The sequence below is a fragment of the Frankia sp. EI5c genome (genome assembly GCF_001636565.1).
Lineage (GTDB): Bacteria > Actinomycetota > Actinomycetes > Frankiales > Frankiaceae > Parafrankia.
The window spans coordinates 57,672-106,151 of the sequence record NZ_LRTK01000018.1 but is presented as its reverse complement, the minus strand read 5'-3'; the positions used below and the strand labels follow the sequence as shown (position 1 = coordinate 106,151).

The following is a 48,480-nucleotide window of genomic DNA, read 5'->3' as shown; positions in this document are numbered from 1 at the left end:
GGGCGGGTGATCTGACGGTGGCGGTCAGCGTTTCGGGTGCCGGCGCGGGTGTGGCGATGCGGCGACTGAAGACCTCGTGGTGTCTCTTCGGGAGAGGTGTTGACAACCCCGGTGGTGGAGGGGGCGCAACCCCGCCGGGAGCGGAGACACAACGAGGTCTTCAGTCGCTGTCGGCGAACACTCGCGGACGGGTGGCGCGGGGTGGGTGAGGGCTGTTTCGGGGCCTGTGTGCCCACTGAAAGCCCTGGTGGCGGCGTTGCGGCGGGTTCCGCCGGCTGCGGCGGCCCGCTGGCCGTGCCTCGGCCGGGTGGCCGCGGACCGAGGTGCCCGCGGGCGGGGTGCAGGACGTCGGAAGGGGTGGGGCGGCGGTGCCCCGGTACCGGCCCGGGGCGGCCGCTCGCCGGGCCTCGTGGCCCGGCTCGGCAGCCAGGGTTTCCCATCCGATCAGACAGGTCTGTCACCACGGCCCGGGCTAGCCACCGGCGCCCCGGCCTCGGGGCGACCGCCGCCGCCGCGGTCTCGGGCAAGCCACGGCCACCCGGCCCCAGGCCAGCCCCGTCCACCACCACCCTCTAGGCGCTGGAACCACTCGGCCCGAAGCGCTCGGTGCGGATGCGGCCGGGTTCGTGGCCGAGTTCGACCAGGGCGTCGGCGACAGCCTCGACGAAGCCGGTGGGGCCGCAGACGTAGCAGGTGGGCCGCAGGTCCGCCGGCCACCCGCCCGCGGCCAGATCCGTGGCACGCAGCCGCCGCGGTGGCTCGGTCCAGTGATNGGGTACGGCCCTGGTGTAGACCCTGGTCACATCGAGCCCGGGGTCGCGGTGCACGGCCTCGCGCAGCTCGGCGGCATAGTAGAGATCAGCGGGAGTCCGGGCGGAGTAGAGCAGGCGGAACGGGACCCGGCTGCCCGCCGCCCGCCGCGCGCGCACCATCGCCATCAGCGGAACGATGCCCGAACCGCCAGCCACCAGGAGCACCGGCGCGGTGTCGGTGGGCCGCCAGACGAACCAGCCGCCGATCGGCCCCCGGAGCTCCACCGGGTCGCCGACCGAGAAGACCTCCGTCAGGTACGGGGAGACCTCCCCACCCGGCACCCGCTGAACGGTCAGCTCCAGCCGGTCGCCGTCGGCCGGTGCCGCGAGGGAGTAACTGCGCCGGGTGCTGTATCCGTCGGCGGCGGTGAGGCGCAGGTCGACCCGCTGACCGGCCAGATGCCCCGGCCACCCGGGGACATCCAGCACCAGGGTGCGGGCTGTGGACGTCTCCTCCCGCACCGCGGCGAGGCGGGCGACGCGCCACGCGAGGCGTTCGCTCAGTCGCCGTGGTAGCGCTGTTCCAGCCATGGATCACCCCGGTCGTGGTATCCGGCGAGCTCCCAGAAACCCCGCTCGTCCTGTTCGAGCAGGCGGATGCCGCGCACCCACTTCGCCGACTTCCAGAAGTACAGGTGCGGCACGAGCAGCCGCGCCGGGCCACCGTGCTCGGGGTCGAGCGGCGCCCCCTCGTAGCGGTGCACCACCCAGGCCTGACCGTCGATCAGATCGGTGAGAGGCAGGTTCGTGGTGTAGCCGCCGTAGCAGTGCACCAGGGCGTACTCGGCGGAGGTCTCCACCTCGCCGAGCAGGGTGTCCAGGCTGACGCCCTCCCAGGACGTGCCGAGCTTCGACCACTGGGTCACACAGTGGATGTCCACCGTCGGCGACTCGGCTGGCAGGCGGAGGAAGGCCGGCCAGTCCCAGCGGTGTTCTACGCCGTTCTCCGCCGTGATCGTGAACTCCCAGTCCGCCGGCGGCACCCGGGGAGTGGGGCCGGCCGACAGGACGGGAAAGTCGTCCGTGGCGTACTGGCCGGGCGGCAGCGCCGCGTTCTCCGAACGAGGCCGGCCCTGGAACCCCGGCGACACGATGCCCACACTGGACTCATACCACGAAAAACCCAGGTGGAGCCGAACAGCGCAGGAAGGTGCCGCGGCCGGGTACCGGCGGAGGGTGGGCGTCGCCCGGGGTCGGGGGGTCCCCGGGCGACGCCCCGATCTTTCCATCACCGACGGCACATCAGCAATGACGGACAGACGCCGCCGCCGTTATCAGGACGTTGGTCCCGGACCAAGGTCCTGAATCCCGCCGCCCATGGGCCCCCCGGAGGCCGGACTTTGTTTTCTGGCGGCAGCACAGCCTGGGCACCCGTACACATTCGCCGGCATATAGCAAAGTTTACATCGAGAATATTCATGCACAGGAAGGCTATTTCTCGAGTTCACCGCAGCGGGGTGCCGGTCTCAGCACGTCGAAACGATGCCCGTCCGGAGAGACCCGCAGGAAGGTGTAGCACCGGCCGAGCTGCCCGAACGAGTTGGTGAAGTCGATGGGCCCGGGCAGCAGCCCGTCCGCCGAATAGTCGCGCACAGCTCGCAGGCCGTCGAGGAAACGCGGGCGGGTCGGGCAGGGGCCGGCCTCGGCGAGACCACGCAGGAACATGTCGGCGGTGATCCAGCCGGACAGCGCCGCCTGCTGGTTCGGCGGCTGCAGGTACGGCGCGTGGTCGGCCATCGCCGCGAGGAATGTGCGGTGGCCCGGCAGATCCAGCTCGAACGGCTGGTAGTCGACGAAGAGACTGACGTTGCCGAGGATCGGCCCGAAAAGCTCGAGCAGGCTCTGGTCATAACCCGACGGCGTGAGGATCACCCGCAGGTTCGCACCCGCCGCCCGCGCACCCAGGACCACCTGCCCGAAGGCGGCCCCGGTGACCGCGCCCACCAGTGTGTCCGCGCCGCTGTCGCGCACTCGGTTCCCGACTGCCTGCAGGTTGATGGGACCGGTCGCGTCCACGGNGCCCACCACGCGCACGCCGGCGGACCGCAGGCTCGCCGCCAGCTCGTCGCCGAACTCGCCCGAGGCGGCGGACAGACTCGTCACCACGACCAGCGCGGACGTCCCCCCTTGTTCGGCCACGAAATCCCCCCAGGTCGAGACGGAGACGCCGTCCGCGATCAGGTTGGAATAGCTGAACATGTTGTTGTGGACGGTCCACCCCGCGTCGAGCGAGGTCCCCGTGACCGGGATGCCGCGGTCGTGCAGGTACTCCGCCGAACCCGAGGACGCGGACGTCGACTCCATGATCCCGAACACCTGGCGTTGCTCGACGAGCATCCGGGCCGACGCCAGGTTGATGGCGGGCTGGGAGCCGTCGTCCTGCCAGAGATAGCTGACACGGCGGCCATGCACCCCGCCGCCGGCGTTCGCCACGCCGAGACGCGCGTCCACGCCGGCACGGAACGGGGCGAACAGCGAGGCCGCGTTGCCGGAGTCCNGGTAGAGCACACCGACTTCGACCTCGTCCGCCGTCACTCCGGGTGACGGCGGGCAGGACTCCCCGGCCCGCCGGGACGTCGCCGCCCCCGCGCCGTCGTCGTCACCGCGCAGCACGCACGAGACACAGGAGACACACACGGCCAGCAGAAGTAGGGCCACCACGGGGGCACGCTTCGTCCTGGGTCCGGTACTCACACGAACTACAGTGACCCACGAAAGTCGCCATATGGTGCCGTTCTGTGGTACCTGTGAATTTCCACCATCGGGTCAGGTGTCGCGCAACCCTTCGGCGAGCAGCTCCGCGAGGTGGTATCCGCGCTGGCCAGCGAGCTGGGCCGCCTGCGTCCGGCAGGAGAATCCGTCGGCGAGCAGCACCGTGTCCGCGCCGCGGGAACGCAGCGCGGGGAGCAGTGCGTGCTCCGCGACCGCGACCGAGACGTCGTGGTGCCCGCGCCGCATCCCGAAATCACCGGCGAGACCGCAGCAGCCCGCCAGGGTCTCGACCGAGGCGCCGGCCGCCCGCAGCAACGCCCGGTCGGCGTCGAACCCCATCACCGCGTGCTGGTGGCAGTGCGGCTGGGCGACGATCTCGGCGTCACGCAGCGTAGGCGGCCGCCAGCCCCGGTCGGTCAGCAACTCGGCGAGCGTGCGCACGGATGCCGCCAGCGCCGCCGCGCGACGGTCACCGGGAAACAGCTCGGTCACATCGGCGCGCAGCACCGCCGTGCAGGACGGCTCCAGGCCGACGACCGGGATCCCGTCCAGGGCGTAGGGGGCGAGCCGGTCGAGGCTGCGCCGCAGCTGGCGCCGGGCGCCGTCGAGCTGGCCGGTCGTGATCCAGGTGAGGCCGCAGCAGGCCGGCCGGTCGGTGGTCAGCACCCGGTAGCCGGCGTCGGTGAGTACCTCGACGGCCGCCCGGGCGATCCCGGGTGCGAACGCGTCGGTGAACGTGTCCACCCACAGCAGCACCGGCCGCCGGGGCCCGCGCCCGCCCCCGGTGCCGCTACCGCTTTCTGCTGGCGGAGCCCCGCGGCGCCCGGGCCCGGCACCGCCTTGCCCGGCACGGCGCCACCACTGGTGGAACGTCTCCTCGGCGAAGACCGGCGCCGAGCGCCGGGTGTCCAGCCCGCCGCACCAGAACAGCGGGCGGCGGATCGCGGCGGTACGCAGGGCGGCGTTGACCCACCGCGGCGCCCTGCCGGCGAGCCGCGCCCACCGCGGAAGCCAGCCGAAGGCGTAGTGCTCCGGCGGGCGGGGGCGACGCCGGTACGCCCGGTGCAGCACCTCGGCGCGGTAGCGGGCCACGTCGACGCCGGCGGGGCAGTCGCTGGCACAGGCCCGGCACGACAGGCAGAGGTCCAGGGACTCGCGCAGGGCCGGCGCGTTCCAGTCGGCGCGCGCCGGCGCGCCCACCGCCAGTTCCTGCAGCACCCGGGCGCGCCCCCGCGTCGAGTCCTTCTCATCCTTCGTCGCCAGGTAGGACGGGCACATGAAGCCACCGGCGGCCGAGGTGTCGGCTCGGCACTTGGCCAGCCCCACACAGCGGTGCACTGCCTGGGTGAGGTCACCCGCGTCGGCGGCGAACGCGAACCCGCCCGCCGCCGGCAGCGGCCGGGCCGCGGGACGGCGCAGATCCGCGTCGAGCGGGCTCGGCCGGACGATCACCCCGGGATTGAGTACGTCCTCGGGGTCGAACAGGTGCTTGAAAGCCCCGAAGGCGGCCAGTGCCCGCGCCGAGTACATGATCGGCAGAAGCTCGCCGCGGGCCCGGCCGTCGCCGTGCTCCCCGGTCAGCGAGCCGCCGTGCGCCACAACGAGGTGTGCCGCCTCGGTCAGGAAGGCGCGCAGCCGATCCGGGCGCTCGGCCAGCGGGAAGTCGATGCGGACGTGCACGCAGCCGTCGCCGAAGTGGCCGTAGGCGACACCGTCCAGCCGGTGCCCGCGCATCAGCCCGTCGAACGCGCGCAGGTACGCCCCGAGGTTGGCGGGCGGCACGGCGGCGTCCTCCCAGCCGGGCCAGGCCGGCGCGCCGTCCCGCGTCCGTCCCGCCAGGCCGGCACCGTCCTCGCGGATCCGCCACAGCGCGGCGGCCTCGGGGCCGGCCGGCAGCACCATCGACGCCGCGCTGTCCGCGTCGGCGAGCAGCGCCCGCGCGGCGGCGGCGGCCGCCGCGGCCGTGGGCCCGCCGACCTCGACGAACAGCCAGCCGCCGCCGTCGGGCAGCGCCGGCACGGCCGCCGCCCCGCGATGGCGGCGCACGACGTCCACCAGCCGGGCGTCCAGGCCCTCGACGGCGAGCGGAGCATGCCCCAGCAGGCGGGGAACGGCGTCGGCGGCCGCCGCCATGTCGGGGTAGCCGACCACCGCGAGCGCCGTCGCCGCCGGGACCTCGACCAGCCGGACGGTCGCCCCGAGCACGACCACGCAGGTGCCTTCGGTGCCGACGAGGGCCCGCCCGAGATGTCCGCCGCGCTCGGGCAGCAGGTGTTCGAGGGAGTAACCCGAGATCTGGCGCCCGAAGCGGCCCAGCTCGGTGCGGATCACCCCGAGGTTCGCCTGGACGAAGGCGCCGAGCTCCGACGCGAGCGGCCCGGCGGCGGCCAGCGGGCCCGCGGCGGTGAACCGGCGCCCGCGGCCGTCGAGCACGTCCAGGTCGACGATGTTGTCCGCGGTCCGGCCGTAGGCGACCGCCCGGGCACCGCAGGCGTTGTTGCCGATCATGCCGCCGAGGGTGGCGCGGTTGTGGGTGGACGGATCGGGACCGAACCGCAGGCCGAACGGCCGGGCGGCGGCCTGCAGGTCGTCGAGCACCACGCCGGGGGCGACCCGGGCGGTTCGCCGCTCCGGATCGATCACCGGGGGGGCGTTCAGATGCCGGCTGAGATCCAGCACGACCCCGGGTCCGACGGCGTTGCCCGCGATCGACGTGCCCGCGCCGCGCGCGGTCAGCGGCGTGCCGGTGCTCCGGCAGACCTCGGCGACGGCCAGCACCTCGTCGACCTCACGGGGGAAGACGACGACGCTGGGCAGCACCCGGTAGTTGGAGGCATCGGAGGAGTACTCGGCACGCCTGCGCTCGGTGTGATCGACGACGAGCCCCCCGGGGTCGGTCGAGCGCCCGGAGCCGACTCCGACAGCCGCCCGCAGCAGCGCGGCCAGCTCGCCGGCGCTGACGCCGCCCTTACCGGTCTCACTGCGTGCCAACTCCGCTCCCAGCCCCGCCTAGTCACCACCGGCGATCCGCACCCATGACTACCCCGGATACGCCTGCCCTTCACTCCGCCCCCGCCCGGCCGTCAGAGCAGCCTGAGCTGGGTCCCTGCCGTTGCCTCCCCGGGCGCGGGCTCAGGTGCGGGCCCGTGCCCGGAGAGCGGGTCGTCGCCCGGGGAGCGCAGGGCGCGCAGGACCGGGGGGAGGTCCTGGGCGTGTACCACGGTGAGAGCGCGCGTCGCCCGAGTGAGTGCCACATAGAGGTCCGCGAGGCCACGCGTCGGCCCGGCCAGGATCTCCGCCGGCTCCACCAGGACGACCGCGTCGAACTCAAGGCCCTTGGAGTCGGCCACGGTGAGGACCGCGACCGGGGTGTCCAGCAGGAGATCGGCCTCGCCCCGCGCCTGCTCCCCGGCCGGGGCGCCGGGCTCGCCCGGCTGCTTCGGTGCCACGAGCGCGGGGGCCGAAATCCGGAGCGCCTCGCGCAGGGCGGTCACCCGGCCCGGCGGACTGATCACCGCCACCCGCCCGCCGGCCGCCTCCGCGGCAGCGTCGGCGGCCTCGGCGACCACGCAGCGCACCAGTGCCGAGCCGGCGGCGCTGCCGGCCACGGCGCTGCCGGCACCGTCGGCCACGGCGCTGCCGGCACCGTCGGCCACCCGGACGACCCGGGGCCCGCGACCCACGGAGCGGACCGAGCTGGGCGCCACCGCGGCGGGATCGGCCGCGGTGAGGACGTCGGCGGCGACATCCATGATCTCGCTGGGCGTCCGGTAGTTCACGGTGAGCCGCTCGACGGCGTACCGGGTCACGGCCGGGCCGAGCAGCTCACCCCAGTTCTTCGGGGCCCCGGGACGGGCCGCCTGGGCCAGGTCGCCCACCAGGGTGGCGGTCCGGCCGGGGCAGCGCCGCCACAGCAGCCGCCACAGCATCGGCGAGACCTCCTGCGCCTCGTCGACGATGAGATGGCCGAAGGTCCAGGTGCGGTCCCCGCCCGCATGCTCGGCGGCGCCCCGGCGCTGCCGTGGCGCCGCCCAGCGCTCCACGACGGTCTCCGCGTCGACCCGGTCCCGCAGCCCCAGCATCTCCAGGACACCGCGGGCGTACTCACGCTCGGCGGCGCGCTCGGCGTCCGCGCGGCGGGCCTCGGCCCGACGGGCGAGCTCGTCGGGGTCACCGAGCAGCTCGGCGGCCTCATCGAGCAGCGGGACGTCCGCGGGGGTCCAGCGGATCGAGGCGGGAGTCGCCCTCCCGGCCTGCCCGGCAGCCCCGGCCGGGCTCCCCCGGCGCAGCAGGGCGCGTTCCGCCGCGGTGAGGCGGGTGCCCGCGGCCCGGGCGAGGATGTCCGGCATGGCGTAGAGATCGGCCAGCAGGCGGGTGGGGGTGAGCGTCGGCCACAGCTCGTTCAGCGCCCGCCGGATCCCCTCGTCCGCCCACAGATCAGTTCTGATCTGCGCGCGTTCGTCCGAGTCGAACAGCCCTTTGGGCAGTTGGGAGACGACCTGGCTGGTCAGCGCGCCCAGCAGTTCACGCAGGAAGACCCCGCGCGCGGAGTTGTGCGGGCGCCGGCTGCGCCGGGCCCGGGTGCGCGCGCGGGCGATGGTGTCGCGGTCCAGGTGCAGCTGGTACTCGTCGTAGCGCAGGCGAAGCCCCCGCGGTGGAACGCGCTGCCTGTCCCGGACGGCGCCGGCGATCACGTCGACCATCCGCTCGTCGCCNTTCAGGACGGCGACGGCGACGGGATCCTCGCCCGTGGCGTCGACTCCGGGGAAGAGCCGGGCGGGGGTCGCGAACACCACGCCGGTCTCGCCGAGCGAGGGCAGCACCTGCTCGATGTAGCGGAGGAAGACCCGGCTGGGGCCGACCACCAGCACACCGGAGCGGGCCAGCCGATCGCGATGGGTGTAGAGCAGGTAGGCCGCCCGGTGCAGCGCGACCGCCGTCTTGCCCGTGCCGGGGCCGCCGTCGACCACCAGCACGGCGTTCGCGGCGGCCCGGATGATCCGGTCCTGCTCGGCCTGCAGGGTCGAGACGATGTCGTGCATCCGCCCGGTCCGGGGCGCCGACAGCGCCTCCAGCAACATCGTGTCCCCGGTCGGGGAGGTCTCCGCGCCGATGCCGGCGGTGGCCGAGGCCATGAAGGCCCGTGGGTCCAGCGGGTCGTCCGCGATCCCGGTGACGGTGCGGCCCCGGGTCCGCAGGTGGCGCCGGCGCACCAGCCCGCGCGGGCGGGCGATCGTGGCCTGGTAGAACGCCGTCGCCACCGGAGCGCGCCAGTCCACCAGGATGGGCTCCTGGTTGTCGTCGGACAGCCCGATGCGGCCGATGTAGGTGCGGCGCCCGTCCACGTCGTCCATGGCGCCGAAGCACAGCCGACCCTCGGCGGCGTCCAGCCGCGAAAGCCGGTCGGCGTGGTTCGCCGCGAAGGCGTCACGCTCGACGATCGACTGTGGAGTGCCTGTCCCGGCCTCCGTCAGCACCCGGCGCAGCTGGGTGCGGGTGGTCTCCCGAAGCTCGTCGAGCCGCGTGTAGAGGGTGTCGACGTAGGCCTGCTCGCACGCAAGCTCCGAGTCACGAGTCGTCGGCACCGAATGTCCTTCTCCCTGCGCTGTCCTCGGCTGCTGCCCNCCACGCTACGTCCGCGGCGACCGCCTGCGACGTGCGGCCGGTGTGAGCGGCGGGCAGGAGGCGACGCGGAGGTGACAACCGTCACCCACGGTGCGCGGCGGCCTGCCGCACCTCCTCCGCGTCGTGTTCCAGCCGGGTACGCACGAGCGCCGCGACAAGCCGCGGGAAGTCCTCGCGGTCGACGAGGTCGCAGAGTTCGCGGGCGTCCGTCGGCAGGCCGAGCTCCGCCGCCGCCGCCCGCGCCCGCTGGTCGACGTAGGGGACGAGCTCGTCCCANGCCGCCTGGGCCTCGCGGAGAAAGATGTCCGCGCCGACCGGGCCGATCCCCTTGATCTTCTGCAGCAGCACCCGTTCCCGTTCCGGGGTGTGCTCCGCGGCGTCGCGCAGGCGCCGGACGTCCCCGTCGTAGGTGTCGAGCAGGTAGCCGCAGGCGTCGGCCAGAGTGCGGGAGGTGCTCTCGTCGTAGCGGGCATAGCCGCTGGTGTTGAGCACCCGGGTACGTTCCTCCCAGGTCGCCTCGCTCATGGCGGCGGCAGTCACCCAGCCCTGGTCCCGCAGGGCCCGGAACGCCTCGACGGCGATCGGGGTGCGGATCCGCGCACTGGCCAGGAGCGCGAACAGCAGCAGTCCGAACATGCCTTCGGCCGTGTCGGCGGGGACGTCCACGCCGAGTTCGTCGGCATATGTGCGGCCATGCCGGGCGAGCAGCTCACCCACGATCGCCTCGGGGTCGGTTCCAGCCATGAACCTGGGCTACCCGCGACCGGGGCGGCCGACTCCCGGCTGTCAAGTCACCCGCCGGCCCGGCTCAGCCGGGCCAGAACTCCTGGATCAGCCGGACGAGCTCGCGCGGACGGTCGCTCTGCACCGAGTGCCCCGCGCCCGCCACGACGGCGGTGCGCAGGGCGGGCAGCCGGCGGCGGAACTGCTCCACGTCATCGTCGTGGACGAACGGCGAGTCGCCGCCCCGCACCAGCAGCAGGGGAACGGTGATCGCGGCCACCTCGTCCCACAGCCGGGCCATACCGGTCAGCTGGTCCGACCGCTCTGCCTGTTCCCGCCCCTGCCCCCGTTCCTGCGCCTGTTCCTGCGCCTGCGAGCCGGGCCTGCCGAGGTCGTAGCGCCACGCCCAGCGGCCGTCGGCCCGCTGGTAGGCGTTGTGGCGGACCCCGCGGCGCACCCCCGCGGCCGGCCGGCGCGGGCTGAGCCTGATCGCGGCCTGGGCCATCTCCTCGAAGGAGGCGAAGGTGGGCGGGCCGCCGACCAGCGCCACGGCTCCGCGCTGCGCCGCGTCCATCGCCGCGACCCGGGCAGCCGACTCGGGGGTGACGTCGACGAGCAGCGCGCGCCGGCACAGCTCCGGCCGGGTCGCGGCGAGGTGGATCGCGGTGGCCCCGCCGAGCGACATTCCCACCACGAGGCCGGCGTTCGGGGCGACGGCCCGCAGGCCCACCTCGATCGCCGCCGCGTTCGCCCACGGTCCGTAGTCGCCGTCGGCGCGCCAGGAGGAGCGGCCGTGGCCGGGCAGGTCGAAGGCGACCGCGGGGCGGCCCAGTTCCAGGGCCACCGAATCCCAGGTGTGGGCGTTCTGCCCCCCACCGTGCAGGAAGACGATCTCGGGTTCGGACGTCCCCCACCGGATGTGGCTGAGCCGGCGCCCCGGTTCGAGCTCGGTGTGGCCCCGGGTGACCTCGGGCTGGCCCTTCCAGGGGATGCCCAGTTCCTCGGCGTTCTCGTGGAGCAGCCCGAACTCGTCGTAGTCGTCCTCGGGGATCCCGCCCGGGAGGACGCCGTCCGCGGGGTTGTTGCCGACCTCGGGCAGTTCCGTCACGATCCCGCCTCGCTCTCGTCGCCGTCTCGCCGCCGTCGGGCGCCGTCGCGGCGCCGTTCCGCTGCCGCCGCCCGCCGCCGTCAGTCCGGTCGCCGGAATTCCGCCGCTCGCGCGCCCGACAGTCCGTCCAGGGAGAATGTAGGACTCATCGGGCATCACACGTGTCGACAAGGGAAACCCATGAGCTTCAGCCTCGACCTCACCGACGAGCAGAACGAGCTGCGATCGTGGGTGCACGGCTTCGCCCAGGATGTCGTACGGCCCGCGGCGGCCGAATGGGACGAGCGGGAGGAGACTCCCTGGCCGGTCATCCAGGAAGCGGCCAAGATCGGCCTGTACAGCTTCGACACCCTCTCGACGCTCTGGTTCGAGCCCACCGGGCTGTCGCTGCCGATTCTGTCGGAGGAGCTGTTCTGGGGCGACGCCGGGATCGGAATGTCGATCATGGGTACCTCCCTGGCCGTCGCCGGGATCGCCTCCTCGGGCACGCTGGAGCAGGTGGGCGAGTGGGTACCCGCCTGCTTCGGTGACGCGGCCGATCCCAAGGTCGCCGCGTACTGCGTCTCCGAACCCGCGGCCGGCTCGGACGTCTCCTCGATGCGGGTCCGCGCGCGCTACGACGAGGTCACCGACGAGTGGGTCCTGAACGGCCAGAAGGCCTGGATCACCAACGGGGGCATCGCCAACGTGCATGTCGTCGTCGCGTCGGTGGACCCGGAACTGCGGGCCCGCGGCCAGGCCTCGTTCGTCGTCCCGCCGGGGACCCCGGGCCTCAGCGCGACCCGGAAGATCAAGAAGCTGGGCCTGCGCGCCTCCCACACCGCGGACGTCTTCCTGGACGATGTCCGGGTCCCGGGGCGGTGCCTGCTTGGCGGCAAGGAGAAGCTGGACGAGCGGCTCGCCCGGGCTCGCGAGGGCACCCGCTCCTCCGATCAGACCGCGCTGCGGACCTTCGAGATGAGCCGCCCCACGGTCGGTGCGCAGGCGGTGGGGATCGCCCGGGCCGCCTACGAGTACGCGCTGGACTACGCCCGCGGGCGCGAGCAGTTCGGACGTCCGATCATCACGAACCAGGCGATCGCGTTCGCCCTCGCCGACATGCGGATGGAGATCGACGCGGCCCGGCTGTTGATCTGGCGCGCGGCGTGGATGGGCCGCAACGAGCGCACCTTCGAGGCCGGCGAGGGCTCGATGTCGAAGCTCAAGGCCGGCGAGGTCGCCGTGTGGGCGACCGAGAAGGCGGTACAGATCCTCGGCGGAGCCGGCTACAGCCGGGAACATCCGGTCGAGCGCATGTATCGGGACGCGAAGATTTACACCATCTTCGAGGGGACCTCGGAGATTCAGCGGCTCGTGGTTGCCCGGGCGATCTCCGGAATGCGCCTGTCCTGAGCCACCGTCGCCGGCGACCCGGCGACCCGGCGACGGTGGCGCTCGGACACTCCAGCCGGGGACACACAATTTCTGGCGCCAGATTCACAAAAACCGGCAAGCTACGAGGTCTGGGGACCGCGGACGGGTTTGGATCGCAGCTGAGGCCGGACCGCCGAACGCGGACGGGGGCGGGTGTTCGGGGGCATCCACCGCGTCTGGCGGTCCGGCTGAGCCGAACTGGTTCCGGCCGGCCGAACAGGCGGGCCGGGAGCGCGAGCTCAGGTCTCGAAGCCGGCGGACGTGTAGGCGACGCTGGCATGGCTGTCCACGGCCCGCCCGGCGGCATCCACACAGCGGACGGTCACAGTGAGGTCACCGGCCCCAGCATCGCCGGTGACCTCCGGCCAGCCGGCGGCCGTACAGCGTGAGGTGGCGTCCCCGTAGGCGCTGACGCTCAGGAGGCCCGGTCCCCGCCCGACCTTCGGGAAGACCACCTCGTAGACCCCGACCTCGACCCGCCGGACGGTGTTGGCCGCCCCGGCGCTGTTCGCCGAGTACCGCGCCCACGCCCCGACGGCGTCGCCGAGCGGCGCGGGCTCGACCGGCCCGCCATCCACCGCCACCCCGGTGAACACGTGCGCGAAACCGCGGGCGCCCGTCGGCACCAGCGCGCCGTGATCGGTGTAGAGCAGGACGAACGGGGTGTCGGCCCAGGCCCCGCCGTCGGTGCAGCCGACCAGGATGGACTGGCGGTCGGCCAGGACCTCCCGGTCGAGGGCGTTACAGCCCGCCGCGCCACCCCCGGTGGCGTTGAGCTGGAGATTGTTGCCGGTACGGATGAAATCCGACCCGATCAGGTCGACGGTGTACCGGCCGGTGGCGACCCGCCGGACCTCGATGGTGCCCGGCCCGGCGACGCTGTGGCCGTCGGGCGGACGTGGGGCCGGCTCGGCCTTCCCGTCGTGGCGCACATAGGCGTAGGGCGCGCCGCCGGCCGCGGCCCGGCCGTCGGGGACGTAGGTGAACAGCAGTGTGAAACGGGAGTCCGCGTAGGCACCGGACGGATCGCGGCACACCAGGTCGACCTGCTCGTCACGCCGCCCGGTGGACGCCGCGCCATCCGCACCGTCCTCCTCATCCAGGTCGTCCGCGCTGTCCGGGTCGTCCGCGCTGTCCGGGTCGTCCGAGTCATCGGGGTCGTCCGAGTCATCGGGGTCGTCGGAGTCATCCCGGTCGTCCGCGCTCGCCACCCGGGCCACGCGGCCACCGCCGGTCGCGTCAGGTGGTACCGCGTCCCAGGTGCTCACCTGGCAGTGCGCCGCCCGGCGCTCCCGACCACCGCTCGCGTCCCCGGCCCGGTCGGACGCTCCGGGGGCGCCGCCGGCCGCCTCCGGTGACTCCGCTCCCGGTGCCTCGACCACCACCGGCGGCGCGGGCGCACCGACCGCGGTCGACAGGGCCGCGCCGCGCCCGCCGGCGACCCCGATGCCGGGGAAGGTCACGCGGTAGCGGCCGACATCCTGCCGGGAGATCGTCGCGCGGGCCGAGGCCAGGGCATCGATGACCTGCCAGCTGCCACCAGCCGCGCTGGCGGGGACCTCCAGCACCCCCGCGGGAGCGGTCACGTCGGACCGCACGAAGCCCCAGACCGGCCCGCTCGGGTCGACGCGGCCGGCCGCCCCGGTGGCGGACCCGTCCCGGGCGGCGGCGACGGCGATCAGCGTGATGCCACCGGCGAGCGCGAGGGCCGCCAGCACCACGCTGGCAACTGTCGCCCGATTCCACTGCGGCACCAACCCGGCCTTCCCGTCTCCCCCAGCCGTTCCCCCTGCCAGGCCGCTTCTCGGGCGCCGGCACGTTCCGGAAAGAATCGCACATCCCGCCCCAACGGGGCACCTGCCCCCGCGGGTGGCCGGGTTCCCCGCCGGGATCGGGATTGTCAGAACCGCGACGGCTGTTCGCACCCGACCCGCATACAGTGTTGCCAGCACCCGGAGGGTTCCTTTTTCGGATTCCGCCGCAATGGTGAGGCCCCGCCGCTTCGGTCGTGGTCGTTCACCGACAAGCTCAGACGCCGGTACAAGGCGGCGGTCCGCCCCAGGGGGCACCTGCCCGCCACAGCATGTGAGGACGGGCTCGATGTCATCGGACGCCGGTGCGACAGCGCGGACCATTCCGCTCGGCGACAGTGATCCGCGTGAGCTGGGTTCGTACGCGCTGCTGGGCAAACTCGGCCAGGGCGGCATGGGGACGGTCTACCTGGGAAGGTCGCGGCAGGGGCGGCTGGTCGCGATCAAGGTGATCCGCGCCGAGGTCGCCGACAACCCCGAGTTCCGCGCCCGGTTCTGGTCGGAGGCCGAGACCGCGCGCCGGGTTGCCCGGGTCTGCACCGCGGAGGTGCTGGAGGCCGCCCCGAACGCACCCCAGCCCTACCTGGTCACCGAGTTCATCGAGGGCGAGACCCTGGCCCGGTTCGTCGCCCGCAACGGCCCGCTGGCGGACGCGAACCTGGAGCAGCTCGCCGTCGGCGTGGCGGCNGCGCTCACCGCCATCCACCGCGCCGGCATCGTGCACCGCGACCTCAAGCCGTCCAACGTGGTGCTCTCGCCGTTCGGCCCGCGGGTCATCGACTTCGGGATCGCCCGGGCGCTCGACTCCGCGACCGGTCTCACCGGGGACCTCCAGCAGCTCGGAACGCCCGCGTTCATGTCCCCGGAGCAGATCCAGGGCGGCACGGTCACCCCGGCCGTCGACGTCTGGGCCTGGGGCGGCCTCGTCACCTACGCCGCCACCGGTCGCTACCCCTTCGGGGAGGGCAACGCCCAGGTGCTGCTCTACCGCGCGTTGCACGAGGAGCCCCGGCTCGACGGTGTCGATCCGGCGCTGCACCCGATCGTCTGGCACGCGATGCGCAAGGACCCGGCGGGGCGCCCCACCGCGCAGCAGCTCATGCTCCGTCTCCTCGGCAACCCCGCGGAGGACCCGGACGCCACGATCGACCCGAGCGAGGTCACGCACGTCCTGGCGGGCTGGGACCTGCAGGTGCCCACCGGCGGCATCCCTTCCGGCGGCACCCCTTCCGGCGGCACGGCGGCCCCCGGCAGGCAGCCGACAGCTGGCAGCCAGGCCGCGATCGGTGGGCAGACCTCGGCCGGTCGGCAGGCGAGGGCCGGTGGAACGGTGCCCGAGGACCTCACCGCCGCCACGGTGGCGGCGACGAGTGGCCCCGGCGCGAGCGGGCGCCCGGCCGCCGGCTCGGGTGATCCCGAGACCCAGGCTCGGACCCGGGTCGACGGAGGCGCCTCGCCCAGCCGGCGGCGCGCCCCGATCATCCTCGGTGCGGCCGCGGCGGCCGTCGCCGTGGCGATCGCGGCCGCGCTGATCACGCGGTCCGGGGATGACGGCGACAAGGCCGACACCGCCGACGCCGCCGCGGCGGGCACGGCCTTCAGCCTGCCCCGCTCGGCGGCCCCGCTCGGCACCGACACGATGGTCTTCGCCAGCAAGCAGAAGGGCAACTACGACCTGTACACCGGCCGGGTCGGCACCGAGGGCCTGCTCCTCGACGTCCGGCCGATCACGACCGCCACCGAGGACGACGTGCTGCCCGCCATCAGCAAGGACCGGCGCACAGTCGTCTTCTTCCGCCCCGGCTCGCCGAACGCGCTGTACGCGGTGCCCGCCGATGGCTCCGCCGAGCCGACGAAGCTCTTCACCTCCGGCCCGGCCGCCAACCTCACGATCTCGGATGACTCGCGGCCCTCGCTCGACCCGAATGGCAGATTCCTGGTGATCCGATCCTCCACCGACGAACGCTCGACCCCGAACCAGGGCCTCTACGTCGCGGCCCTCGACGGTTCGTCGGTGTTCCGGCTCGACGCGGCAGCCCAGGCGACCGACCCCGCCTGGTCGCCGAGCGGCGAGCGCATCGCCTACTGGTCGAGCGACACCGAGAGCGACCGCGGCTTCATCGTCTCGATTCCCGTGCAGCCGGGCTCCAAGCCCACGAGGCTGACAGCCGGGCAGGGCGACCGGGACGCCGACCCGACGTTCTCGCCCGACGGCAAGCGGATCGCCTTCAGCCGCGAGACCGACGGCGACCTGGAGATCTGGCAGATGAACAACAACGGCACCGGGCTCGAGCGGGTCACCGCCGAGGCGGGCCGGGACCAGGATCCGGCTTTCTCACCGGACGGCAGGTACCTCACCTACACCGGGGAGCGGGGCACGACGGTCCGGCGGATCTACCTGACCGATCCCGAGGACACCACCAAGGCAGACCGGCTACTCACCGAGACGGACGCCTTCCACGTCCGCTGGAGCTCCGGCTGACAGCCGCGGGGAACTCGCGGGTCTCGGCCGGCCGGGGCTGCCTGCCGTGAGCGTCGGGACGCCCTGCCGGCGAGCGGCCGCCACCGGGTCGCCAGGGGGCCCGGCCTCCACCAGCCGCCAGAACTCCGGCCCGCCGCCCGGCCCCTCACCGGCGTCGTTGCGCCGCAGTACGTCCTCCTTGAGCCGCAGGAAGGCGTGGGTGGGCCGGGCCGGGTAGCCGCCCCGCGAGCACCCCGGAGATACCGGTCCGCCCGGCAGCCCACGCCCGCCCAGCCAGCCGAGACGCAGCACCGCCCGCATCATCGCAGCGGCGAGGCACCGATCCAGGCGCAGAACGATGTCCCGCAGGGTCCGGTGCAGCGACGTGACGGTGATGCCGCCCAGATCAGTCAACCCGGCCGGCGTCGCGGGCGCGACGGGCAGCGCGACGGGCATGAGGTGGCGCCGGCACCCGGCCCGGCGCCGGCCAGCCAGCGCGGGGTCGGTGAACGCCACATCCACGGGTTCTCCCGCCGCCCGCGGCGGGAGGCCGGGAACACCGTGCAGGCGCGCCGCGGTCACCAGGCAGACCACCCCGCCGGCAACCGCCAGCGCCGCCCGGGCACAGGCACGCACCCGGTCGCGCACGGGCGGCACGAGCAGGGTGCCCCGGATCGGAGAGCGCCAGCCACCGGCCCGCCGGCGTGCCGCGATCGCGGCGTCGGACAGACCGAGCCGGCGGGCCTCCCGCCGGGTGACCATGTCGTCCTGGCTGCGGGCGAGGGCGACGACTCGTTCGTGGGCATCGGGCATGGGCCGAGCCTGCCTCGCCGCGGGCCCGCTGGTCCGTCCGGGCCGCCGGCTGTGGACAGCGGGATCCGGACCGGACCTGTCCACAACCACTACCGGACGCGACCGCGCCCCCAGACGCCGAAAGGGCGGCACCCGCCCCGCGTCGCGGGTTGGATGCCGCCCCGGCAGGGAGCGGGTCCGGCTCAGCGCGTGGGCGCCACCGGACGGCGCTTGTTGGTCTTCGGGTCCATCCTGCGCACGAGCACCGAGGTGACCAGCACACAGACCAGACCGACCACGAAGGCACCACCGATGTCGATCAGGAACGTGGTGGTGGAGAACTCGTAGAACGGGTCGGCGGGGAAGTCCGGGTTGATCGGCGTGCCGAAGCCGGAGATCGTGTTCAGGTCGATCACCGAGGAGAGGGCGGCGAACCCCCACCGGGCCGGGGCGATCCAGCTGATCTGCTCCAGGCCNGGCGTCCCGTCGGCCGGCACCAGACCACCGGAGAACACCAGCTGGGCCATGGTGATGAGCACCAGCAGCGGCATCGTCTTGTCCGCGTTGTCGACCAGCGACGAGATCACCAGCCCGAGCATCGCGGAGGCCAGTGCCAGTGCGATCACCGCGATCGTCGCCTCGAGGAAGGGGAAGCCGAAGAGGCCCTCGCCCATCTGCCGGCCGGCGAGGCCGATCGTGGTGAACACCACCGCCTGCAAGGTCGTGATGAGAGTCAACACCACGATCTTCGAGCCGATATAGGCCGTCCGAGACAGACCGATCGCCCGTTCTCGGCGATAGATCGGTCTTTCCTTCACGATTTCTCGCACCGAGTTCGACATACCCATGAAACAGGCGCAGAGAGTGAGTACCAGCAGCACGGTGGGCGCGTCTCTGTTCGGCCCCGCATCCGGGCCNAGCGCCTCCAGATTCCCCGCGATTGCTCTTGGTATAGCCCCGAGCAGGAACGGGAATGCGATGATCAGTCGCAGGTAGGACTTGTCGGAGGCGACGACCGCCATCATTCGTCTGCTCAGTGTGACAAGCTGCGAGAGGACCGACTGCTGCCGGATCGACGGAAGGTCCTCCGGCGCCGGCCGGGCCGACGGGGCCGTCACGGAGGCCGGCACGAAGTACCGGGACTGCCGGAACCGCGCCGCGGACTCGGCGCCCGGGGTGGCCTCCAGCGTGAGGAAGACGTCCGGGTAGTCCTGGGCCCCGAAGAACGGCAGCGCGTCCCCCGGCGGACCGAAGTAGGCGACGTAGCCGCCAGGCGCCAGGACCAGGACGTAGTCACAGAGGTCCAGCTGGGCGACGCTGTGCGTGACCACGATGACCGTCCGGCCGTCGTCCGCCAGCTTGCGCAGCGACTCCATGACGTTCTTGTCCATGCCCGGGTCGAGGCCGGANGTCGGCTCGTCCAGGTACAGCAGGGTCGGCTTGGTCAGCAGCTCCAGCGCGACGGACGTCCGCTTGCGCTGACCACCGGACAGCCGCGAGACCTGGGTGTTCGCGTGGTGCGTCAGGCCGAGCTCACCGAGGACCTCGTCGACGCGCTGGCGGCGCTCGGCTTTCGTCGTGTCGGGCGGGAACCGCAGCTCCGCACCGAACTCGAGCGCCTTGCGGACGGTCAGCGACGTGTGCAGGAGGTCCTCCTGCGGCACGTAGCCGATCCGGCGGCGAAGCTCGTCGTACTCGGAGTACATGTCCCGACCGGCGTAGCGGACATTGCCGGTGTCGGCGGGACGGAACCCGGTCAGCGCGTTGAGCAGCGTCGACTTGCCGGCACCGGAGGGCCCGACCACGCCGAGCAGCGCCCGCCCCGGAAGCTTGAAGGTCATGTCGTGCATGAGCTGCTTCTCGCCGGCGAAGACGTTCAGGGCGTCGGCCTCGAAGCTGACGTCACCGGAGTCGAGGTACTCGACCAGCAGCTCGCCCTCGAGCTGGAACACGTGGTGACCGATGGCGATCACGTCGCCCTGGTTCACGTTCGCCCGGCTGATGCGGCGCCCGTTGACGAAGACCCCGTTCGCCGAGTCGAGGTCGGCGATCTGCAGGCCGGAGCGGCCGATGTAGAGCTCGGCGTGCCGGCGGGACGCGAGCAGGTCGGTGATGACGATGTCGTTGTCGCGGGCGCGGCCCAGCGACATCGTCCCCGGCCGGAGCCGGTAGGTCGTCCGCCGCTCGTGCTCCTGGTCGAGGCTGGTCGAGCCGGACGGCGTCCGCGCCGGGTCGTAGTCGGACCTGCCTCCGCGGCCACCGGGCGCGGCCGGGCCGGTGGGGCCGCCAGGGCGGCCGCCCTGGCCCCGGGTCGGTGCGGTGGGCCGCGGCGGCTGGTAGCCGCTGGAGCCGGGCAGCATGGTCTGCATGTCGTAGGAGCCCGGGTCGTATTCGGGCTCGTCGTAACCGCGGCCCGCCGGGAACTCGGGCATGACCACGACCTCGGGCCCGCTGGGAGTACCCAGGCGGAAGCGGACCTCGCCCTGGACGCTCACCGACTCGGGCATACGCTGGCCGTCGACCCAGGTCCCGTTCGAGCTGATGTCGCGGACGGACCACCCCGCGCCGGTCTGCTCGACCAGGAGGTGCCGGCGGGAGACTCGGCTGTCGGCGATGACGTAGTCCGCGGTCCGGGCACGGCCGATGATGAACTGCTCACCTGCCGGCACAGTGGCGGCACCGGCCTCGGTGACGACTCTCAGATACGTCGTCTGCACGTCTCTCCCCCTTCACGACGGGACGCAGGCCGGGATGCCCCGCCGAAACCCACTTCAGCACGCCGTCCGGATCGGTCTCCGAACAGGACGGGCAAGGGTGCCACCACCGATGGTTCCTCACTACCTTGACCGATCTTGCGGGATGTCGCAGATCGTAGCGTCGAGCGCCGACCTTGATCCAGCCCGGGTGACGCGGGCGCCGCCGGGCGGACCGCCTCAGCCGATTCTGGAGCCGACACCGCTAACCTTCCTCACGTCGTTCGTTCACACCCCGACGCCTTTCATATCGCGTCGACGCCGGAGCCGTGACGGGGTGTGGTAAGCCCGGCACGGGCACCGGTGGCCCGGGCAGGGTCGGCGCACGACCGACAATGCCTGGTAGGAACAACCGCAACCGGCTTCTGTCGCCGATCTGACCCGCCACCGTACGCGCCCCTGTCCGGGCTCCGACAACTGACCGCGGGGGCCACCGTCAGGCTCGGGACGGTGACTGCGCGGATCGCCGCGGTTGCCCGCGGCCGGGCGGCGGAGCACCGGCGAACGCTCATCCACGGGCCCGGGAGCCGTCCCAACCCGGACGGCTCGTCCGGGTTGACCCGATTTCGGAGGTCATTTGCCGCCTGCCGGCTCAGGCGCGGCGGGGAGGATGACATCCTTCGCCGTCGCGGTGAGTGACAGCCCGGAGGCGTCCGTCGACGCCTGGACGATGTTCAGGTCGAACGGCAGCCCGCCGATGGGGATGGGAATCGACTGGAGGCGGATACCCGACGGCAGCGGGATGCTGGCGGTGATCCCCCCCCTCAGCTGGATCTCGGACGGAACGAGCGTGAGCTTGTTGTCCTCGACCTCGAAGGTGGTGACGCCACCTATCTCCTGGCCGGCGAAGCTGCTGGATATCTCCACCCGCTCACCGCCGTCGACCGGTGTGACCTGAACCGCGGGATCCTGGTCGGCGAGATAGCTGTTCAGATCGTCATAGGTGATTCGCACCGTCGCGCGGACGCGATCGACCGGCACCTCGCCGATGTTGTCGGAAAGCGCGTCGCCGAGCGGCACGTGAACGCCTTTGAGATTCGCGTCGACCGACGAGATCCGCGGGCCGGGCGTCGGTATCCCCTCGATGACCACGCCGATGTCCTTGAACTTCCCGAACAGCACCTGGGTGAGGAAGGGGAAACCGCCGATGGAGACGCTCTTCACCGTCGGCGGGGTCGCGCCCGGCTCCAGGCTCTCCGCCACGCTCACGGCGATCTGCTTTTCCATCTGGTCCTTCGCGATGGCCACGGCGACCCGGTCGCCCACCACGAAGAGAACCAGGAGGAGCACGACGGCGAAGGCGAGAGCACGGCCGCGGCGGCGTCTGCGCCGCGCCGGCGCCGGGCCGGGAACCGCCGGGGTGGGACCGGTGCCGCCGGGCGGCTGCTGGCCGCCGAGCGGTGGCTGCTGGTGGAAACCACCGCCGGGACCGGAGCTCCCGGGACTGTCCGCCGGGTAACGGGGGGACGCCTCTCCGTAACCCGCGTACCCGCCGTACCCATCGTTACCGGGCACCGGACGCACATGACCGCCGCTGTCGGTGTAGGTGCCCCCGGTGTGCTGCCCGGTGGGCTCCGCGTAGTCGCGACCGCCGGGCGGTGCCTGCGCGGGCGGACCGCTGCCGTCCCGCGCCGCGGCGCCGCGGCGCCGGACCACCTCGGTGGCGTCCCGCCGCCGGACGACCTCGGTGGCGTCGCCGAGCAGCTGTGTCGCTCCGTCGGGGGACTCCTCACCCGGCTCTTCACCGGTGGGGCGCACCGGCCGGCCCGGGCGGAAGGCCGCTGCCGGCGGCGGCGGGCCCGACGGGCGGAAGGAACTCGCCGGCGGGGGCGGGGCGTCAGGCGCGCCGGGCCGCTGCTGCCGACCGACGTCCTGGGCCGGCCGGGTACCCTGCCCGCCTCCACCGGATCTCCCGGGAGGCATGACACTGGTGGCGTCCGCGGGCTCCTGCCCGTCCCCGCCGCGCCCGTCGTTCACCGGAACATCTCCCGCTCCGCGCCACACCGGGCCCCCGGCGTGACGCCACCGTGTCACAGTCGGTCATGTCGAAGAGCGTCCGACCCGCCGGCCGCCGTCGAACCGTCGGCCCATCAGAGGATGGTCGCACGTCCGTGGCTCCGGCAACGCTGTCGGGTCCGATCACCTTTGCCACGCACGTGTCGGATTGCCGACCCGTACACCATCCGTTCACTCACCGCTTCGACACACGAGACAGGGCCACCATACCGGTTACATCCAGTAGCGTCTCGTATGCTAATCAGCCTTCGAGGGGCAGCTGCGGCTCGGCGTCGCGCCGACGCGTGGCCGGGGCCAGACGGAAAGCCGTCCCGCCCGGGGCCGCGAACGCGTCCCAGAAATGATCGGCTACGGTGGCGGGCGACAGCGGCCCGGCCGGCCCGACCCGGCCGTCGAGAACCACCGTGCGCAGCCGGATGCCCTGGCTCGCGAGCAGCGGCGCGAGCACCTCCCCCATCGCCGCGACCCCCGCCTTGCCGACGGCGAGCGCGAACCGGCCGGCCGCCGGCTCACTGCGCGGCCCTGCGACGGTCAGCAGGACGGTCGCTCCCGGCCGGTCCGCGAGCAGCGGCGCCGCGATCTGCACCGCCGTCAACGCTCCGGTCACGTTCACCGCGAGGGTCTGGTTCATCGACTCCGCCCGCACGGCGAAGGCCGTTCCACGAATACTCAGCTTGGCGTTGTAGACCAGCACGTTCAGTCCGCCGATCTCGGCGGCCAGCCGGCCCGCCGCGGCGGCGAACGCGGCCTGGTCGGTGACGTCGGCCACCGCGCCGGCCAGCTGATGACCGGCGACGCCGAGTTCGGCAGTCACCCGACCGACCGTGTCAGCCGACCGCGAGATCACACCGAGCGAGAAGCCCTGGTCTCCGAACCTGCGCAGCAGCGGCACCCCGAACGCGGCGCCCGGCCCGACCACAATCAGACCACGGGTCGCGGACGCCTTCTCCGCACAGCCCGGGGCATCCGCGGCGTCCCTGCCGGCCGCGCCGTTGTCCATGCGCCCATCCTGACGCGCCGGCCCCGCTCCTGTGCCGATATACCCCCCGATCCGCCCGGTTCTGTTCGAAATCTGTTCGAACAGAACCGGGCCGGGCCCGCGGGCCCGGCCCGGCGTGGGCGCGGAGCCCACGAGCCGGGTTCACGCGGAGCCCACGAGCCAGGCCGGGGAGGCCCCTGCTACCCGGCCCCACCGACACTGGCCTGCCCGACCTTCTCGCGGGCGGCACCAGGCTGACCGGCTTCGATCCGGTCAGCCGCGCTCCCGCCGACCCTGCTCCGGCCGACCTTGCTCCGGCCGACCCTGCTCCGGCCGACTGTGCGGCGCCCGGCCCGCAGCCCCGGCGCCAGCCGCGACCGGCGGCGGCGGAACGGCCGGCGGTCACCCCGCACGAGGGGCCGGCCGGCGGATGCTCCGCGGCCGGGGCCCGCCTGGCCGGCGGGTGCGCCGGCCAGGCGGGCCGCCGCCTGCCGCGCCGCGGCGTTCGCGGCTCGGGTCGGAGCGGCCTTGTGGTAGGCGACGGCGAGTACGACCAGCACCGCGCCGATCACGGCCGAGATCAGCAGCAGTGCCACGATGACAGCGGCGAAAGTCCTCACCTCCAACGTGTACCCACAGCGCGCGGATGGTCACTCTTTTCGCTGATCCGCTACTCGGCGGGCGGCACCAGAACACCGGGGTTGAGGATGCCGGCGGGATCCAGCGCCGCCTTCACCGCGCGCAGGACCGCGACCCCCGCCTCCCCGATCTCCTCCTGGATCCAGGGCCGATGGTCGGTGCCGACCGCGTGGTGGTGGGTGATCGTGCCCCCGTTCGCCATGATGGCGTCACCGGCGGCGCGCTTCGCCCGGTTCCAGCGGGAGACCGGATCGGGTCCCTGCGCGCAGACCACGGTGAAGTAGAGCGAGGCTCCCGCCGGATAGACGTGCGAGACATGGCACAGCACGGCAGCGGGCGACCCGTCGGCCTCGATGGCACCGGTCACCGCGGCGCGGACGGCGGCATACACCGCCGGCAGGTACGTCCAGTAGGCCGCCGTCTCCAGCGTCTCCGCGAAGATGCCCTCGTCGAGCAGCGCGTCCCGCAGGTAGGGGGCGTGGAAACGGCCTTCCAGCCAGTCCAGGCCGACGCCTTCTCCGAGTGCCTGCCCACCACCGGCCGCGACGACGGCCCGGACCGCCGCCGCGCGGCGGGCCACGGTGCCGGCGTCCCCTTCGTAGCCGGTCAGCAGGTAGCAGCCGCCGGGCACCGGCATCGAGGTGGGCGTCGGTGGCGCGGCCGGGGCGGCGGTCACGTCCGTCCCGGCGGTGACCGAGTTGGCCAGACCGGCCGCGGTCTCCACCTCGTCCGAGAGCCGGCACACGGTGGGCAGCAGGTCCCGCTGGGCCAGTTCGCGCAGCAGTTCCAGGCCGGTCATCAGGTTCGCGACGCGCCAGCCCTCGTAGGTGTGCCGTTCCGGTGCCGGCCGGACCCGCACCGTGACCTCGGTGATCACTCCGAACGCCCCCTCGGAGCCCAGGGCGAGCTGGCGCAGGTCGGGCCCGGCGGCGGACGCCGGCACCCGTCCGGGCTGCCAGGTGCCCACCGGGGTGGCGAGCCGCAGCCCGGTGACGATCTGGTCGAACCTTCCGTAGCCGGACGATGCCTGGCCGCTGGATCGGGTCGCGGCGAACCCGCCGATGGTGGCGTACTCCCAGGACTGCGGAACGTGCCCGAGGGTGAGCCCGTGCTCGGCCAGCAGCGCCTCGGCCGCCGGCCCCCGCAGGCCCGCGCCCAGCACGGCCGTCCCGGAGATGGTGTCGACGTCGCGCAGGCCGCCGAGGCGGCGCAGGTCGAGCGCCACGACCCCGTTCCAGGATTCGAGCGGTGCGCTCGGGGTCAGACCGCCGACCACGGAGGTCCCCCCGCCGAAGGGAACGACGGCCACCCGGTGATGGGAGCAGATCCGCAACACGGCCAGGATCTGGTTGTGGTCCGATGGGACGACCACCACGTCCGGCGCCCCCGAGGCGTCACCCGCGCGCAGCCGCAGCAGGTCGACGGTGGAGCGGCCNCGACAGTGCCGCACCCGCGACTCGCGGTCGTCCAGCACATGCTCACCGCCGACGAGAGCCCGCAGCTCGATCATCACCCTGACCGGGAGGCGGGCCGGGGGGAGCAGCACGTCCGCGAGCTTCACCGGGGGGCTGGGGCGCGCTGGGATGCCGAGCGCGCCCAGCAGATCCCGGATGGCCGCGGGCAGCGGATGGTGCTTCTCCGCCGCCCCCCAGCCCCACCAGACCGGATCCTGTCCCGCTGCACCGTGACCCTCGGGCTCGGACGTCATGGCGGCTCCTGTACCTCCTCGTCCTCTCCGACCTGGATCGGAGCGACGCTTTCGATACACTGTGACAACTGAAGCCACAGTGTCACACCACTGTCCTCGGGGCACTCCCAACACCACAGGCCGGTGAGACCGCGGCGGGAGGAGCGAGCTGGTGACCAGAGCATCCCGCCCGAAGCCCGTCCCCGCCTCCGCCTCCGCCGTTCCCGACGACGCCGTGCTCGACGCCGCGGCGGAGCTGCTCATGAGCATCGGCGTGCGCCGCACGACGCTGACCGAGGTCGCCCGCCGCGCCGGCGTCAGCCGGATGACCCTCTATCGGCGCTGGCCCGACCTGCGCTCGCTCGTCCGGGACGTGATGACCCGCGAATGGTCCCGGATCGTGACAGTCGCCGGCGCGACGGGCTCCACGGAAACAACGGGCACCGCGAACACCGCGAGCGCGCCCCGCCCAGCCNGGGAGGCGGCCCGCGCGGCACGCGCCGAGCTGGTGCGTTCCCTGGTGACGACCGCCCAGGCCTTCCACACGAATCCACTCTTCGTCAGCATCACCGAGTCCGACGGTGAGCTGCTGGCCCCGTACATCCTGGAACGGCTCGGCTCGACGCAGCTCCTGGTACTGGAACTGGTGCGCGAGCGGCTCGTCGCGGCCAGGGCGGCCGGTGCCGTCCGGGCGGGCGATCCCGCGGCCCAGGCGCGGATGGTGCTGCTCGCGACGCAGTCGTACGTTCTCTCGGCGGGCGCACTCGGCGACGAGACGACCAGGGAAGCCCTGGCCCGCGAGCTCTACCTGATGTTGGACGGCTACCTGGCCCCACCCGAAGTCCCCCGGCTCGTCGAGGGGGCGCCGTCCTCCCGGACCCGGCCGGTCGAGCAACCTGGAGCGCCCACGTGACCAGCATTCTCGAACGCTCGTCGCTCACCGCCGACCGCCGCGCCCGCGAACTCGCCGATCTCTCGGGAGGCACGGTCGTGGACCTCCTCGTCGTGGGCGGCGGTGTCACGGGCGTCGGGGTCGCGCTCGACGCGGCCTCGCGAGGGCTGTCCGTCGCACTGGTCGAGGCGCACGATCTCGCCTTCGGTACCAGCAGGTGGAGTTCGAAGCTGGTGCACGGCGGGCTGCGCTACCTGGCCGCCGGCGACCTCGGCCTCGCCCGGGAGAGCGCGGCCGAGCGCGAGATCCTCATGCGCCGCACCGCACCCCACCTGGTTCATCCGCTGCCGATCGTGCTGCCGCTCACCCGGGACGTCCCCGTTGCCTCGGCGCTGCTCGCCCGCGCCGGACTGGGCCTGGCCGACCTGCTGCGCCGCGGGGTGCGGACACCGAGCGCGGTGCTGCCGCCACCGCGCCGGCTGTCGGCCGTCGAGACGCTGGGCATGGTCCCCGGGCTGCGTGAGGCGGGGCTGCGCGGCGGGCTCCTCTACTGGGACGGCCAGCTCGTCGACGACGCCCGCCTCGTGGTGACGATCGCCCGGACGGCGGCCACGTTCGGGGCCCGGATTCTCACCCGCCTCCGAGTGCTGGCGGTACGCGACGAGAACTCGAACCACGACGAGAACTCGGCCCGCGGTGGGAGCCCGCCCCGCCGAGACGGGCTGGCGCCCGGAACCGGGGCCGGAGCCGGAGCCGGAGCCGGGCCCCTCACGGTCGATGTCCTCGACACCCTGACCGGCCGGCAGTGCCGGCTGCGGGCACGGGCCGTGGTCAATGCCACCGGTGTCTGGGCTCCGGGCCTGGCGCCGCAGATCCGGCTGCGGCCCAGCAGGGGCACGCACCTCGTTCTGCCGGCGTCGGCCTTCGGTGGCACGCCCACGGCGCTGTCGGTACCGATCCCCGGGGAGCGCAACCGGTACGCGCTCGTCCTGCCGCAGGGCGACGGCCGGGTGTACGTCGGGCTGACCGACGTACCGACCGACGAGGTCACCGAGCTGCCCGTACCGGACCACCAGGAGGTCACCCAGCTGCTGAACGTCGTGTCCGAGGTACTCGCCTCCCCGCTGGACCGAGCGGACGTCCTGGGCGTCTTCGCGGGTCTGCGCCCGCTGCTGGACGGACCGGACGGGCGCACGGCGGACCTCTCCCGGCGGCACACCATCGACATCGGGGCCGACCGAGTGATCACCGTCGTCGGCGGCAAGCTCACCACCTACCGCCGGATGGCGCAGGACGCGGTGGATGCCGCGGTCGCCCAGGCCAACCTGGATGCCGGCCCCTGCCGGACGGGCCGGCTGCCGCTGGTGGGAGCGGCCTCGCGCCGCGACCTCGCCAGCGTGCCCGCCCCGAGGCGCCTGGTGGCCCGGTACGGAACCCAGGCGCCGGCGGTGCTCGAACTCGCCCGGCACGACCCCCGACTGCTCGAACCGGTCGCCGCCGGAGTCGACGTCACCCGCGCGGAGCTGGTGTTCGCCGTCCGGCACGAGGGCGCGCTCGACGAGGCCGACCTGCTCGACCGGCGGACCCGCATCGGGCTCGTGCCCGCCGATCGCGCGGCCGCGCTCGACGCGGCGCGGGACGCGCTGGCGCACCGCACCGTGCGCACCGGCTGACCGGCCCGCCGGCCTGATCCGCCCGGCCGGACGGATCAGCCGACGGACGGATCAGTTGACGGGCCGGTCAACCGACGGGCGGGTCAGACCGTGTCGACCGTGAGGGCGGCGATCCGCTCCAGATGCGCCGGCGGGTCGCCGAACGCGCCGTACAGCCGGCGGGCCCGCTTGTAGAAGAAGTGGGCGTCGTGCTCCCAGGTGTAACCGATCCCGCCGTGGTACTGGATCATGGTTCCGGTGACGTCCCGAGCGGTCTGGCTCGCCTTCGCCTTCGCCACCGCGACGGCGAGCAGCAGGTCGTCGAGATCCGCGTCGATCGCGTACGCGGCGTACATCACCGCATGCTCGGCCATCGTCACGGCGACGTGCAGGTCGGCCAGCTGGTGCTTGAGCGCCTGGAAGGAGCCCACCGCCCGGCCGAACTGGATCCGTTCCTGGTCGTAGCGCACGGTTCTGGTCAGCGCCTCGCGGGCGATCCCGGCGAGATCGGCAGCGGTGAGCACCGCGCCCCGGCGCAGCAGGTCCTCGTACACGGCGGTGGACGAGCCGGGCAGCCGGGTCGCCGCGGCCCCGTCCAGGTCGAGCGCGGCGAGCCGGGTCGTTCCGTCGTAGCTGCGCAGCGCGGTGACGGTCACCCCCGGGGCCGCCGGGTCCACCAGGTACAGCCCGACCTCCGGGCCGCTTCCGGAGCCCGCGGCGGTCGCCGGCCCGGTCTCGGTCGCGGCGACGACGACCAGCTCGGCGATCCCCAGGTACTCCACCGGCGACGCGGCTCCCGTGAGCCGGGCCGCCCCGGAACCGGGCGGGGGCTCCTCGGACACCGGGCTCGCCACCACCGCCACACCGCCGGCCTCGTACGGCTTGCCCGCACCGCGCAGCGCCACCGTCGCGACGAGCTCACCCTCGGCGATGCGGGGCAGCAGCTCGGCCCGCTGCGCGTCCGATCCGGCGAGCCGGACCGCCTCCCCCGCCAGCACCGTCGGCAGCCAGGGCCCGGGGGTGACCCCGGCACCGAGCGCCCTGGCGACCACCTGGGCGTCGAGGATCCCCAGGCCCAGTCCGTCGGCGCTCTCGGGGATGCACACGGCGAGCCAGCCCTGCTCCCCGACCGCCTTCCACAGCTCCGGCGGATGCCCGTCGCCGTCCACGTTCTCGAACACCGCGCGCACGGCGCTCAGGTCGAACCTGTCGTTCAGGAAGTCCCGGACGGTCTCGCCCAGGGCCCGTTGCTCGTCAGTCAGCGCGAAGAACACTTCAATGGTCCCTTCCGGACTCGGCGCCTCACCCCACGGCGCCCAGGGGCACGGCGCGGCGCCGCGCTCCCCCAGCTCAGCGAGGCAGGCCGAGCACCCGCTCGGCGACGATGTTGCGCTGCACCTGGGACGACCCGCCCCAGATCGTGACGGACCTGCTCCAGAACCCCTCGGCGTTCAGCGCGGTGAGGTCGAGACCGTCGACCGGCACGTCGATCGCGACGTCCGAGCCCAGCAGGTCGTCGAAGGTCTCGAAGAGGTCCTGGTAGGTCTCGGACCACTGCAGCTTCGTCATGGACGACTCCGAGCCGAGGTCGACTCCCTGCTCCACCCTGGTCAGCACGTGCATCGCGTGGTAGCGCAGGCACTCCAGCTCGACCATCCGCCGCCCCAGCTCCTGGCGCAGCACCGGGTCCCTGTCCCGCCCGAGTACCCGGGCCGCCCGCACGATCTCGTCGTAGGAGCGCCGGAACGAGGTGTACTGCAGGATGCCGGAGGCACCCCGCTCGAACGACAGCAGCAGCATGGCCGTGGCCCAACCGTTACCGAGACCGCCCAGGCACTCGCTGGCGGGGACCCGCGCGTTGGTGAAGAACACCTCGCCGAACTCGGTGGCGCCGCTCATCTGCCGCAGCGGCCGGACCTCGACGCCCTCCTGGTGCATGTCGATGAGCAGCATGGACAGGCCGCGGTGACGCTGGCTGCCCGCCTCCGTGCGGACCAGGGTGAAGATCTTGTCGCCGTGGCTGGCGTTCGTCGTCCAGACCTTCTGGCCGTTGACGATGATCTCCTCACCGTCGGCCACCCCCGCCGTCCGCAGCGAGGCGAGGTCGGAGCCCGCGTCGGGTTCGGAGAACCCCTGGCACCAGATGACCTCGCTGCGCAGCAGCGGCCGGATGATCTCGCGCTTCTGCGCGTCGGTCCCGATGGCCATGATGGTCGGGGCGAGGAAGGCGAGGCCGAGCGAGTTCACCGTCGAGGGCGCCCTGGCGTGCGCCATCTCCTCGTCGTAGATCGCCTTCATCCCGGGCGTTCCGCCGCGCCCGCCGTACTCGGTGGGCCAGTCGATACCGGCGAACCCGGCGTCGAACTTGCGCTGCTCCCAGTCACGGCGCAGCTCGAAGCCCTCGTCGTCGGGCACGCTCGCCCAGAAACCGGGCCGCTGCCACTCGGCCGGGATGTTGTCGGCGAGCCACCCACGGAGGTCCGCGCGGAACGCCTCCTCGGCGGCGCTGAAGGTCAGGTCCATGTCGTTGCTTCCTCCGGGTCAGGTCGTGCCGGGCCGCTCCTGGAAGGTGCGACCCAGGCGGCTCACGACGAGATCGGAACGATTCGCGCACCAGCATGCCCCATTGGTGTTCCGCCTGTCGCCTTAAGTCACCCCGCTCCGCGGGCTGCCGAGGTCAGGGGCACCGGCACCGCGGCGGCACCGGTATCGCGGCCGTTCGGACGCCGCGGCGAGCACCGGTCCGACACCTGATCTCCGTCTTCCGTTCATCACGACGTGAGCGGCCGGCACCGACTGCCGGCACGATGGGGTGCGGCGGCCGCGGCCGGCGGGACACGGGCCACCGCCCGGCAACAGCGGCGGCCCGCCCGACAGCACCGGTGGCCAGCGACAACCACGGGCGGCCCGCCCGAGAGCACAGCCAGCACAGCGCCGAAGGGGGACCCCAGGTATGACCGGTACCGCACGCCTCGACCCGGCCAGCCGGGCAGCCGCGCTACGGCGGATGCGCGCCGAGCCGGTGGACGTCGTCGTGATCGGTGGTGGCGTCACCGGTGCCGGAGCGGCGCTCGACGCCGCAACCCGTGGCCTTTCAGTAGCCCTGCTGGAGGCCCGGGATCTCGCCGCCGGCACGTCCAGCCGGTCCAGCAAGCTGATCCACGGCGGACTGCGCTACCTGGAGCAGCTCAACGGCACGCTCGTCCGGGAGGCGCTGCGGGAGCGCTCGCTGCTCCTGGAGACGCTCGCGCCGCACCTGGTGCGCGCCATCCCCTTCCTGCTCCCGTTGACCCACCACGGCTGGGAACGCGCCTACATCGGCAGCGGCGTCCTGCTCTACGACACGCTCGGGCAGGGCCTGGGCCGCATCGCGCCCCGGCCCGGAGGTGACGGCGGCGCCCCCCGGAACGGGGGTGTTCCCCATCACCGGCACCTGACCCGCAAGGCGGCGCTGCGCGAGTTCCCGTCGCTGCGCGCCGACGCGCTCGTCGGCGCCATCCAGTACTGGGACGGCCAGGTCGACGACGCGCGGCACACGATGTTCGTCGCCCGCACGGCCGCCCGATACGGCGCGCTGGTCGCCACCAGCGCCCAGGTGACCGGGCTCGTCCGGGAAGGCGACCGGGTCGCCGGTGTCCAGGTGCGGGACCTGGAGAACGGTGTGGATCTCCAGGTCCGGGCAGCCGCGACGATCAACGCCACCGGGGTGTGGACGGATGAAATCCAGGCGATGGTCGGCGGGCGCGGGCGGCTGTCGGTGCGGGCCTCCAAGGGCGTGCACATCGTCGTTCCGCGCGACCGGGTGCACGGCTCCACCGGGCTGATCCTGCGCACCGAGAAGAGTGTCCTTTTCGTGATCCCCTGGGGCAGTCACTGGATCATCGGCACCACCGACACCGACTGGAACCTCGACCTCGCCCACCNCTCCGCCACCAGCGCGGACATCAGCTACCTGCTGGACACCGTGAACCGGGTGCTGCGCACACCCCTGACGACCGACGACATCATCGGCGTCTACGCGGGCCTGCGGCCGCTGCTGGCGGGCGAGTCGGACGACACCGCCCAGCTCTCCCGGGAACACGCCGTCGTCAGCCCGGCACCCGGGCTGACCATGGTCGCCGGCGGGAAGTACACCACCTACCGGGTGATGGCCGCGGACGCCGTCGACGCGGCGGTGGCCGGGATGGAGCAGGCGGCGGCGCCGTCCTGCACGGAGCGGGTCCCGCTGCTGGGCGCGGACGGCTACCCGGCGCTGTGGAACGCCCGGGAACGCCTCGCCCGCGGGTCCGGGCTGCCGGTGGACCGGGTGGAGCACCTGCTGCGCCGCTACGGGACGCTGGTGGAGGAGGTGCTGGAGCTTGTCGCGGCCCGGCCCGAGCTCGGCGAGCCGCTGCCCGGCGCGCCGGAGTACCTGACCGCCGAGGCCGTCTACGCCGCCTCGCACGAGGGCGCGCTGCACCTGGAGGACGTCCTCACCCGGCGCACCCGCATCTCGATCGAGACCGCGGATCGCGGGCTGGCGGCGGCCCCGCGGGTCGCCGAGGTCGTCGCCCCGGTGCTCGGCTGGAACTCCGAGGCCCGCGACCGGGAGATCGAGCTCTACCGGGCCCGGGTCGCCGCCGAGCTCGAGTCCCAGCGCCAGCCGGACGACCAGGCCGCGGACGCCGCCCGGCTGGATGCCCCCGACGCCCGGCCGGTCGCACGGGCGGGTCGCGGGGCAGCCGCCCCGGCCTGACCGCCCCGGTCGGGCCGCGCCGGTCGGGCCGCGCCGGTCGGGCCGCGCCGGTCGGACCTGGGGCCGGAGACGGATCCGACCGCACGGCGAGGTTTTGTCGACCTTGAAGCTGGTACCTAGACGACCATGGAACTCATCCTCTGGCTCATCGCCGTCATCCTCGTCGTCGGGGGCATCGTCTCCCTGGTCCGCGGCGCGATCCTGTACGGGATCGTGCTGATCGTCGTCGGTCTGCTCGTCGGCCCGGGCGGGGTCTCGATCTTCACCTGATGAGGGGTGCCACCGCCTCGCCGGTGGTGGAGACGGCCCGCGGGCCGGCCGCCGGTCACCCGCCGCCCGGCCGCCCTCGTTCCGGTGGGGCCCCACCGGAACGGACCCCGTCAGAGCCCGTATTCCTCCAGGAGGCGCAGCCAGACCTCACTCACCGTGGGAAACGACGGCACCGCGTGCCACAGGTCCTCCAACCGGACCGCGCCGACGATGGCGATCGCGGCGCCGTGCACCAGCTCCTGGGTGTCGTGGCCGACGAAGGTCGCGCCGACCAGCACCCGCCGCGTGGCGTCCACGACGAGCTGGGAGGTACCGACCGCGTCGGTACCGCGCACGGAGGAACCGGCCACCGAGCCGGTCGGGACGGCCACGGTGCGGACGTCGAGGCCGGCGGCGCGGGCCGCCTCCTCGGAGATCCCGACCGCGCTGACCTGCGGATCGGTGAACGTCACCCGGGCGATCACCCCGGGGTCCGCGCGGTCGGCCGCCGGCCGGCCCGCCGGGTCGGCCCGGCCGCTGATGACGTCCGCCGCCACCCGGGCCTGGTACTTGCCCTGGTGGGTCAGCAGCGCCCGGCCGTTGACGTCGCCGACGGCGTAGAGCCAGTGCCCGGTGCCGCCGGTGCCGCCAGTGGCCCCAGTTGCCCCGGTGACGCGCAGCTGGTCGTCGACCTCGATGAATCCGTGCCCCGGCAGGCCGACGGAGGGCAGGCCGAGGTCGGCTGTCGCCGCCGTCCGGCCGACGGCCACCAGCAGCTCGTCGGCGACGATCCGCTCGGGTTCGCCCGCGTCGTCCAGCCCCACCACCACCGGCCCGCGCCCCGTCCCGCCGGCCGGCATCTCCCGACGGACCGACACCGCCCGGCGTCCGGTGTGCACGACGATGCCCTCCGCCTCGAAGGCCGCGCGCACCTCCTCCCCGGCGAACGGTTCCTCGCGGGCGAGCAGGCGCGGCCCGCCCTCGACGATCGTGACCTCCTCGCTGCCGAGGCGACGGAACGCCTGGGCGAGCTCGGCACCGACCGCTCCGCCGCCGAGCACCGCGAGCCGGCGGGGCACCTCGCGCGCGCCCGTCGCCGTGCGGTTGTCCCAGACATCCGCCTCGGCCAGGCCGGGAATCGGCGGCAGCGTGGCCCGGGTTCCCGTCGCCAGCACGACCGCCCGGGACGCGCCCAGGACCCGTTCGGAGCCGTCGGGCCCGCGCACCGCGACCCTGCGCTCACCGACCAGCCGGCCCACCCCGCGCACGACCGTGACGCCCCGCTCCCGCAGCCAGGGAAGCTGGCCCTCATCGGAGTAGCCGCCGACGATCTCGTCCCGCCGGGCGAACGCCGCCGCCGCGTCGACACCGCCGGTCACGGCGGTCGCCGCACCGGGAGCGGCCCGCGCCGCCGCCAGCAGCTCACCCGGCCGGATGAGGGTCTTGCTGGGAATGCACCCCCAGTAGGAGCACTCTCCGCCGACCCGCTCACGCTCGACGATGACCACCGAGAGGCCGGCCTCGGCGCACCTGCCCGCGAGCACCTCACCGGCCGGACCAGCGCCGATCACGATCACGTCGGCCTCGTCCACAGCACCGGCGGGCTCGGCCGGCCGGGTGCCGTCGATCCTGCTCATGGGTACGCCCTCCGCCTGGGAAGTGACCGGAAAGAGCCACCATCTCACCAGGTGTGTCCCCGGCGGCCGACCCGCGGCGCGTGGGGCGCACGCGCCGTGACCGAGGCCGCGCCGTGGTGTGGCCGCGCCACCGGCAGGATGGAGCGTGAGGACCTCACCTTCGACCGGTCCGTGCAGGACCACCGGGAGTTCAGATGCAGCTCGGAATGATCGGACTCGGCCGGATGGGCGCGAACCTCGTTCGCCGGCTTATGCGCGACGGGCACGAATGTGTGGTCTATGACGTGAATTCCGAGGCAGTGCGGACCCTCGCCGCCGAGGGCGCGGTCGGCGTGAGCTCGCTCGCGGACTTCGCCGCCGCACTGCGGACCCCGCGGGCGGCCTGGGTGATGGTGCCCGCGGGGCTGACCGGGCAGACCGTGTTCGAGCTCGCGGACCACTTCGAGGCCGATGACGTGATCATCGACGGCGGCAACTCCTACTACCGGGACGACGTCGACCGGGCCGCGAAGCTCGCCGAGCGCGGCGTGCACTACGTGGACGTCGGCACCTCGGGCGGGGTGTTCGGCCTGGAGCGCGGCTACTGTCTCATGATCGGTGGAGAGCCGCGGATCGCCGCCCGGCTGGAGCCGCTGTTCGAGACCATCGCCCCGGGCGTGGACACCGCGCCGCGGACTCCCGGTCGGACTGGCGAGGTGGCCCAGGCGGAGAAGGGCTACCTCTACTGTGGCCCGAACGGGGCGGGCCATTTCGTCAAGATGATCCACAACGGGATCGAATACGGCATGATGGCCGCTTTCGCCGAGGGCATGGGCATTCTGGAGAAGGCGGGGATCGGTCGGTCACAGGCCGCGCTGCACGACGCGGAGACCGCCCCACTGGCGCATCCCGAGTACTACCAGTACGACTTCGACATCGCCTCGGTCGCCGAGGTGTGGCGGCGCGGGAGCGTGGTCAGCTCCTGGCTGCTGGACCTGACCGCCGCCGCGCTGGTCGAGGATCCCGAGCTGGCCGCTTTCGGCGGCCGGGTCTCCGACTCCGGCGAGGGGCGCTGGACGGTGCTGGCCGCCGTCGAGGAAGGAGTCCCCGCCCATGTGCTGACCGCGTCGCTCTACGAGCGGTTCAGCTCCCGGGGTGAATCGCTCTACGCGGACAAGCTGCTCTCGGCCATGCGCAAGCAGTTCGGCGGGCACGCAGAGAAGAAGGCGCAGAGCTGACGGCGTCGCGGCCACACAGCGCCCTGCCCCCGGTGGCACCGCCGCCGGGGGCAGGGCCGCCGGGGCGGGGCCATCTCACCGCGACGCGGCGGTCACCGCTGGTCGCCGGAGGCCGCGACGCTCGCCTGGTCACCCATGATGATCATTGGATGGCTGCTCGGGGTCAGCCAGTGCAGCACGGCCTCCATCGAGGGCTGGGGAAGGCTGACGCACCCGCGGGTGGGGGTGTTGTGATCCACGTGTAGCCAGATGTCACCCCCGGCCGCCTTGCCCATCGGGCGGGTGGGGTCCGAGGGCGGGTGCCCGGGCAGGCGGTTGTAGTCGATCGCCACGACGTAGTTGAACGCCTCGCCCATCGGGTCACCGGCGTAGCTGCCGGCCTGGTAGAAGGACGGGCGGTACTCATACGGCAGGGCCGTGCCCGGGTCCGCGTAGCGCCCGCCCGCCGCGGTGAGGCTGTAGACGCCGATCGGACTGCGAAGATCGCCCTCGACGTGGTCGTCCGTCCACCCGTTGGCGCCGTTGCGACCCGAGATCTCCGCCCCGAACGGCGTCCAGGGATCGTCCTCGCCCGCCCGCTGCCAGAGCACGACGCGGTTCACCGTCGCGGACCGGTCCGCGGCGGTGACGACGATGACCTGCCGGGTCGCTGCGGGGATCCGCGACATCATCAGATCTCCCACGCCTGGAATCGCGCCGCGTGTCATGTGCCCGATCGTGTCCTCTTCCCTGAGGCCAGCAGCATCGTGAGCGGCCCGGGCCGATGCGTCGCCCGCGGGCCTTCCGTCGTCCCGACCGGAGCCTCCCCCGCCGGTGGCGGCGGAGGCGGCGCGCGGCACCTCACTGCGGGCCGCCGTCGCCGAAATCTCCGGCTCGTCTCCGGACCCTGCCACGTGCAGCGCCCCGGCGGCGCCAACGACCAGTGTGACACCGACCGCGGCCACCCCGATGGCCACTGACTGCGCGGCCACGCGACCACCGCGCACGTCCTGTTCTCGGCGCCCTTTGGACCGCCTCGATTTACGGTGTGTCGCCATTCCTCCGACCTCCAGGCCGAAGCCGCGCCACTCCGGCCACCTCCGAGCCCCCGCGTTGTTTACCACCATCACACGCCCAAGCAAGCCGCTGTGTGGCAACACGCCTCAACATCGCGGACGTGCCGGTCGCACACGATACGGCCCCGCGGCGCCGGCACCTCGAACGGCGTGCGGACGGACCACCTGCCCGCCACGGGCACCGGGATCACAGCGCCAGCTGTGAGGCGGTTTTTCCACAGGCCCCGAATCCACCATGGACACAATGGACGCCCAATGCCCATGGTTCGGTATGGCCTCCAGCGCGGGCGGGCTCTCCTGGCGGGAGATCGCCGACCTTCAGTCAGGCGTCATCAGTGAACGTGACGCCATCGGTACGGGTCTGACCCGGGCGGACATCCGCGCCCAGCTCGCCGCCGGAACCTGGCGGCAGCCTGCCCGGGGCGTTCTGCTCACCACGGCCGGTCCGCCGACCTGGGCGCAGCGATCCTGGGTGGCGGTGCTCGCGGGTGGCCCGGGGGCCGTGCTCGGCGGCGCCACGGCCGCGGCGCTGGACGGCCTGGCCGGGCACGACGACCCGGTCGTGACAGTGCTCGTCCCACCCGAGCGCAGGTACGCGCCGATGGCGGGGGCCACCTTCCGCCGCACCGCCCGCCTGTCCCCCGCCGAGGTGCACGGGACCCGGCTGCCGCCGCGCACCGTTCCGGCCCGCTCCGTGATCGACATGGCCGAGTGGTCTGACGACCGTGACACCGCACGCGCCGTCATCGTCGACGCCGTCAGCCAGGGCTTCGTCACCATCGACGCGCTCCGCCGGGCGCTGGCGGCCCGCGGCCCGATCACCCGCCGCACCCTGATCGGCGACACCGTCGACGACCTCACCCGGCGCACGCCCCGCATGCTGGAACGGCTGTACCGGCAGATCGAGATCTCGGCCGCGCTGCCCGCCGGGCGACCACTTGCCGCGGACTCCCCCGAGCGGCCCACCGGCCGACTCGACGTCTGGTACGGGTCCCGGCGCCTGCTCGTACGTGTCGGCCAGCCGGGGTCGCGGCGGGCGGCCCGTCCAACTGGGCGGCGAATCCTCGACATCCCCACAGAGCAGCTCTGGCAGGCGCCACGGGAGGTCGCGGCCCTGGTCGCGGCCGCGCTGCACGATCACCGACCGCACGACCACCCGCCACACGAAGGGCCGCCGCTCGACGGGAAGCCGCTCCACGAACACCACGAAGCGGTAGGTGAGGAAGCCGTCGAAGGTGACCAGGGGGTGGCGGAGAGAAGCGGTCTGCCGTAGCGTCAGCCGAAATGCGGGAGCTTCCACCCTGGGAGGCTGAGAGGGCGGCCGGGCACGAGCCGGCGCCGCCGACCGCCTGAACCTGTCCGGGTAATTCCGGCGTAGGGAGTGATCAAAGGTGGTGCGTCACATCCAGCCCACGCATTCCGAATCGTCCTCGTCCGACAACACGCCGTTGTCCGACAACACGCCGGTCTCGCCGGGGCTGCCCGCCCGGCAGTCACCGGCCTCCCCCGCGCCCGCCGAAACGGCGGGCATCCTGGCCCGACCATTCCCCGGAAGCAGGAAGACCTATCTGGCCGGTTCCCGGCCAGATCTACGGGTGCCGATGCGCGAGGTCGCGCTGAGCACCGGCGACAGTCTCGTCCTGTACGACACCTCCGGGCCCTACACCGACCCGGGCGCCGGCGTGGACGTTCGGCGCGGGCTCCCGGCGCTGCGGGCGGGCTGGATCGCCGCCCGCGGCGACACGGAGGAGATCACGGGACGTCCGGTCCAGCCGGCGGACGACGGCCGGCCGGCCGGCGGCGGTGCCCACGGCGGCGGTGCCCTGGATGGCGCCGCGGGGCCGGACGGTGCCTTCGTCGGCTCCGGGAGCCCACCGCGGCGGGCGCTCCCCGGCCGGGCGGTGACCCAGCTCGCGTATGCCAGGCGCGGTGAGATCACTCCGGAGATGGAGTTCGTAGCCCTGCGGGAGGGCCTCTCACCGGAGCTGGTGCGCGACGAGGTCGCCAGCGGGCGCGCGGTGCTGCCGGCGAACGTGAACCACCCGGAGAGCGAGCCGATGGCCATCGGCCGAAACCTCCTGGTGAAGATCAACGCGAACATCGGCAACTCGGCCGTGGCCTCCTCCGTCGAGGAGGAGGTCGAGAAGATGGTGTGGGCCACGAGGTGGGGCGCCGACACCGTCATGGACCTGTCCACCGGGAAGAACATCCACACCACCCGCGAGTGGATCATCCGGAACTCGCCCGTCCCGATCGGGACGGTGCCGATCTACCAGGCGCTGGAGAAGGTCGGCGGCAAGGCCGAGGAGCTCACCTGGGAGGTCTACCGGGACACCGTCATCGAGCAGGCCGAGCAGGGTGTGGACTACATGACCGTCCACGCCGGGGTCCTGCTGCGCTATGTGCCGATGACCGCCCGGCGCAAGACCGGCATCGTCTCCCGCGGCGGGTCGATCCTGGCCGCGTGGTGCCTGGCCCACCATCAGGAGAACTTCCTCTACACCAACTTCGCCGAGCTCTGCGAGATCCTGCGCGCCTACGACGTCACCTTCTCCCTCGGTGACGGCCTGCGCCCCGGCTCGATCGCCGACGCCAACGACCCCGCGCAGCTCGCGGAGCTGGCGACGCTGGGCGAGCTGACCTCGGTGGCGTGGGAGCACGACGTCCAGGTCATGATCGAAGGGCCGGGGCACGTACCCCTGCACAAGATCAAGGAGAACGTGGACCTGCAGCGCGAGCTGTGCCACGACGCACCCTTCTACACCCTCGGGCCGCTCACCACCGACATCGCGCCCGGGTACGACCACATCACCTCCGCGATCGGCGCGGCGATGATCGGCTGGTACGGCACCGCGATGCTCTGCTACGTGACGCCCAAGGAGCACCTCGGCCTGCCCGACCGTGAGGACGTGAAGGCCGGCGTCATCGCCTACAAGATCGCCGCCCACGCGGCGGACCTGGCGAAGGGGCACCCGGGCGCGCAGGCCTGGGACGACGCCCTCTCCGACGCCCGGTTCGACTTCCGCTGGGACGACCAGTTCAACCTCTCCCTGGACCCGGAGACGGCGCGGGAGTACCACGACGAGACACTGCCCGCCGCGCCGGCGAAAACCGCCCACTTCTGCTCGATGTGCGGTCCGCACTTCTGCTCGATGCGCATCACGCAGGACGTCCGCAAGTACGCGGCCGAGCACGGCCTGGACACCGAGGAAGCCGTCCAGGCGGGGCTCGCCGAGAAGTCGCGGGAGTTCGCCGAGCAGGGTGCCCGGATCTACCTGCCGCTCGCCGACCAGCAGACTCCCTGACCCGACCGCCCGCCTGACCCGACCGCCCGCAAACGGCCGCGCCCGCCCGCGGCCGTCGGCGGGCCGCCACTCACCCGCACGCTCACCCGCCGGCCGCCGCCCACGCCTCGGGCGGCGGCCGGCGCACGTCCCGGTCGCGCACGTCCCGGCCGGGCCAGCGGGCTCAGCCCTCCTTGCGCGCGACCACCCGGTAGGTGTTCGAGCGCCTCCCCCGCACCAGCCACGGACGGCTCAGACCGTCCAGCACGACGGCGAGCAGCAGCGGCACGATCGAGGCCAACAGCAGGGGCACCCGCAGCACCCGCCGCGCGGGCGACGATCGGCGGGGATCCACCCACGGCTCGGGCTTCGGGGCGAGGGACTGGATCAGCAGGCCCAGCGCACGGGCGAGATCACCCGGGCGGTGGGCCGGGCCGAACTGGACCACGATCGGCCGCAGCCCGCGGTCCTCCAGCGCCGCCAGCAGGTTGTCGACCGGGATGAGATGCAGCCGGCGCGGCACGTCCCAGCCAGACCAGTAGCGCCCCAGCCACCGCGCCGGCGGGCACTCGGGATTCGGCAGCTCGATCAGCAGGTGGCCGCCGGGTGCCAGCGCTTTGGCCGCGCCGTCCAGCTCCTCGGACGGATACCGGGTGCGCTCCAGGTAACCGAACATGCTGATCACGTCGTACCGCCCGGCCAGATCGTCCGCGACCTGCACCAGTTCGCCCTGGAAGGCCGCGTCCACCCAGCCCCGCGCGTGGGCCTCGTCGACCGAGTCGGTGACGTCGAGGCCCCCGAACGCAGTCGCGGGCCAGCGCTGGCGGGCGACGTTGCAGAAATGCCCGACGCCGGTGCCGACATCCAGCCAGGCCCGCGGCTGGGCGTAGGGGCGCAGCAGCTCGGCGCGGGCGCGGTCCGCCGCCGCCTCCCGCGCGCGGGCGTGTTCGGCGGTCTCGGTGGCGAGGCCGTCCCGCCAGTCCCGCTCGTAGTAGTCCTGGCCGTCGGGGGTGAGCGCCGGGTTGACGAAGACGTGACCGCACCGACGGCAGTCGTCGAGCCGGAAGCTGCCCGGCTTGCCCATCGTCAGGTCCGTCGACCGCAGCCGGGCCGCCAGCTGCCCGGACCCGCACCACGGGCACTCGGTGCTGGTCGCATCGCGCAGCCGCCCGACGCGGCGGACGCGAGCGCCGTACCACGCCGCCGCCTCGTCCCGGCGGCGCTGCCGGTCCTCCTTCAGCGGGTCGGCGGGCAGGCCGGCGGCCTTCGCCCTGGCGGCCTGCCGCCCCGCGCGGACCGAGTGGACGACGAACAGCACGATGCCGAGGATGCGCACGATCGGACTACGGATCAGGTCACGGGGGGCGAGCGGAACTCGTCCGGCGCAGACGAAGAACGGCTGGAACCAGAACAGCGCCATCGCCACCAGCGCTATCGGCTGGCTGACCTGGGCACCGATCGCCGTCCCGATGTGCGGCGCGAACGGCATGTACAGGCTGGCCGGGGTGCACGCGTACGCGCGTTGCTGCACCCGCACCCGCATCGCGGCGTCGTCCCGGGCGGCCCGCACCCCGTGCACGACAGCGAGATCGGTGGCGTTCGGTGCGTACCGCTTGAGCTGGGTGGTGATGTCGACCAGCTCGACCGGGCTGAACCCCTCGCGGCGCGTGATGCCGACCCGCTCCAGCAGGTCACGATGCACCAGAACAGCCTGGAAGGCCCCCCGCCCCGGGGCCGAGCGGTCGGCCCGGTAGGTGCGGGTGTCCACCATCCGCGCGACGTCGAGTGCCCGTTCGACGGTGAGGTCACCCGGGACGAGATCCAGGACCAGCAGCCGTTCCCGCCGGGCATGGTTACTCGCGGCGCGACGGGCGGCCTCGGGCAGGCGGACGCCCTCGGCGACGAGGAAGACGTGGGCCGGATCCACCGGCCGGCCGGACGCGGCGACGGTGTCCAGCCGACGCAGCCGGCCGCGCAGGCGGATGCCGTTCACGACCAGGCCCACGCAGACCAGGACAGGCAGCAGGAACAGCATGTACCTACGGCAGCAGCTTCTCGATGTGGTGGGCCGCGGTGACGACCCCGCCCGCCGCGGCGAACTCGGCGCGCAGCCGGCCCGCGGCGGCCCGGTAGGAGGGCTCGGTGAGCACGGTACGCAGGGCCGGCCCGAGCGTCGCCGGCGTCGAGCGGCCGAAGCGCACCCGCAGGCCGGCCCCGGCGCGCACGACCTGCTCACCGATGACCGGCTGATCGTCACGGACCGGCGCCACGATGAGCGGAACACCGTGGGACAGCGCCTCGCACACGGTGTTGTTGCCCGCATGGCACACGACCGCGTCGAGCCGGGGCATCAGCTCGACCTGGGGCACGAACGGACGGACGAGCAGGCCGGCCGGGGTCAGCCGGGCCAGGTCGTCCAGCGCCCCCTCCGGCGCGACCACCACGCCCTGCACCTGGTCGGACATTCCGGCCAGGGCCTCGGCCGCGGCGCGCAGGAAACGCCCACCGGCCTCGCGGGTGACCGTGCCGAGCGAGACGAGGACGGTCCGCCGGCCGCCGTCCAGCCAGCCCCAGGGGAAATCCGGAGCCTCGCGGCGGATACCGGCCGCGCACCCGATGAACACATGGTGCGAGGGATGGCTCTCCGGCCGCAGCAGTGAGGGCACGGAACAGACCAGGGTCAGATCGTCGGAGAAACGGAGGTCGGCCGCCAGCACCTCCCGCTCGGGGACGCCGTNCGACAGCTGGAACTCCCGCAGGCGGTCGGACACCCAGTGCCCGAAGCCCGCGAGCACCGCGTAGGGATCGTCGAACTCCGCCGACGTGGTCGCCAGGGTCGCCCACCGGATCCCGTCCCGCCGGGCGACCAGCGCCGCCCCGATGGCCTGCTGGTCGACCACGAGCACGTCCGGGCGCCAGCGCCGGATGACGTCCTCCATGTCCCGCGCCATCGAGGTTCCCAGCGGAAGGATGAACTCCTCCCACAGGAACTTCAGTGACGCGGGACCACGCAGGGATCGGGACCGTGCCTCCAGGCCGGCCCGCTGCTCGGCGGTGATCTCATCCCGCAGCGGGATGANCGGCAGGCCGGGCGGGACGAGTGCCCCGACGACGCTGGCGTGCCCGGTCAGCGCGACCTCGTGCCCCCGTGCGGCCAGCTCACCGGCGATGCCCACCGCCGGGTTGACATGGCCGGTCAGCGGCGGCACCGCGAAGAGGATACGGCTCATCTCCTGCCCCCCTGCCCTGCCCCGCGATCGGGTCAGGCTTCCGCCGACGGCCCGGCGCCGGCCGACGCCGTCGACAGCTCGACCGAACGGTGCTCCCCGTTGAGGTCGGGCGGCGGAATCATCTGGCGCACCCAGTCCGGGGTCTCGTAGCCGGCCCCGCGCACCTGGTGCCGCGGCATCGGCTCGTCCCGCGCCAGCAGCCACCAGCGCAGCAGGTCCCGCAGGTAGTCGGCCGCCTCGCGCAGCACCATGTGGGTGTGCTGCTCCAGGACCACCAGGGTGCAGTCGGGCACCAGCTCCGCGAGCCCCTCGGCCTGGTTGATGATCTCCGAGTTCTCCCCGTAGACGGCGAGGACCGGCATCGGCAGCACCGCGAGCTCCGCCGGGGAGAAGGGCGGGGTCGCCAGCATGTCCTGGGCGACCGAGGTCTCCTTGAGCAGCGCCTGGGCCGAGCGCGCGATCCTGGTGACGGCGCGGCCGGCGGTGTTGGCGAGCCACTCCTCGACCTCCTCGTCGGTGACGGCCGCGAGCACCTGGGTCAGCGACCGCGCCATCTCCTCGCCGAGGCCCTCGATGAGGAAGGGCGGCTCGATGAGGGTCAGGCTCGCCACCCGGCCCGGGTTCGCCAGGCCGAACGCCAGGGTCAGCGTGGCGCCGTAGCTGTTGCCGACGATGTGGACGGGCCGGTCGACGCCGAGCGCGTCGAGCAGGCCCGTGAGGTCCGCCATCGAGTCGGCCATGGTGTAGCCGGTCGCGGTCCGCTCGCTGCGGCCGTGGCCGCGCAGGTCGTAGCAGATGACATCGCAGCCCGCACCGGCCAGGCAGTTCCCCAGCGCGAAGTAGAAGCTGGAGATGTTGTCCATCACCATGCCGTGCACCATGACGACAACCGGCGAGTCCGCGGTGGCCCCGCCTTTCGGTTCCAGTCGCTGCACATGCAGACGAACACCGTTCGCGACGATCTCAGCCACGAGCCTTCTCCCTAGCTTCGTTCACGTGGATTGCCCGCGCGGCCCGCCGTGACCCGCGCATCTGTGGGCCGGTCGTCCCCCNGGGAATGCCTGTTCGCGTCTTTACGGGGCTACCGACGGCGCCGCGCCGTCGATGCTGTCGACGATGAAGCCGACGACCTCCCCGACCCGCATGTTGATCACACGGTCGATGTCCATCTCGGCCAGGAAGCCGACGAAGTCGACGTTCTCCCCGTAGGTCTCCCGGAGCCGGTCGGCGAAGGTGACGAACTCGATGCTCTCGAGCTCCAGATCCTCGTTGAAGGAGGTCTCCATCCCGATCGACATATCGACGATGTACTCCTCGCCGATCACGTCGCGCAGGATCTCCGCGACCTCGGTGAGCACCTGATCGGCACGGGCTGTCTGCGCCGCGCTCGCGGCGGCGCTCGACTGGTCGGTGGTGGTCATCGCTGCGTCTGCTCCTCACTGCTGATGGATCGCGGGTGCGCGTGCTCTGCCGCCGAGGACCGGGCCGCCCGCTCGGTCCGGGGCGACGTCCAGGCGACGGCATAGTTGCCGAGGTAGCCCCCGGCCGGTGCGGCCAGCCGGTCGCCGGGCTCCGGATCCGTGCGCGGCCGGCCGGTGGTGTCCACGGTGCGCAGGGCCACCCAGCGCGCCGCGGCGGTCGGCGCCGACGCCGCGAGGACGACCGGGATCAGCAACGGTGCCGGCAGGTCGGGCTGGTCACCCGGCATCCCAGGCGGGTGGACCACCACCCCACCCGGCCCGTGCGTCACCGCGGCGGGCACCGGACGGCCTCCCTGCACCGGCTGGCCGACCACGAACCGCCGTGGATCGCCGGCCGGGTCCAACCCGCCCGCCCGCGCCACCGCCTGCTTCGCCGCCGTGAAGCGGGCCAGCCAGACCGCGCGGGCATCCGGGTCGCCGCCGGCCAGTTCGTCGAGCAGGCGCAGCTCGGTGTCACCGAGGGTGGCACGCTCCACGTCCCCGTCCCGGCGTTCGACCCGGTCCAGCCCGATCCCGACCCGGGGCACGGTTGCGCCGCCGCCCTCGCCACCCAGGCTACCCGCGAGCTCGCCACCGAGGTCACCGCCGGGATCACCGCCGGCGGGGTCGTCCTCGACGATCGCCACGGCGATCTCGGGACGGTGCGCGACACTGACCGCGGGCGGGCGCAGCGCCGGCAGGCCGGGCCGGGTCGGTACCGCGTCGACGACCGGGTGCCCGGACGGCAGGTCCGACATCCCGACCTCGATCGGCCACACCTCGCCGGCCCCGCGCTCCCACCAGCCGCGGCGCACCGCGTCCTTGACGGCGATGCGTCCCAGCAGCCAGGAACGGGCCGCGAGCGGATTGCGGCGCGCCAACAGCTCGCGCTCGGCCGCGTCGAGGTAGTGGCGCAGCGACAGCTCCCGGGACGCGGGATCACGCCAGTGCTCCGTCACGACCACCCACCCGTCGGCCGTGGACTGGCTCTGGGTGTTGGCCTGCGGCGCGAGCGCCATCGACCACAGGACGTCGTCCTCGGAGAAACGCCGGTCGGTCCAGCCGCGGATGTGCGCCCACAGTCTGCCGTCGCCGTCCCGCAGCTCCATGTCCGCGGTGGCGGTGCGTTCGGTGACGTCACGGATGCGGCCCAGGTAGGACATCTCCTTCCCGGTTCCCGGCGGCGGCCCGAAGAAGCGGATCGAGACGACCGAGGCCGGGAAGAGCAGCCAGTCCGACGGAAGGTACTGCATGCCCCAGTAGCCGAAGAGCTGACCGGCGTTGTCGAGCAGCGCGCCGCTGGCGTGCGTCACCCGCAGCCGGCCGCGCAGCCCCGTCGGCGCCATCCCGTCGACCGACTCGACGCCCTGGTAACCGGGGCCGTGGAAGAGCAGCCGGTCGTCGTAGATCGCCCGACCGGTGTGCGGCGAGGGCGCCTCGCCGGGGATCCGGACCTCACCGGCGGCCCCGGGGCACGGGACGAACCCGGCGGAGACGTCGGTCGTCGCGGGCGGCGCCGGGAAGTCCGCGGCGAAGACGATCGTCGCCCGGGTGTAGCCGGCCACGTCCACCCGGATCTCGTCCNGGGTGAGCGGGGTGCACGTGATGGTCACCTGGACCGGCGGCTCGATGGCCAGCCAGCGGGTCGCGCGGACGTCCCTGACCTCGACCACCGGCCGGCCCGGCCGCAGTGCGGACGCCTCGGCGATCATCATCTCGAGGACGCCGGTGAGCGGCACGACCGGGAACAGGTCGGACGCGTCGGACCAGCCCGGCGGCTGCCGGTAGAAGCAGTGGTCGATCACTTCGGGCATGGTCGCCAGGGAGAGCTCACGGCGCACGGTACGTCGCCCGTCGGCACCGCTGGCTGCCGGAACAGCGCTCGCCGGAACAGCGCTCGCCGGAGCGGCGCTCGCCGGAGCCGTGGCCGCCGGAGCGGCGGCCGCCAGCGGCGACCGGCCCGGCGCCTGGGCCGTCGGGCGAGCCACACCGCCGGTGCGAGACAGCAGCGCGGCGGTGAGGTCCGGCGCATCCGCCCCCAGCCGGACCAGCGGAGTGCCGAGCTTCAACCGCACCGCTCTGTCTGGCCGCACCGCTCTGTCTGGCCGCACCGCCCGGCCGGGCGCTGACGAGCGCGATGCCGGGGCCACCGGGCCCGCCGGAGCGGCCGGGGCCTCCGGCCGGCTGCGGCACGGCAACAGGTCGAGGCGCACCTCGGCGCCCTCCGCCCACAGCGCGACCGCGACACGCCGGAGCTGATCCAGGCCCGACCGCCGCGCGGAGTTCGTGACCAGCGAGGCGTGCTCGTCCTCGGCACCGCTCAGGGTGTCGTCGACGAAGCCGGCCACGCTGCCCATTCCGACCTGTACGAACACCCGGACGCCGGCGGCGTGCAGGCTGCGCGCCAGCTCCCGGAAACGCACCGGCTCAAGCAGGTGGCGGACGGCCAGCTCGCGGACCTCAGCGTGCCCGGTCGGATACGGAGCCACCGTGGTAGCGGACCATACCGGGACGTTCGGGGTGTGCAGGGGGGTGGCGTACAGGCTCTCCCGCAGCCGCTCGATGTGCGGTTCCAGGAACGGCGAATGGAACCCGGACCGGAACGGCAGCGCCTGCCCGAGCACCCCCCGCGCACGCAGCCGGGCCAGCGCGGTGTCGACGCTCTCCACCCGGCCGCAGATGATCGACTGGTGCGGGCAGTTGTCGTGCGAGACGACGACGTCGGGCAGGTCGGCGATCACCTCGGCGGCGACGTCCGCGCCGCAGCCCAGCGCGCCGAACACGACTCCCGGCACCTCGATGGAGGCCGGGTCGAAGGCCCCGATGAACGCGTCGGCGTACTTCTCGCTGATCAGACCGGCCGAGAGCATGGCGTTCCACTCGCCCACGCTGTGTCCGCCGACCACGTCCGGAGTCACTCCGAGCCGGCGCAGCGCCACGTCGAGCACCCGGCCCACCTGCACACTGGCGACGCCGTGATGCCCGAGGTCACTGGTGTCACCCAGAGCCGGCCGGGCGAGCCCGAAGTGATCGCAGATGTCGTCGATCCGTGGTTCGAATTTGTCCTCCAGGCCACAGAAGAGGAACGCCAGCCGGGGCACGGCCGCGGCCGGATCGCCCGCGCTCGAGGCCACGGCCGACGCCGGTCGCCGCGCGAGCAGCGGCGCCGGAGTGAACCAGAGATCATTGCGGCCGCGCCAGGCCGTCCCGCGGGCAGCCACGGTGCGGGCCAGTGCGAGGCGGCGCGGTGTCGGTGCCACCAGGGCCAGCCGGAACGGACCGCCCACCGGGGCGCGGGCCGCGTCGTCCCGGCCGAGCAGATCCGCGTCCGGCACGTCGAGCTGAGCGACGATCTCGGCCGCCGAGGAACCCGCGAACAGCAGCACCGGCTCGGCGGCCGGGTCGGCGACGGGCGCCGCGGCCCGGTCGGCGGCGAGCGCCACGCCCGAGCCGGCCGCGGAGCCGGAACCGGACCCTGAGCCGGTGCCGGTGCCGGTGCCGGTGCCGGGACCGGCACCGGTGACGACCGGATCGACGG

General features: G+C 73.4%; 29 protein-coding genes, 15 pseudogenes and 1 riboswitch (1 of these 45 cut by a window edge). Of the genes and pseudogenes, 11 read left to right on the top strand and 33 right to left on the bottom strand.

From position 1 onward, the window contains the following. Positions 1-572 precede the first annotated feature (572 nt). The 11 genes and pseudogenes from UG55_RS35380 to UG55_RS11010 form a co-directional block, all read right to left on the bottom strand. Positions 573-772: pseudogene (locus tag UG55_RS35380) on the bottom strand (oxidoreductase); the annotation flags it as partial. A 1-nt stretch (position 773) separates the two neighbouring features. Then, positions 774-1,343: FAD-binding oxidoreductase (locus UG55_RS11040; protein WP_242424153.1), on the bottom strand; the 570-nt coding region annotated here is incomplete at its 3' end. Next, positions 1,313-1,912, bottom strand: coding sequence for a molybdopterin-dependent oxidoreductase (locus UG55_RS11035; protein WP_066066715.1), 600 nt, complete (start codon positions 1,910-1,912; stop codon positions 1,313-1,315). The genes UG55_RS11035 and UG55_RS11040, both read right to left, overlap by 31 nt. Before the next feature lie 331 nt (positions 1,913-2,243). After that, a pseudogene (locus tag UG55_RS35375) lies at positions 2,244-2,830 on the bottom strand (ABC transporter substrate-binding protein); the annotation flags it as partial. Position 2,831: 1 nt separating this feature from the next. Beyond that, positions 2,832-3,309 (bottom strand): annotated as a pseudogene (locus UG55_RS35370) (ABC transporter substrate-binding protein); the annotation flags it as partial. Positions 3,310-3,578: 269 nt separating this feature from the next. Next, a complete protein-coding gene (locus UG55_RS11025; protein ID WP_066066714.1) occupies positions 3,579-6,515 on the bottom strand; it encodes an FAD-binding and (Fe-S)-binding domain-containing protein in 2,937 nt (978 codons plus the stop codon). Between the two features lie 92 nt (positions 6,516-6,607). Beyond that, positions 6,608-8,239, bottom strand: a pseudogene (locus UG55_RS11020) (ATP-binding domain-containing protein); the annotation flags it as partial. A gap of 1 nt (position 8,240) precedes the next feature. Next, the coding region (locus UG55_RS35365) for a HelD family protein (protein ID WP_396230868.1) at positions 8,241-9,109 on the bottom strand (869 nt) is incomplete at its 3' end. A 121-nt stretch (positions 9,110-9,230) separates the two neighbouring features. Continuing rightward, positions 9,231-9,425, bottom strand: a pseudogene (locus UG55_RS35360) (hypothetical protein); the annotation flags it as partial. Position 9,426: 1 nt separating this feature from the next. Continuing rightward, positions 9,427-9,893 (bottom strand): hypothetical protein (locus UG55_RS35355; protein ID WP_242424152.1); only part of this gene is annotated, 467 nt, incomplete at its 3' end. Positions 9,894-9,957: 64 nt separating this feature from the next. Beyond that, positions 9,958-10,971 carry an alpha/beta fold hydrolase gene (locus tag UG55_RS11010; protein ID WP_242424156.1) on the bottom strand — a complete coding sequence of 338 codons (1,014 nt, stop codon included), beginning with the start codon at positions 10,969-10,971 and terminating at the stop codon, positions 9,958-9,960. Between the two features lie 189 nt (positions 10,972-11,160). Between UG55_RS11010 and UG55_RS11005 the strand changes: the two genes are divergently transcribed. Beyond that, positions 11,161-12,372, top strand: coding sequence for an acyl-CoA dehydrogenase family protein (locus UG55_RS11005; RefSeq protein ID WP_066066710.1), 1,212 nt, complete (start codon positions 11,161-11,163; stop codon positions 12,370-12,372). A gap of 260 nt (positions 12,373-12,632) precedes the next feature. On the opposite strand, the gene UG55_RS29455 is transcribed toward UG55_RS11005, so the two are convergent. After that, complete coding sequence (locus UG55_RS29455; protein WP_066066708.1) at positions 12,633-14,114, bottom strand: hypothetical protein; 1,482 nt, start codon at positions 14,112-14,114, stop codon at positions 12,633-12,635. Between the two features lie 379 nt (positions 14,115-14,493). Here UG55_RS29455 and UG55_RS35350 point away from each other — a divergent pair. Next, positions 14,494-14,891, top strand: a pseudogene (locus UG55_RS35350) (protein kinase); the annotation flags it as partial. A gap of 1 nt (position 14,892) precedes the next feature. Next, the coding region (locus UG55_RS10995) for a protein kinase domain-containing protein (RefSeq protein WP_242424151.1) at positions 14,893-16,686 on the top strand (1,794 nt) is incomplete at its 5' end. Here the strand turns inward: UG55_RS10995 and UG55_RS10990 are convergent. From UG55_RS10990 to UG55_RS10965, 9 genes and pseudogenes are all read right to left on the bottom strand, one after another. Further along, positions 16,639-17,478: a hypothetical protein gene (locus UG55_RS10990; RefSeq protein ID WP_066066704.1), complete on the bottom strand. Its 840-nt coding sequence runs from the start codon at positions 17,476-17,478 to the stop codon at positions 16,639-16,641. The genes UG55_RS10995 and UG55_RS10990 overlap by 48 nt on opposite strands. Before the next feature lie 182 nt (positions 17,479-17,660). Further along, positions 17,661-17,933 (bottom strand): annotated as a pseudogene (locus UG55_RS35345) (hypothetical protein); the annotation flags it as partial. Position 17,934: 1 nt separating this feature from the next. Next, a pseudogene (locus UG55_RS35340) lies at positions 17,935-18,374 on the bottom strand (ABC transporter permease); the annotation flags it as partial. A 1-nt stretch (position 18,375) separates the two neighbouring features. Beyond that, a pseudogene (locus UG55_RS35335) lies at positions 18,376-18,866 on the bottom strand (hypothetical protein); the annotation flags it as partial. Position 18,867: 1 nt separating this feature from the next. Beyond that, a partial coding sequence (locus UG55_RS35330; protein WP_242424150.1) for an FHA domain-containing protein occupies positions 18,868-20,174 on the bottom strand: 1,307 nt, incomplete at its 3' end. Positions 20,175-20,783: 609 nt separating this feature from the next. After that, positions 20,784-22,187, bottom strand: a complete 1,404-nt coding sequence (locus UG55_RS10980) for a DUF2993 domain-containing protein (protein WP_066066700.1) — start codon at positions 22,185-22,187, stop codon at positions 20,784-20,786. 280 nt (positions 22,188-22,467) lie between these two features. After that, entirely contained in the window at positions 22,468-23,226 is a 759-nt protein-coding gene (locus UG55_RS10975; protein ID WP_066066698.1) for an SDR family NAD(P)-dependent oxidoreductase, read from the bottom strand. A 179-nt stretch (positions 23,227-23,405) separates the two neighbouring features. Then, positions 23,406-23,825: a hypothetical protein gene (locus UG55_RS10970; RefSeq protein ID WP_128422938.1), complete on the bottom strand. Its 420-nt coding sequence runs from the start codon at positions 23,823-23,825 to the stop codon at positions 23,406-23,408. A gap of 50 nt (positions 23,826-23,875) precedes the next feature. Then, a pseudogene (locus UG55_RS10965) lies at positions 23,876-25,279 on the bottom strand (FAD-binding oxidoreductase); the annotation flags it as partial. A gap of 514 nt (positions 25,280-25,793) precedes the next feature. Here UG55_RS10965 and UG55_RS35320 point away from each other — a divergent pair. Both UG55_RS35320 and UG55_RS10955 read left to right on the top strand, forming a co-directional pair. Continuing rightward, a pseudogene (locus UG55_RS35320) lies at positions 25,794-26,006 on the top strand (TetR/AcrR family transcriptional regulator); the annotation flags it as partial. Positions 26,007-26,440: 434 nt separating this feature from the next. Next, positions 26,441-28,096: a glycerol-3-phosphate dehydrogenase/oxidase gene (locus tag UG55_RS10955; RefSeq protein ID WP_066066690.1), complete on the top strand. Its 1,656-nt coding sequence runs from the start codon at positions 26,441-26,443 to the stop codon at positions 28,094-28,096. Between the two features lie 83 nt (positions 28,097-28,179). Here UG55_RS10955 and UG55_RS10950 read toward each other — a convergent pair whose 3' ends face one another. Both UG55_RS10950 and UG55_RS10945 read right to left on the bottom strand, forming a co-directional pair. Beyond that, on the bottom strand, positions 28,180-29,349 hold the full coding sequence (locus tag UG55_RS10950; protein ID WP_066066688.1) for an acyl-CoA dehydrogenase family protein: 1,170 nt from the start codon (positions 29,347-29,349) through the stop codon (positions 28,180-28,182). A gap of 76 nt (positions 29,350-29,425) precedes the next feature. Continuing rightward, positions 29,426-30,598, bottom strand: coding sequence for an acyl-CoA dehydrogenase family protein (locus UG55_RS10945; protein ID WP_066066686.1), 1,173 nt, complete (start codon positions 30,596-30,598; stop codon positions 29,426-29,428). Between the two features lie 430 nt (positions 30,599-31,028). Between UG55_RS10945 and UG55_RS35315 the strand changes: the two are divergent. The 3 genes and pseudogenes from UG55_RS35315 to UG55_RS29450 form a co-directional block, all read left to right on the top strand. After that, a pseudogene (locus tag UG55_RS35315) lies at positions 31,029-31,998 on the top strand (glycerol-3-phosphate dehydrogenase/oxidase); the annotation flags it as partial. Position 31,999: 1 nt separating this feature from the next. Beyond that, a partial coding sequence (locus UG55_RS35310; RefSeq protein WP_304440402.1) for a glycerol-3-phosphate dehydrogenase C-terminal domain-containing protein occupies positions 32,000-32,810 on the top strand: 811 nt, incomplete at its 5' end. Between the two features lie 126 nt (positions 32,811-32,936). Then, the gene (locus tag UG55_RS29450; RefSeq protein WP_199865103.1) at positions 32,937-33,080 is read left to right on the top strand and encodes a GPGG-motif small membrane protein; all 144 of its coding nucleotides are present in this window, start codon (positions 32,937-32,939) and stop codon (positions 33,078-33,080) included. A 110-nt stretch (positions 33,081-33,190) separates the two neighbouring features. On the opposite strand, the gene UG55_RS10935 is transcribed toward UG55_RS29450, so the two are convergent. Beyond that, positions 33,191-34,696: an NAD(P)/FAD-dependent oxidoreductase gene (locus tag UG55_RS10935; protein ID WP_066066681.1), complete on the bottom strand. Its 1,506-nt coding sequence runs from the start codon at positions 34,694-34,696 to the stop codon at positions 33,191-33,193. 194 nt (positions 34,697-34,890) lie between these two features. On the opposite strand from UG55_RS10935, the gene gnd reads away from it, so the two are divergent. Continuing rightward, positions 34,891-35,913, top strand: a complete 1,023-nt coding sequence (gene gnd, locus UG55_RS10930) for a phosphogluconate dehydrogenase (NAD(+)-dependent, decarboxylating) (RefSeq protein WP_066066679.1) — start codon at positions 34,891-34,893, stop codon at positions 35,911-35,913. 92 nt (positions 35,914-36,005) lie between these two features. On the opposite strand, the gene UG55_RS10925 is transcribed toward gnd, so the two are convergent. Next, positions 36,006-36,620 (bottom strand): L,D-transpeptidase family protein, encoded by a 615-nt coding sequence (locus UG55_RS10925; RefSeq protein ID WP_313954602.1) that lies wholly within the window; start codon positions 36,618-36,620, stop codon positions 36,006-36,008. Between the two features lie 619 nt (positions 36,621-37,239). On the opposite strand from UG55_RS10925, the gene UG55_RS10920 reads away from it, so the two are divergent. Beyond that, the gene (locus UG55_RS10920; RefSeq protein WP_066066675.1) at positions 37,240-38,241 is read left to right on the top strand and encodes a hypothetical protein; all 1,002 of its coding nucleotides are present in this window, start codon (positions 37,240-37,242) and stop codon (positions 38,239-38,241) included. A 3-nt stretch (positions 38,242-38,244) separates the two neighbouring features. After that, positions 38,245-38,366: riboswitch (TPP riboswitch) on the top strand. A 203-nt stretch (positions 38,367-38,569) separates the two neighbouring features. Then, positions 38,570-40,273, top strand: a complete 1,704-nt coding sequence (gene thiC, locus UG55_RS10915; protein ID WP_396230870.1) for a phosphomethylpyrimidine synthase ThiC — start codon at positions 38,570-38,572, stop codon at positions 40,271-40,273. Positions 40,274-40,436: 163 nt separating this feature from the next. On the opposite strand, the gene UG55_RS10910 is transcribed toward thiC, so the two are convergent. From UG55_RS10910 to UG55_RS10890, 8 genes and pseudogenes are all read right to left on the bottom strand, one after another. After that, positions 40,437-42,287: a class I SAM-dependent methyltransferase gene (locus tag UG55_RS10910; RefSeq protein ID WP_066066670.1), complete on the bottom strand. Its 1,851-nt coding sequence runs from the start codon at positions 42,285-42,287 to the stop codon at positions 40,437-40,439. A 4-nt stretch (positions 42,288-42,291) separates the two neighbouring features. Further along, positions 42,292-42,989: pseudogene (locus tag UG55_RS35305) on the bottom strand (glycosyltransferase); the annotation flags it as partial. Between the two features lies 1 nt (position 42,990). Further along, positions 42,991-43,331 (bottom strand): annotated as a pseudogene (locus UG55_RS35300) (glycosyltransferase); the annotation flags it as partial. A 1-nt stretch (position 43,332) separates the two neighbouring features. After that, positions 43,333-43,482: pseudogene (locus UG55_RS35295) on the bottom strand (glycosyltransferase); the annotation flags it as partial. 32 nt (positions 43,483-43,514) lie between these two features. Then, positions 43,515-44,453, bottom strand: a complete 939-nt coding sequence (locus UG55_RS10900; RefSeq protein ID WP_066066667.1) for an alpha/beta fold hydrolase — start codon at positions 44,451-44,453, stop codon at positions 43,515-43,517. A 102-nt stretch (positions 44,454-44,555) separates the two neighbouring features. Then, positions 44,556-44,903, bottom strand: a complete 348-nt coding sequence (locus tag UG55_RS10895; RefSeq protein WP_066066665.1) for a phosphopantetheine-binding protein — start codon at positions 44,901-44,903, stop codon at positions 44,556-44,558. Beyond that, positions 44,900-46,507: a polyketide synthase dehydratase domain-containing protein gene (locus UG55_RS35290; RefSeq protein WP_396230869.1), complete on the bottom strand. Its 1,608-nt coding sequence runs from the start codon at positions 46,505-46,507 to the stop codon at positions 44,900-44,902. The genes UG55_RS10895 and UG55_RS35290 overlap by 4 nt, the downstream gene beginning before the upstream one ends. A gap of 20 nt (positions 46,508-46,527) precedes the next feature. Continuing rightward, the coding region annotated (locus UG55_RS10890; protein ID WP_242424149.1) for a type I polyketide synthase crosses the window boundary (this coding region is incomplete at its 3' end): on the bottom strand, positions 46,528-48,480 show 1,953 of its 3,409 nt. The annotated region continues 1,456 nt past the right edge of the window.

Excerpts from the sequence above, each read along its gene's own strand:
- UG55_RS11005 (WP_066066710.1), top strand. The coding sequence starts at position 11,161 with ATGAGCTTCAGCCTCGACCTCACCGACGAGCAGAACGAGCTGCGATCG.
- UG55_RS10990 (WP_066066704.1), bottom strand. The coding sequence starts at position 17,478 with ATGCCCGATGCCCACGAACGAGTCGTCGCCCTCGCCCGCAGCCAGGAC.
- UG55_RS10975 (WP_066066698.1), bottom strand. The coding sequence starts at position 23,226 with ATGGACAACGGCGCGGCCGGCAGGGACGCCGCGGATGCCCCGGGCTGT.
- UG55_RS10945 (WP_066066686.1), bottom strand. The coding sequence starts at position 30,598 with ATGGACCTGACCTTCAGCGCCGCCGAGGAGGCGTTCCGCGCGGACCTC.
- UG55_RS29450 (WP_199865103.1), top strand. The coding sequence starts at position 32,937 with ATGGAACTCATCCTCTGGCTCATCGCCGTCATCCTCGTCGTCGGGGGC.
- UG55_RS10935 (WP_066066681.1), bottom strand. The coding sequence starts at position 34,696 with ATGAGCAGGATCGACGGCACCCGGCCGGCCGAGCCCGCCGGTGCTGTG.
- gnd (WP_066066679.1), top strand. The coding sequence starts at position 34,891 with ATGCAGCTCGGAATGATCGGACTCGGCCGGATGGGCGCGAACCTCGTT.
- UG55_RS10925 (WP_313954602.1), bottom strand. The coding sequence starts at position 36,620 with ATGACACGCGGCGCGATTCCAGGCGTGGGAGATCTGATGATGTCGCGG.
- UG55_RS10920 (WP_066066675.1), top strand. The coding sequence starts at position 37,240 with ATGGCCTCCAGCGCGGGCGGGCTCTCCTGGCGGGAGATCGCCGACCTT.
- thiC (WP_396230870.1), top strand. The coding sequence starts at position 38,570 with ATGCGCGAGGTCGCGCTGAGCACCGGCGACAGTCTCGTCCTGTACGAC.
- UG55_RS10910 (WP_066066670.1), bottom strand. The coding sequence starts at position 42,287 with ATGCTGTTCCTGCTGCCTGTCCTGGTCTGCGTGGGCCTGGTCGTGAAC.
- UG55_RS10895 (WP_066066665.1), bottom strand. The coding sequence starts at position 44,903 with ATGACCACCACCGACCAGTCGAGCGCCGCCGCGAGCGCGGCGCAGACA.